Origin of the sequence: Desulforhabdus sp. TSK (genome assembly GCF_022836495.1) — a bacterium.
Lineage (GTDB): Bacteria > Desulfobacterota > Syntrophobacteria > Syntrophobacterales > Syntrophobacteraceae > Desulforhabdus.
This window is the reverse complement of the sequence record NZ_BQXM01000002.1, coordinates 171,350-229,020: the sequence shown is the minus strand read 5'-3', so window position 1 is coordinate 229,020 and position 57,671 is coordinate 171,350. Positions and strand designations below refer to the sequence as shown.

53 protein-coding genes (2 of these 53 running past the window's edge) are annotated in these 57,671 nt (G+C 57.7%); 27 read left to right on the top strand and 26 right to left on the bottom strand.

Annotated features, from left to right (window positions below):
* The 19 genes from MWC30_RS02390 to MWC30_RS02305 all read right to left on the bottom strand — a co-directional run.
* On the bottom strand, positions 1-3,430 hold the 5' portion of the coding sequence (locus MWC30_RS02390) for an Ig-like domain-containing protein (RefSeq protein ID WP_244082553.1). It extends 230 nt beyond the left edge of the window; the window shows 3,430 of its 3,660 coding nt (coding positions 1-3,430); the start codon lies at positions 3,428-3,430; the stop codon falls past the left edge of the window.
* Between the two features lie 837 nt (positions 3,431-4,267).
* On the bottom strand, positions 4,268-4,564 hold the full coding sequence (locus MWC30_RS22830) for a type II toxin-antitoxin system RelE/ParE family toxin (protein ID WP_368860783.1): 297 nt from the start codon (positions 4,562-4,564) through the stop codon (positions 4,268-4,270).
* Complete coding sequence (locus MWC30_RS02385; protein ID WP_244082552.1) at positions 4,561-4,785, bottom strand: addiction module protein; 225 nt, start codon at positions 4,783-4,785, stop codon at positions 4,561-4,563. The genes MWC30_RS22830 and MWC30_RS02385 overlap by 4 nt, the downstream gene beginning before the upstream one ends.
* 299 nt (positions 4,786-5,084) lie before the next feature.
* A complete protein-coding gene (locus MWC30_RS02380; protein WP_244082551.1) occupies positions 5,085-5,450 on the bottom strand; it encodes a transposase in 366 nt (121 codons plus the stop codon).
* A 243-nt stretch (positions 5,451-5,693) separates the two neighbouring features.
* Positions 5,694-6,146 carry a DUF5372 family protein gene (locus MWC30_RS22825; protein WP_368860782.1) on the bottom strand — a complete coding sequence of 151 codons (453 nt, stop codon included), beginning with the start codon at positions 6,144-6,146 and terminating at the stop codon, positions 5,694-5,696.
* Between the two features lie 44 nt (positions 6,147-6,190).
* Positions 6,191-6,937, bottom strand: a complete 747-nt coding sequence (locus MWC30_RS02370; RefSeq protein WP_244082549.1) for a cyclopropane-fatty-acyl-phospholipid synthase family protein — start codon at positions 6,935-6,937, stop codon at positions 6,191-6,193.
* Positions 6,938-7,073: 136 nt separating this feature from the next.
* Positions 7,074-8,495, bottom strand: coding sequence for an arylsulfatase (locus tag MWC30_RS02365; RefSeq protein ID WP_244082548.1), 1,422 nt, complete (start codon positions 8,493-8,495; stop codon positions 7,074-7,076).
* Between the two features lie 393 nt (positions 8,496-8,888).
* On the bottom strand, positions 8,889-10,115 hold the full coding sequence (locus MWC30_RS02360) for a restriction endonuclease PLD domain-containing protein (protein WP_244082547.1): 1,227 nt from the start codon (positions 10,113-10,115) through the stop codon (positions 8,889-8,891).
* Between the two features lie 121 nt (positions 10,116-10,236).
* Positions 10,237-11,568 carry a group II intron reverse transcriptase/maturase gene (gene ltrA / locus MWC30_RS02355; RefSeq protein WP_244082546.1) on the bottom strand — a complete coding sequence of 444 codons (1,332 nt, stop codon included), beginning with the start codon at positions 11,566-11,568 and terminating at the stop codon, positions 10,237-10,239.
* A gap of 678 nt (positions 11,569-12,246) precedes the next feature.
* Complete coding sequence (locus MWC30_RS02350) at positions 12,247-12,843, bottom strand: hypothetical protein (protein ID WP_244082545.1); 597 nt, start codon at positions 12,841-12,843, stop codon at positions 12,247-12,249.
* Between the two features lie 46 nt (positions 12,844-12,889).
* The gene (locus MWC30_RS02345; protein ID WP_244082544.1) at positions 12,890-13,345 is read right to left on the bottom strand and encodes a hypothetical protein; all 456 of its coding nucleotides are present in this window, start codon (positions 13,343-13,345) and stop codon (positions 12,890-12,892) included.
* Positions 13,346-13,436: 91 nt separating this feature from the next.
* A complete protein-coding gene (locus MWC30_RS02340; protein WP_244082543.1) occupies positions 13,437-14,003 on the bottom strand; it encodes a hypothetical protein in 567 nt (188 codons plus the stop codon).
* Between the two features lie 199 nt (positions 14,004-14,202).
* The gene (locus tag MWC30_RS02335) at positions 14,203-15,012 is read right to left on the bottom strand and encodes an IS630 family transposase (protein ID WP_244082542.1); all 810 of its coding nucleotides are present in this window, start codon (positions 15,010-15,012) and stop codon (positions 14,203-14,205) included.
* 34 nt (positions 15,013-15,046) lie between these two features.
* Positions 15,047-15,325, bottom strand: coding sequence for a helix-turn-helix domain-containing protein (locus MWC30_RS02330; RefSeq protein ID WP_244082541.1), 279 nt, complete (start codon positions 15,323-15,325; stop codon positions 15,047-15,049).
* A gap of 267 nt (positions 15,326-15,592) precedes the next feature.
* The gene (locus MWC30_RS02325; RefSeq protein ID WP_244082540.1) at positions 15,593-16,150 is read right to left on the bottom strand and encodes a hypothetical protein; all 558 of its coding nucleotides are present in this window, start codon (positions 16,148-16,150) and stop codon (positions 15,593-15,595) included.
* A 569-nt stretch (positions 16,151-16,719) separates the two neighbouring features.
* Positions 16,720-16,911 (bottom strand): hypothetical protein, encoded by a 192-nt coding sequence (locus MWC30_RS02320; protein ID WP_244082539.1) that lies wholly within the window; start codon positions 16,909-16,911, stop codon positions 16,720-16,722.
* 169 nt (positions 16,912-17,080) lie between these two features.
* The gene (locus MWC30_RS02315) at positions 17,081-17,344 is read right to left on the bottom strand and encodes a hypothetical protein (RefSeq protein WP_244082538.1); all 264 of its coding nucleotides are present in this window, start codon (positions 17,342-17,344) and stop codon (positions 17,081-17,083) included.
* Positions 17,345-17,497: 153 nt separating this feature from the next.
* Positions 17,498-18,475, bottom strand: a complete 978-nt coding sequence (locus MWC30_RS02310) for an alpha-ketoacid dehydrogenase subunit beta (RefSeq protein WP_244082537.1) — start codon at positions 18,473-18,475, stop codon at positions 17,498-17,500.
* Between the two features lie 16 nt (positions 18,476-18,491).
* Positions 18,492-19,460 carry a thiamine pyrophosphate-dependent dehydrogenase E1 component subunit alpha gene (locus MWC30_RS02305; RefSeq protein ID WP_244082536.1) on the bottom strand — a complete coding sequence of 323 codons (969 nt, stop codon included), beginning with the start codon at positions 19,458-19,460 and terminating at the stop codon, positions 18,492-18,494.
* A 314-nt stretch (positions 19,461-19,774) separates the two neighbouring features.
* Here MWC30_RS02305 and MWC30_RS02300 point away from each other — a divergent pair, with 314 nt between their 5' ends.
* From MWC30_RS02300 to MWC30_RS02290, 3 genes are all read left to right on the top strand, one after another.
* A complete protein-coding gene (locus tag MWC30_RS02300; RefSeq protein WP_244082535.1) occupies positions 19,775-21,145 on the top strand; it encodes a cytochrome ubiquinol oxidase subunit I in 1,371 nt (456 codons plus the stop codon).
* A 95-nt stretch (positions 21,146-21,240) separates the two neighbouring features.
* The gene (gene cydB, locus MWC30_RS02295; RefSeq protein WP_244082534.1) at positions 21,241-22,236 is read left to right on the top strand and encodes a cytochrome d ubiquinol oxidase subunit II; all 996 of its coding nucleotides are present in this window, start codon (positions 21,241-21,243) and stop codon (positions 22,234-22,236) included.
* A 53-nt stretch (positions 22,237-22,289) separates the two neighbouring features.
* Positions 22,290-22,499 carry an RNA-binding S4 domain-containing protein gene (locus MWC30_RS02290; protein ID WP_244082533.1) on the top strand — a complete coding sequence of 70 codons (210 nt, stop codon included), beginning with the start codon at positions 22,290-22,292 and terminating at the stop codon, positions 22,497-22,499.
* Between the two features lie 24 nt (positions 22,500-22,523).
* Here the strand turns inward: MWC30_RS02290 and MWC30_RS02285 are convergent, their stop codons facing one another.
* Entirely contained in the window at positions 22,524-22,796 is a 273-nt protein-coding gene (locus tag MWC30_RS02285; protein WP_244082532.1) for a hypothetical protein, read from the bottom strand.
* A gap of 227 nt (positions 22,797-23,023) precedes the next feature.
* Here MWC30_RS02285 and MWC30_RS02280 point away from each other — a divergent pair, with 227 nt between their 5' ends.
* Complete coding sequence (locus MWC30_RS02280; RefSeq protein WP_244082531.1) at positions 23,024-24,076, top strand: DMT family transporter; 1,053 nt, start codon at positions 23,024-23,026, stop codon at positions 24,074-24,076.
* Positions 24,077-24,105: 29 nt separating this feature from the next.
* Here MWC30_RS02280 and MWC30_RS02275 read toward each other — a convergent pair whose 3' ends face one another.
* Complete coding sequence (locus MWC30_RS02275) at positions 24,106-24,444, bottom strand: hypothetical protein (protein ID WP_244082530.1); 339 nt, start codon at positions 24,442-24,444, stop codon at positions 24,106-24,108.
* 210 nt (positions 24,445-24,654) lie between these two features.
* Here MWC30_RS02275 and MWC30_RS02270 point away from each other — a divergent pair, with 210 nt between their 5' ends.
* From MWC30_RS02270 to MWC30_RS02210, 13 genes are all read left to right on the top strand, one after another.
* Positions 24,655-25,998 (top strand): sigma-54 dependent transcriptional regulator, encoded by a 1,344-nt coding sequence (locus tag MWC30_RS02270; RefSeq protein WP_244082529.1) that lies wholly within the window; start codon positions 24,655-24,657, stop codon positions 25,996-25,998.
* Between the two features lie 225 nt (positions 25,999-26,223).
* Positions 26,224-28,050: an ATP-binding protein gene (locus MWC30_RS02265; protein ID WP_244082528.1), complete on the top strand. Its 1,827-nt coding sequence runs from the start codon at positions 26,224-26,226 to the stop codon at positions 28,048-28,050.
* 194 nt (positions 28,051-28,244) lie between these two features.
* Positions 28,245-29,981 carry a potassium-transporting ATPase subunit KdpA gene (kdpA, locus tag MWC30_RS02260; protein WP_244082527.1) on the top strand — a complete coding sequence of 579 codons (1,737 nt, stop codon included), beginning with the start codon at positions 28,245-28,247 and terminating at the stop codon, positions 29,979-29,981.
* Between the two features lie 13 nt (positions 29,982-29,994).
* Positions 29,995-32,016, top strand: coding sequence for a potassium-transporting ATPase subunit KdpB (kdpB, locus tag MWC30_RS02255; RefSeq protein ID WP_244082526.1), 2,022 nt, complete (start codon positions 29,995-29,997; stop codon positions 32,014-32,016).
* Positions 32,017-32,071: 55 nt separating this feature from the next.
* Positions 32,072-32,686: a K(+)-transporting ATPase subunit C gene (gene kdpC / locus MWC30_RS02250; RefSeq protein WP_244082525.1), complete on the top strand. Its 615-nt coding sequence runs from the start codon at positions 32,072-32,074 to the stop codon at positions 32,684-32,686.
* Positions 32,686-33,909: a universal stress protein gene (locus tag MWC30_RS02245; protein WP_244082524.1), complete on the top strand. Its 1,224-nt coding sequence runs from the start codon at positions 32,686-32,688 to the stop codon at positions 33,907-33,909. The genes kdpC and MWC30_RS02245 overlap by 1 nt, the downstream gene beginning before the upstream one ends.
* A gap of 74 nt (positions 33,910-33,983) precedes the next feature.
* A complete protein-coding gene (locus tag MWC30_RS02240) occupies positions 33,984-34,643 on the top strand; it encodes a flavodoxin family protein (protein WP_306423190.1) in 660 nt (219 codons plus the stop codon).
* A gap of 108 nt (positions 34,644-34,751) precedes the next feature.
* Positions 34,752-35,744, top strand: coding sequence for a 2-hydroxyacid dehydrogenase (locus MWC30_RS02235; RefSeq protein WP_244082522.1), 993 nt, complete (start codon positions 34,752-34,754; stop codon positions 35,742-35,744).
* A gap of 62 nt (positions 35,745-35,806) precedes the next feature.
* Positions 35,807-36,577: an SDR family NAD(P)-dependent oxidoreductase gene (locus tag MWC30_RS02230; RefSeq protein WP_244082521.1), complete on the top strand. Its 771-nt coding sequence runs from the start codon at positions 35,807-35,809 to the stop codon at positions 36,575-36,577.
* Between the two features lie 172 nt (positions 36,578-36,749).
* Positions 36,750-37,301 (top strand): DUF169 domain-containing protein, encoded by a 552-nt coding sequence (locus MWC30_RS02225; protein ID WP_244082520.1) that lies wholly within the window; start codon positions 36,750-36,752, stop codon positions 37,299-37,301.
* Between the two features lie 13 nt (positions 37,302-37,314).
* Positions 37,315-38,346, top strand: coding sequence for an aldo/keto reductase (locus MWC30_RS02220; RefSeq protein WP_244082519.1), 1,032 nt, complete (start codon positions 37,315-37,317; stop codon positions 38,344-38,346).
* 155 nt (positions 38,347-38,501) lie between these two features.
* Positions 38,502-39,341, top strand: a complete 840-nt coding sequence (locus MWC30_RS02215; protein WP_244082518.1) for an SDR family NAD(P)-dependent oxidoreductase — start codon at positions 38,502-38,504, stop codon at positions 39,339-39,341.
* Positions 39,342-39,357: 16 nt separating this feature from the next.
* Positions 39,358-40,104, top strand: coding sequence for an SDR family NAD(P)-dependent oxidoreductase (locus tag MWC30_RS02210; RefSeq protein ID WP_244082517.1), 747 nt, complete (start codon positions 39,358-39,360; stop codon positions 40,102-40,104).
* Positions 40,105-40,127: 23 nt separating this feature from the next.
* Here MWC30_RS02210 and MWC30_RS02205 read toward each other — a convergent pair whose 3' ends face one another.
* The 5 genes from MWC30_RS02205 to MWC30_RS02185 form a co-directional block, all read right to left on the bottom strand.
* The gene (locus tag MWC30_RS02205; protein WP_244082516.1) at positions 40,128-41,861 is read right to left on the bottom strand and encodes an IS1634 family transposase; all 1,734 of its coding nucleotides are present in this window, start codon (positions 41,859-41,861) and stop codon (positions 40,128-40,130) included.
* A 148-nt stretch (positions 41,862-42,009) separates the two neighbouring features.
* A complete protein-coding gene (locus MWC30_RS02200) occupies positions 42,010-42,441 on the bottom strand; it encodes a hypothetical protein (RefSeq protein WP_368860781.1) in 432 nt (143 codons plus the stop codon).
* Complete coding sequence (locus MWC30_RS02195) at positions 42,438-43,043, bottom strand: ATP-binding protein (protein WP_244082514.1); 606 nt, start codon at positions 43,041-43,043, stop codon at positions 42,438-42,440. Before MWC30_RS02195 ends, MWC30_RS02200 begins: the two co-directional genes overlap by 4 nt.
* Complete coding sequence (locus tag MWC30_RS02190) at positions 43,040-44,509, bottom strand: SIR2 family protein (protein ID WP_244082513.1); 1,470 nt, start codon at positions 44,507-44,509, stop codon at positions 43,040-43,042. Before MWC30_RS02190 ends, MWC30_RS02195 begins: the two co-directional genes overlap by 4 nt.
* 390 nt (positions 44,510-44,899) lie before the next feature.
* Positions 44,900-45,625, bottom strand: coding sequence for an acyltransferase (locus MWC30_RS02185; RefSeq protein WP_244082512.1), 726 nt, complete (start codon positions 45,623-45,625; stop codon positions 44,900-44,902).
* A 215-nt stretch (positions 45,626-45,840) separates the two neighbouring features.
* Between MWC30_RS02185 and MWC30_RS02180 the strand changes: the two genes are divergently transcribed.
* From MWC30_RS02180 to MWC30_RS02135, 10 genes are all read left to right on the top strand, one after another.
* Complete coding sequence (locus MWC30_RS02180) at positions 45,841-46,518, top strand: PTS sugar transporter subunit IIA (RefSeq protein WP_244082511.1); 678 nt, start codon at positions 45,841-45,843, stop codon at positions 46,516-46,518.
* A gap of 50 nt (positions 46,519-46,568) precedes the next feature.
* Positions 46,569-48,557: a proton-conducting transporter membrane subunit gene (locus MWC30_RS02175; protein WP_244082510.1), complete on the top strand. Its 1,989-nt coding sequence runs from the start codon at positions 46,569-46,571 to the stop codon at positions 48,555-48,557.
* A 4-nt stretch (positions 48,558-48,561) separates the two neighbouring features.
* Positions 48,562-49,512 (top strand): respiratory chain complex I subunit 1 family protein, encoded by a 951-nt coding sequence (locus MWC30_RS02170; RefSeq protein ID WP_244082509.1) that lies wholly within the window; start codon positions 48,562-48,564, stop codon positions 49,510-49,512.
* Between the two features lies 1 nt (position 49,513).
* Complete coding sequence (locus MWC30_RS02165; RefSeq protein WP_244082508.1) at positions 49,514-50,158, top strand: NADH-quinone oxidoreductase subunit K; 645 nt, start codon at positions 49,514-49,516, stop codon at positions 50,156-50,158.
* 4 nt (positions 50,159-50,162) lie between these two features.
* Entirely contained in the window at positions 50,163-51,671 is a 1,509-nt protein-coding gene (locus MWC30_RS02160) for a proton-conducting transporter membrane subunit (RefSeq protein ID WP_244082507.1), read from the top strand.
* Between the two features lie 40 nt (positions 51,672-51,711).
* The gene (locus MWC30_RS02155; RefSeq protein ID WP_244082506.1) at positions 51,712-53,244 is read left to right on the top strand and encodes an NADH-quinone oxidoreductase subunit C; all 1,533 of its coding nucleotides are present in this window, start codon (positions 51,712-51,714) and stop codon (positions 53,242-53,244) included.
* 150 nt (positions 53,245-53,394) lie between these two features.
* Positions 53,395-54,156, top strand: a complete 762-nt coding sequence (locus tag MWC30_RS02150) for a 4Fe-4S binding protein (protein ID WP_244082505.1) — start codon at positions 53,395-53,397, stop codon at positions 54,154-54,156.
* A gap of 552 nt (positions 54,157-54,708) precedes the next feature.
* Entirely contained in the window at positions 54,709-57,090 is a 2,382-nt protein-coding gene (locus tag MWC30_RS02145) for a phage tail sheath C-terminal domain-containing protein (protein WP_244082504.1), read from the top strand.
* 37 nt (positions 57,091-57,127) lie between these two features.
* The gene (locus MWC30_RS02140; protein ID WP_244082503.1) at positions 57,128-57,628 is read left to right on the top strand and encodes a phage tail protein; all 501 of its coding nucleotides are present in this window, start codon (positions 57,128-57,130) and stop codon (positions 57,626-57,628) included.
* Positions 57,629-57,649: 21 nt separating this feature from the next.
* A protein-coding gene (locus MWC30_RS02135) for a hypothetical protein (RefSeq protein WP_244082502.1) crosses the window boundary here: on the top strand, positions 57,650-57,671 show its 5' end (the start). It continues 776 nt past the right edge of the window; 22 of the gene's 798 nt are visible here — the first part of the coding sequence; it begins with the start codon at positions 57,650-57,652; its stop codon lies off the right edge, out of view.

Sequence of the window (57,671 nt, the reverse complement as noted above, 5' to 3'; positions counted from 1 at the left end):
AGTAGCTCAAGGCCCCGGCAATTTTCCCGGCGGCCAACTCCCCTTTCATGCCGTTCCACCTGGCTCTGAGCAGCCCGTCCAGGGAGTTTTTATCCAGGACAAGGAGTGAAAGGGTCTGAGTGTGACTGTAATTTTGAAAATCAAAGGCCTCCACGATGAAATCATACCAGCCCGGGATCGTCATCCTGACGGTAAACTCTTCATCGGCTTCCGTGTTCAGGAACTCAACACCACCCGGTCCCGCATACGAAAGGGTCGGATTTTGGTATGCAGCAGACACTTTTATGCGGAAAGTTGTCTCAAATGGTGGAATTCCAGATTGATCGACCGCCTTGATCTCGATGGCTTCCTGCTCCGCATCGGCATCGATGGTGATGGAATCTGAAGCGCCCGCCCCCGCCGTGTCCACGGCAACAGCCTGGATATTATTCTCACCGGGCTGCAGAGGAACACTGTTCGCCACGAACCGACCTTCATGAACCCACGCCAAGACGCCGTTCACCGTCACACCCGTCTCTCTTCCCGCAGCGTTGGAAACGATCCCGCTCACCTGCACCTGGCCGCCATCAACCCTTTGTCCCTCTACGGGCTGCTTGATGCCGAGGGTCACCGCAGACTTTACGGCAACGGTCACGGTTGCCGTAGCCGTGGCGCCCTTGCCGTCGGAGACCGTATAAGTGAAACTGTCTTCACCCGTAAAGCTCGCTGTGGGGCAATACTCAAGGGTACCGTTTCCAGAGTCTTTCACCGTTCCATGGGAGGGAGGGGTAAAGCCGGACAGGGTGAGGGAATCACCGTCGGGATCCGAATCATTGGCCAGTACAGACACACAAACGGACCTGCCCTGATCAGTAGCTGCACTGTCATGCGCCGCGACAGGAGCGTCGTTCAGGGACGAGACGGTCACATCCACTGTCGCCGTCGCCAAGCCGCCGTGACCGTCCGTCACCGTGTAGGTAAACTGGTCCGATCCATGGTAGTTTGCCTGCGGACTGTAGAGGATCGATCCATCGGGCCGGATGGAGGCGGAGCCATGCAGCCCCTGCCCTGTCTCCTTCACCTGGAGAGCATCCCCGTCGGGATCCGTATCGTTGGCCAGGACATGTATGACGACGGGAACATCTTCATCGGTGGCTGAGACATCGTTCAGACAAACAGGAAGCGCATTGACGACGGTGACAGCGGCAGCCGTCCTGGCCATTCCACCCGGGCCTGTGGCTGTGAGGGTATAGGTTGTCGTCTCAGAGGGTGATACGGTCACCGAACCCGAGAGAGGAACGCCGCCCACACCGTTGTCCACGCTGCACACAGTGGCGTTTGAACTTGTCCATGACAGTGTCGTCGTCTGGCCTGGGCGGATGGTTATGGGATCCGCAGTGAGCACCACCGTCGGGGCAGGAATCTCCAAAACAACCCGAATCCATTTTTCAACGAAGTTACAGGACGCATCACCCGCCAGAACTCGAATGTGAGCTTCTCCAGCGGACGACCTCGACACGGTGGCCTCGAAAGCCCCGTCCACCACCTGAACCGGCTTCCAACCGTCCACCCACACGAGGGCCGAAGGATCGCTCACTCTGCCCACCACCGTGAACGTATTGGAATACAGGACACTCCCCGGGGCCGGTGTGGTGATTTCGATGCCCAGAGGAGGCGGAGTATATTCGATATGCACGATTTTCTTGCCGACCCTGCCATCCGGTGTTTCAGCCAGGATCTCTATGGCATTGACTCCCGGCCTCAATGCATTGAGATTCGGCCACACCGGGCTCAAGTCCTTGGAAAAATATCCATCCGGCGTACTCTCCGCGGGCTCTCCCCGAACAGTGAGACGAGAGACAGCTCCATGAACACGCCCCGCGATGGTCAGGCATCCGCTGGACGTTCTGGCATAATCCAGGTGGGACGTGACCTCAATGTGCGGCAGGCTGGAAAAGTAAGCCAGGGAGTGGGCACGGACGCTGCCTGAAGCATAGGACAACATTTCCTCCAGGCCGTCTCCGTCGATGTCTCCGGTTCCAAGGACAGCCTGCGCACCCTGATCTATGAAGACATCGGGAACATTTTCACCTCTGCTGTTCCCGTAATGGACCATCAGGCACCCCAACGCCAGGTCGGTCCGTCCGTCGCGGTTCACGTCGCCCAGGGAGCCGACGTATCCCCGACTGGCGGGAAAGACGATGTCGGGAGAGGCATCCAGGAGGGGACCGCCGAAGTAAAGATCGATCTGCGATTCGGTTGAAGACCCGACGGCAATGTCCGAATACCCATCACCGTTGAAATCCAGTCCGGCTCCCATGGCCCCGTTACCTCCGGCGCCGGTGAAAGCCAGATCGGATAAAGCTGGCGTGCTCCCTCCCAGGAGCAGCCGGACTTCACCGGTGGAAGGCTCCCCTCCCTCGCAGTTCCCTGCACCCACAAGGATGTCATGAAGTCCGTCTCCATCGACATCCCCGGCAAGGGAGAGGCTTCGGCCGGTGCACTTCATGCCTTCCCGACCGGGTACATCGAGAACCCGTTCGGCGAGGGGCGTTCCTCCCCGCAAGATGACAATCCTGCCGGTCCGATCCAGACCTCCCGCAGGAGCCCCTATGGCCACATCCGGGGTGCCGTCTCCGTCGACATCCCGCACACCGGCCAATGCGGAGCCCAAATGTTCGCCGTTCGTACAGGGTGCTCCGTCACTGGTACACGACGGCTTCCCCTCGACGATGAGGGACGGCTTTGAGCTCAGGGACCGCTTGCCGGCATAGACATAAACCTTGCCGGCGTCGGGGACGCTGTTCGCGGACTTCCCCACGTCGGCGAGCGGGGCTCCGACAATGAGGTCCGCGTACCCGTCTTGATTGAGATCCGCCAGGGCAACGCTGGAACCGAACCCATCTCCTCCGGACTCCCCGGTAAGAGTCGTTCCGGGAAGGGCGTTGACATTGCAGTCGTAATAGATTTTTACCGCGTTGAGCTCCGGGATTCCAAGAACCAGGTCAGGTTTTCCATCTTTATTGATATCTCCCACTGCGGCACAGGTGGGAGGTTTGGAGAAAGGGACCGATTTCTTTTTCGCTCCGTCGGTGTATGTCCTGATGGCCGTGTCCACGTAAGTGGCGCTGGTGCCTGCGGAGCCACAGCCTTCGACTCCATCCTGGTTCACCACCGTGACCGAATAGTTGTAGCGGATTCCCGTCGCGACTTGAGTATCCCGATAGCGGGGCTGCGTGGTGAAAAAAAAGAGCGGCTCAACGCCGGCGCTCCATTTGTATACCCTGTACCCCATGATTGCATCGGAAGTGTAAGGATTTGCAGATGGAAGGACATCATCCCAGAGGACGTCGATATAGCCCTGCCCAACCACCGAGCGAAGCGATTCCGGGCGTAGCTCATCGCATGAAACAACGGCGAGCGCGAGATGGTGTGTGAAAATCAGCAGCAAAAGAAGGATCGCCTGAAAGAAGCTCCGCATCAGAAATTTGGAGACTCCAAATCGTCGTTGTCCCCCCATTTTCACTGGACGGGGAAACAAAAAACCCCCCTTCGGAAAAGGGGGGATTACGGTCAGTTGGGCTTGGGAAATTACATGATGCAACGGGCTTCCAGAGCTCTGTTTCATACCGACTTCCCTTTCCGGCCATTTCCTTTTGGATTTTCAAACTGAAACTTTTCGACCTGATTCCGTGTCACCTTCCCAGGATGCAGTTCTCTGGCGTTTCGCGTTTGCAAATCCTTTACCAGGCAGATGGGCAGGACATCACGATTTCGGCTTCATCCACAGCGATGGATGAAGCCCGGGAGAAAACGAAAAATATCCAATGTTTCGGCAATGGAGTCATGAAAAGGTTGAACACGGGGAGACTTTATGAGCGTCGAGCGGATGAAAGGAGATTACCATTTGAAAGTGCCTATCGGGAGGTGCATGCCCGTGCAGGACCTTCGGCAATAAGGAACGGATTAAATTTCAACGAAGAAATTTCATTTCAAAATTGAAATCCTGGGGTTTCCGATTTGAGCTTGCATGAGAGTGCATAGACGACAAGGGATGGATATGTCTGCGAATGTAAAACGTGACCTTTCTCTGAAGCCATCGGGAGCCGGAAGAAGACTGATGGAGATAGAGGGAAGACCAAATTCGGCTCTGCTAAAAACCTGGCACGAGGACCTTCACCTCATCAGTTCTGGGCCATGCGGGGCACACACGTGAAAATCAGCGGCGGCGGGCCAAAAAGCAGGAATAAGTAAGCAGGGCGTCGTCACCGTCCGCTTGAATTTTTCGTTAGCTGCGCAACTTCCAGTCTCTGGGGTCTCGATGCCCGTGAAAGACAGCCAATATGGTGATGAAGTCTTGATGTACAGTATAGAAGATACCGTATGGGAAACGGCGGATCAGCAAACGGCGAACATTCCTATGCACGATAGGGTACATATCCGGTGATTTCTTAATCTTCTCGAGACACTCTTCCACACAGAGAAGAAAGTCAGATCCTAAACCCTCTCGTTGTTCTTCATACCAGAGGTATGCTTCCTCGATTTCAGCTTCTGCCTCGGGGCGGATTGAGATTTCACACCTCATTTTGAACCCTTGAGTCTGCGTTTAATTTCTTCCCATGACCGCCCCTCATTGGGAGATGCACCGTGGGAGGCAATTCTTCGATCCAGCTCTGTCTTTTGGGCCTCAGTAACAGCAAGTGCCCCCTGTTCGGCAGCGATGCTATCCCATATCTCCTGTACCATGAGTATACGTTCAGCCACACTGAGCTTCTTAATCTCTGAAGTTACTGAATATTTCTCCATATCTTACTCCATCAGCATAAGTTTGCTTTCAAAATAAGCAACAGAATGCATTTCTGGCCTTCACTCTTGTGAACCATGGGGACGCCCTTAATTTATTAACTTAATTCAGGACCAGCCCTTCTTTCTTTGCGATCTCGGCTCCTCGCGCAACCGACTTGCTCACAGCCACGGTGGATAGGTTCAATCGTCGCACTATGGCAGCCATGCTCATCCCCAGTTCACGCACGGCCCGGAAGCAGAGCAAGCTTCGAGCCCGCACGAGTTCTTTCGTCTTTCCCGGATACCATATATCTTCGGCCTCAATATTCAAGAGAGTCGCGGCTCATGGATTTGTACCGGTACTGGAACAGGTGACCGCACCTCTGGTGACGTCTGTTATACCGAATGGCGTGGCCTGTCAGGAGCCGCCGCATCACCGTAGCTACCGGAACCGCGCCGGTTCCCAACAGGAGATGAAAATGGTTGGACATCACTGACCAGGCAAAACACGCCGTTGCCGTTTGGTCCAGGATGAGCCCCAGGTTCTTTAGAAAATTGTAACGGTCCTGGTCACCCTCGAAAATGTTGCGACGCTCAATGCCTCGCCCAATGATATGGGGGAGCGCTCCCGTTGTGTCGATGCGTGAGTGTCTGAGTATGCGAAGAACAATACTTGGGGTGAACATATAGGTCAAATTAATAAGTTAAGGGCGTCCCCTCTTTCCCCCCAGCTGCTCTCACGTCTATGAAAGTCTGCAGTGTCGGCAGGCTCACGGTTCTCTCCAAAGGGAGCGGATGAGCAAAAAGGGTGAAGGCATGGAAAGGTGCAGTGTGCTATCGGTGGTCGGGGCACCGGGGCAATCTGGCTATTGGTGCGGACCAACTCCCTTGGAGTCCTCATACCCTCGCAGCAGCCTTCTGCGCCACCGTTACAGTAGTAACGATCGGGAGAAATGTCCAGAGGGTCCAAGCCTCCCAGGCTCATTTTTTTCGAGAAAACGCTGCGCGAACCAACCCTCACCGCCCTCCCCTTTTTCTCCCTCCTCTTGGCGGGTCGGGTCGAGCCTTTCCAGAAGGTTCACAAGAACCAACAGCGATTCGAAATGAAGGATCGTCGGGAAGAGGATCTCCATGACCCGGACTGATGGGTCTGCCAGGTCTGTCCACTCCTGTGAGACAGTAAATATTCCGCTGGAGGGGTCCTGAAGGGTGAGGATGCACACCCCGGAAATACGCCTCGCTCTGAGAACCTTGAAGCGCTGATGTCGCCGAGGGTGGAAGGGATGAGTGATTTCAGCCCATTCCGGAACACTCTTGGGCTCCAGTGCAGTATGCACTGACCGTGGGGGGGGAGAAAATCCCCCGGCTACCTGCTTAGGCATGATTGGACTTTCCCCACTTTCTGAGTCGCCCGGTAATCCCCTCATCACCGCGTCATCAGCGCGAACACGCCCCAGCCCAGGTATTCACGCGTGTAAGCGGCGTAGCGCTCGGGTTCCGAGGTTAGTTTGGCTCGAACATCTTTCGCGAGCTCGTCGTCGGGATTGGCTTCAAGCCATCGGCGCATGGTGAGCCACTTGGCCGCCTCGTATCTGTCCCAGCTGTCTTGGTCCGCCAAAACCATTTCCACGACGTCGTAGCCGAGGTGGCCGAAAGACGCGAGAAGTTCAGGAAGCAGGAGAAAGTCGGAGATTGAGCCGGCAAGACACCCCCTGGCAACCTCTTCCGTCGGCGGCAACTGCCGCCAGTAGGGCTCGCCGATGAGGATGATCCCTCCGGGGCGGAGGCTCTGCGCCAGAAGCTCGATGGTGCCGACGAATCCCCCGGCGATCCAGGTGGCACCGAGACAGGCTGCCACACCGACCTTCTCGTCAGAGACATAGCCGGCAGCATCGCCATGGATGAACTTGACTTGATCGGCGACACCGAGTTTTTCAGCGCGGAGTTTCGCTTGCTCGGTAAACAACTGGCTCATGTCGATGCCGGTGCCGATGACTCCGTAATCGCGTGCCCAGGTGCACAGCATCTCCCCCGAACCGCTGCCGAGGTCGAGCACTCGGGCCCCCGGTTCCAGGCGCAGCGCCGCGCCGAGAGTGGCGAGCTTTTCGGGCGTGAACGGGTTGTGGATGCGGTGAGCACTTTCGGTGATGTTGAAGATCCGTGGAATATCCAATGCAGAAAATCTCCTTACGGGTGTGAATAGATTCGGTCAATGCCTAATAGGGAAAGAGAGAGGCCTCGCGCCCCCTCTCCTCCTACACCACCCTGCATACGGATCACGTACCAAGGCGATCCGGTGCATAGCGCGATCAAAAACGATCATCATCGCCATATCCCTCGTCAATCGGCAGGACAGGCTCGCCGTTCATGTTTCGCATGACAACCTTGAACTGGTCTATCAGAAAGAGTGGCTTCTCTGCCTCTTTGGCAGCCGCATTGAGACGATTCTGCATGGCCGCAACCTTGTCTGGATACGCAGCGCTGAGGTTGTTCTTCTCTGACGGGTCTTCCGTCAGATTGTATAAATCTGTCGAGCTCGGGAGGGTGGTGCGCCAGATGAGTTTCCAATCACCTTGCCGCATCGCGGCACGGAACGGTTCGATATTGTAAAAGAGCTCGCTCCTCGGCGACGAGTCACCCTTGGCGATCGTATTCCAGACATTGATCCCGTCGAGAGGCTTGCAACGAGCGGTCGAGGCACCCGCCAGAGAGGCAAACGTCGGATAAAGATCGATTGCATGAATCAGTCCGTCCACTTCCTGTGCCTTGATTCGCCCAGGCCAATTAGCGAGCGCACACACTCGGGTTCCTCCCTCGAAAAGCGACGCTTTACCGTCGCGATATGGACCATTGTCGCACGGAATTTTCGTCTTGGACATATCAGCCATCACCCCGGCGAACATCGCGTTCTTTGTGCCGCCGTTGTCACTGTGAAAAACGATAATGGTATTGCCGCGCATTCCCTTCTTTTCGAGTGCTGCAACCACACGTCCGATTTGGTCGTCAAGACAGGTCACCATCCCCGCATAGATTCGCCGCGTGGGGTCGGAGATGTCGGCATACTTCGCAATGTATTCCTCAGGTGCCTGGTACGGCGTGTGGGGCGCGTTGAAAGCGAGATAAAGGTAAAGCGGCGTCGCGGGGTCGTGGTTCTCGATGAGCCGAACGGCATCGTCACCGAGAAGTTGAGTGGTGTATCCCGCCTCCCGAACCAGTTCGTTGTTGCGATACCAATCGAGGACGCCGTGTTCCTCATGCGTGAAGTAATCGAGCTCCCCGATCATGGCACCGTATTGGTAGTCAAATCCACGCTGTCGCGGCCAATATTTCTTGTCGGCATGGCCAAGGTGCCATTTGCCGATGATGGCCGTCCGGTAACCTGCCTCTTTCAGACATTGAGGCATCAGCCATTCGGTCGTATCAAGCCCGTAAGAGGAGACCGAGGGAATGACGGCGGTCTGCAGGCCATAGCGGTAGGGATAGCGGCCGGTCATTAGCGCTGCCCGTGTCGGGGTGCACATCGGCTGGACATAGAACTGAGTAAATTTTGCCCCGCCGGCCGCGAGACTGTCGAGGTGCGGTGTCTTGATGTCGGTGCATCCGTTAAAACCGACATCCTTCCAGCCGAGATCGTCTGCGACGATATGGACGATATGGGGTCTCTCTGCCGCGCGTGCGATTGGGATAATTGCGGTTATTGCCAGCGTTAACAATGTAATCACCGTTTTCATTGAAAGATTCCCTCTGGTTTTTGGAGTGCCGAATGCGGAGCGGACCGCTGGACATGTAGGATTTCATGGGGAGTGAGGGCCAGTTCTCATTTCCCGTACAGAGGCTCGCTCCTCATACCCAATACAATCTTGTTGAACTATGCCGCTTCGCCCGAGAGCTATGGGGATTGAATAGCTTTTTCTCTTACCGATCGGAAAGTTTCCGGGAACAACTGGAGCGCTTAAAGGCCACCGCAAAGGGGTTTACCGTGAAAATGACCCCAGCAAAATCATTGAGCTTTTTGGGTATCCATTTTCATGCTTTGGGGTGAAAAACCTTTCATGACCATTTAGTTCAACGTACGGCTAAACCTGGACTTGGTACAGCGCTGACGCGCTGTACCAAGTCCAGGTTTAGCCGATTGTTGGGGCCTTCTCCAGCTTGGCGTACTTCCAGTAAACGTAATTGAGAAAGTGATCAACCTGGCTTAAATCATGGAATTTACAGAGTCGGGCGAGTTCCTGAATAAGACTGTTGAACTTGGCGTACTTTAAGCCTGAGAATGCGAGCTTGTTCAATGTTCCAAATCCCTCGAAGCCGAGATGCATCAAGCTGCCGACGGGATTCTGGTTCAGAACCGCAAAACGGTCCGGCGCATAAGTATTCATAATTTCCGTCAGCACATTTAGGCCTAGGCCCTCGATCTTGCGGGCGTGCTCCAGTCCTACGTCAAAGACTATGTCTGGAGCTTCCTTTAGTCTTTCCCGAACCGCCTTCACCAATTCAATGAACGCTCCATGCTTCCGAGCTACCGCCTTCTTTGAACGAAACAGACCCCCAGAGTGCCAAAGGCTCGGCCGGCCCTTTGACCCGACGAGCTTTTCGTAGGTCTCAAGAAACTGCTTCTTTGTTTTCACCTCGCCAGAAACCATGCTATCAAGAAGTTTCTTCGCCTGTTTGTAGTTCTGTCTTTTCTTTTCGCCGTCCTTCTTTTCCACTTTATCGTCCCGATATTCTTCGATATATCTCGATAGTTTCTTTTCATCGAGTTCAAATAGTTCCGAGGCTTCGCTCTTGGCCTGCTTCTCGGCCTCTTTTCGGCTCTTCGAAAAAATGGCATGCCGGCGTTCATATTGGCTGAGCGAAATTGGGGTAGCTGGTCGAACACGAGCACTTGATTCGACCCGCTGCAGGTAGTCCTGCAACTCAGAGAAGAAGGTGCTGGAAGGGTCGACCTCGCCTACGACAGAGAGTTCCAGATTATCTCTGAACCCGCCCCCCGTCAGGTTGGCCGAACCGATTAGAGCTTTGGCCGTGCCGTTGCTCTCCCAGTAGTACAGCTTCGGATGGAAAGTCGCCTTGTCCTGTGACGCAAGCATCAACTTTCCCTTGGGATGGCTCGACATCCATTCATATATGGCCCAGAGGGCTTTCGGTTCTGTCAAGCAGAAGTCAAGACCTGCGATGACTCGGACGTCAGCACCCGATTGAAGGGCTTTCAGGAGTGAGGGCTGCAGAAGCGTCAGCCCTGAACTTTTTAGAAATGCCGTATGGATGACCACTCGGGTGGCATTGGCGATTCCAGCAAGAATCGTGCTGGCGTGTCCGTCTTTGTCGTTAGTCACCAACGCGGGCTTCATCGATACCTCCCTGGTCTTCTTCAATTGTCGTGCCCCAATAGGGATAGGGAGAGGCCTCACGGCCCCTCTCCTCCCACACCACCTGTCATACGGATCACGTACCAAGTCGGTTCGGTCGAGATTATCGTTTGATGTACAGCCGGGGCACTCCGAGCTCATCGAAGGATTTGCCCGGGAGAGCAAAAGCAAGAGCAGGAGAGCGGCTGAGACGCCACGGACCATGAGCCGACTTGGCTGTATTCCAGGCCAGCCGACGGCTCACCCCCCGTTTGCGCAGCTCCCGGTAACCTCTTCGCCCCCACTGTTTCCAGTGATAGCTGCGAAGCCGGCGGCGAATCCAGGAGTCGAGCTCCTTGAAGCCGGAGCGGACCTCACTGTGACCAAAGTACTCCCGCCACCCAAGCAGGTAGGCACGAAGTTCCTGGGCGAGCTGGCGGATGCTCCGACCACGGGTGCGTCCCGTGATCTCTCGGATCTTCTCCTTGAACCGCTTCTCTGCCGATTCACTGACAAAGAGCCGGAAGCCGCGGCGGCTGAAGCTAAAACCGAGGAACTTTCGCTCCCATGGCCTTCCGACAGCACTCTTGGCTTCATTTACTTTGAGCTTGAGCTTGGAGGTGAGGTAGCGGGAGATACTCTCCAGTACCCTTCTCCCCGCCCGCAGGCTTTTCACGTAAATGTTGCAGTCATCGGCATATCGGGCGAACCGGTGTCCCCGCCTCTCAAGCTCCCGGTCCAACTGATCCAGAAGCGGGTTACTGAGCAGCGGGGAAAGAGGACCGCCCCGGGGTGTACCCTCCACCGTCTCATGCAAACAGTCGTGATCCAGGACGCCTGCTTTCAGGAAGCGGCGAATCAGCGTAACAACACGCCCGTCGCTTACCCGCTTCACGACCTCCCCCAGGAGCTTGTCGTGATTCACTCGATCGAAAAATTTTTCGAGATCCATATCCACGACATACCCATAGCCGCTTCCCAGGTGCTTTTGGGCGCACCGGAGAGCCTGATGGGCACTGCGCCCAGGCCTGAACCCAAAACTCCACGGCGAGAACGTCGGGTCCCACTCAGGCTGGAGAACCTGCAGCACCGCCTGTTGAATCAGGCGATCGACCGCAGTGGGCACTCCTAACTTCCTGGTCCCACCCCCAGGCTTGGGGATGTTCACCCGCTTTACCGGTTGAGGCTCATAGACGCCCGAAAGCAAGGCCTCTCTCACTTCAGGCCAATGCGCCTGAAGGTAAGGACCCAGCTCTTTCACCGTCATCCCATCTATGCCGGGGCTCCCCCCATTGCTCAAAACATGTCTGTACGCCTTGAACATATTGTCCGTACAGACAACCCGTTCCATCAGCTGCACTTCCAACGACGGACTCTCGGTCACAATCTCGCTATAATCCTGTTCGCCCTTCTTCACGAAGGGCAGCCACAGTTGTATTGCCGGCTTACAGTTCATCCGATCTTGCTCCGATTATCCACTCCTACCGTTCAGGCCTTCAGTCTCCTGGTTTCCGGCTCGGCATATCTGTTGTCTCCGCCTTTCGGCACTGGAGTGCCTCAATAGCTTTGCCTGCCACAAGACCTACTATACCTTCTGCTGACTCCTGCACGGCGGTCAGACTCGATTGCTCTTGTCTCAGTTCTCTCCTCCGGCTCCAGGCTGAAGTTTGTTTTCTCTGTTTCCCGCCTGGTTTCCCGACGGTGCCACATCATCTCAGCCATACCTTGAGGCGAACACCGTACAGGCCTCCCTGGGTAAGACACAGAACTGTCTGCGCGTAAGCGCCGGATTTATAAAGCACACCCCAATCGCAGATGGAGGACTTCGCAGTCACGTGCCCGCTCGTCCCGGGTGTACCACACCTCATATCCGGTTCCTGTTCGTCGCCCCGCGCTTTTGGATTGGGCTTCCTCCAGACCCCACCTCACGATGACGCCTTTGCCCTTCTCCTAATCTTCGGCTCTGCGAACACCTGATGCGAGGACTTTCACCTCGCTAGCTCTGTGCCATGCCAGGCACACACGCCGGCCATCACCGGCACGCAACCACGCCGCCAAGGAACTTCAAAAGGACGCCACCAAATAATCCCGGCGTGGTTGCATGTCCGGGTGCATGGCTAGGTTCGGGCAGAGGCTATTCCATGCCTCGGAAATGGGCCCAGATCTCTAGATCATCCTTGCCCTCCCGCTTCATCTTCAGCAGAGCTTCGAGGTCATCTGGTTGGCTCACTATCTCCCACGCAAGATCGTGAAGCGCGGAGGCCCACAGAGAGTCAAAGATCTCCTGAAATTGGCTGGGAGACACTCCGTATCGATCCAGAAGCGAAGCGATCGCTGGCTTTCTGGCCACTGCTGAGAGGCGCTCTCTTCGTGCGTCGCCCTCCTTCTGAACCCTCGCCATGACGCTCTCAAGGCTCTTGCCAGCAGCGAGTTCCGCGAATACATCGGTTTCTCCTTGCCTGTCGTCCACGCCGGTACGATAGCCAAGTATCCTCCGAGCGACGAGCCTGGCAAGCGGGCGCGATAGCCCAACAAGAATAAACGGACTGATGAGCGCCAACAATCCCCATTTCCAACCGAGGACAAAGAAGCTCACAGTGACGGATACAACGATAGCAAGGCCGAGGCAACCCTCGATCACCCTCTTTGATCTTCCCCTGAGGTAGAGATTGAGCGTGTAGAGGAAGCAAAGGACGGCAATCAGCGAAAAGATGACGGTTCGAGTAGGCATCGACGCTCCTTGGAATATTTGCCGCGTGGCTGGCTTGAAGCGGTTGTTAACGGCCTTTTCTGAGATTTTCAACCTCGATTGGCTTTAGATTCATTTCCTTGTAGATTTCCAGTATGCCTTCTTCTGCAGTACAGTTTAAACTTTTTCTGAGTTCGGGTATCCGAGATTTATCGTCTTCAGTGCCTCTCTCCAACTCATACAAACGTTGGAGTCCGTTTCGGACTGTAAGCCATTTGTCTGGAAACCTGCCTGGCAGAAATAGGCGATTACTAAAAAACCATGACTCCCTTTCAATTATCTGATGGAGCGCTTTTTCAGTTTTTGAGCTGCCTAGTAACGAGGTGATCTCTTTCATGAAGGAATACGCTTCAGCATTCGCGGTGACCTTCTTCTGCGCGATGGCTTCATTCATCTTTACTTTCAGCGAATATTTCATTTGAAGCCATGAAGCGATGAATCCACCGAGAATTGCCAGTAAACCACCGATGATCGTATTCAACATCCTAAAACCTCCAACTGAATTGGCTAACGGCAGAACTCACCCGTGGCTATGGAGCACAGCGGAATAGCCTCCGGTGCGGTGATTCGTTGGGCTATTTCAATCTTTTTATGGCTTCCACGTTGGCGTTAAACCATGTCCCCCACGAATCCATGAGTTGTTGACCTGACAGAGATATGCGTGCATCTGCTGTCTCGTTCCCGCGGATGACAAGGCGGAGCCCTGCGCGATATTCCCGGTCGAAGTGTTGTCCCCAACCCTTGTACTTCTGCTCCAGAAAGTCCGCATCCACCTTTTCCGCGTGAGCAAGAGCCTGCCTGTAGTGCTTCATCATCTGGTCTGCGTCTTCAGAACTCATGATCGAGTAACCAGGCCCTTTGTTGACCACGCGCGTTGCTTGATTCGCCGAGTCGATTGACGCGATGAACTCCTGTAGGTTGACGACGTCGCCAGGACTGGGGGGCTTTCGGATAAAGTCGATTCCGGTTGTGACGAGGAGATAGCCAAGCGCAACTTGAAGCACAACGGCAACGAAGCAGGCGAATGCCTTACCTATGGCCCGCTCGCGCAGAGACGAGCAGAAGACGATGAATGGAGGGATGGTCGTCTTAACCAGTCCCAATGCCATGAGAAGAAATAATATGCCGACTGCTGTTTTCATCCTATTTCTACCTTAATCGCGGTGCTGACCCGTGGAACGAAACTTGCAGCGCCGAAGGCGCATGCAAGCGAGGGCCATCTGGTCAAGTGCCTTTTCTGCTGCGCTTGCGCGGCGGGGCAAGGCACGGACGAAGTCAGCGCCGTGTTCTTGCCGACGCGCCAAGGAGCTATAAGTACAGCGTCACACAAAAGAGTGTCCGTTAGGCCGCCTGCTTATGATCATCAGGATAGGCCATGATCTTGGCGACTGACTTGGTCGTCCATTTGAAAGGGTGCGCTCTCTTGTTCCACTGCTCAATGAAAAGATAGATCTTGTCGCGCAAATCTTCGATAGAGGCAAAATCGGCGATTTTGAAGCGCTTGCGTTGTAGGATGCTAAACCACTGCTCCACTTGATTCATCCAGGAGCAGTGGACGGGAGTGAAATGGAAAAGAAAACGTGGGTGTTTGCCCAACCATTTCAGGACCTCCTTGCCCTTGTGGACACGCAAGTTGTCGCAAACGATATGAATCGTGGTGATGTGATCCGGGATTTGGGCATCCAGATATTCCAGGAAGCTGATGAACTCCACTTGTCGTTTTCGTCTGAAGCACCGGCCGTAAACGTTGCCTGTCCGGGTGTCAAAAGCGGCAAAGAGGTTGAGCGCTCCCTTGCGGGTGTATTCGTTTTCGACCCGTACGGATTTCTTGGGTTTCGCCGGCTTGGTCGGTTGCTTTCGAGTCCGGGGTTGCAGAGAGGTTTTTTCATCAAGGCTGAGGACTTTCTCGTAGGGATGCAGGGGGCGGGTGTACAAGTCGCAGGTTTCCCTCACCTGGGCATAGAATGCGTCATCGCGGGGTGTCTTGTCCCCAAGCCACATGTGATGTCGCCAAGGCTTTAAGTGGTGGTTGTTCAGGATGCGCCTCACGGTTTCTGCCGAGATGCTTTCGACGGTGCCGTCTTCTTGAAGTTTGCGGGCGAGTTCCTGGCAATCCCAGACCGACAGGGATCTACCAAATTGATCCGGCATTTCGCAGGCGAGCTTCACCAGATGCAGAGCAACCTCAGGGGGAAAAAGAGGGCTTTCGCCCTCGACCCGGCTTGTCTTTGAGGCCTTCAATACGCTTTGCTGTGAACCGGGTGACCCAGAGGCGAACGATGCGACGCCCCATGCCGACAATTCGGCCGGTCTCCGCAAGGCTCTTTCCTTCAGAGACAAGCAAGATGGCTCGGGCTCTGCGAGCCAAACCCGCGAGCGTGCTGGGACTCCGTACCCAGTGACTGAGTTCACGATGTTCTTCTTCGGTGAGAGCCACAACATAGGGAGATTTACGGCCACGCATCTTGAGTCCTCCTGGTAGATGGTTTCACCTTGGACTACAACAGATGCGACTTTTTGTCCACTCATTTCAGCTACCTATTTTGGGACACTTTATTGTGTGACGCTGTAATAAGCAGCCAGCTATCCAGCGGACAGCTTGAATGCCAGATTAGGCGTCAGGCAAGAAATAAATATCCGAGCTGACTATCCGGCCGTCATTTCCGTGGGCTTTAAGGCGGGAATGACAAGAGGGCGCACGCCGGAGGATGCCGATTTATTGCCTTTCGCCTTAGCCGACGTATCTCATTGTTGCCCGCCTAATGTCCCGAGCTCTGTCATGATCGCCACAGGCAATGCATGCTGCCTCTTGACATAGCCCAATCAGGACGTGGGCTCCTCCATAGAACTGAACGAGAAACTTTTCGCGTGGCTCCGGGTGGCCGAAAGCTCGATGAACATCAGCCGCCAAAGTGCGAGAAAGAGCTTCAATGTGACCTTGGCAGTCGACATACTTTTCTCGGTAATTCCATGGCCGGGAGCCTTCTTGCGCACCCAAATGAGAACTGAGCATTTTGTCAAAGTTCAGTTGATCTCTCGCATCTTTGATGTAGTCCCATGCGATACCGATCATGCATGTGAGCTGAAAACCCTTTAGGAGGTCCTCCAATTCACTCCCAGGAGCTATATCGCGAGAGAGCTTGGATACATCGGCTCCTTCTCTCTTGAGTTGCATCAGTGACCCGAGAATATACTCTTCACGTAGAGACTCGAACGAAGCGGCTAAAGTATTGACGACTTTTGGAAACTGTTCAGTCCCAATGTATTTACGCCTGCTGAAGATACCCACGGTTCCTCCTTTTCGGCTAACAAGTAATTCTATAGTTTCAGTATATCTCCAGGACACGGGGCAGATTTCCAATGTCCAACAACAAAAAGAGAGCACGGATTGGCAATCATTGCATCGTGTTGAATTTTCTCATCATCCTAATTTTCTTTATATTTTATGGATAAGGGTCCTGCAAGAATTTTCCGAGGCAATGCATGGCTCTTTCCGGCTATCACGAACAATGGAAAGATCTCCTGAAACTGGAGAGCACCATATGCTCAAAATCCTTTCGGCTTTGTAGGCCACAATTGGCTGGATGCCAAAGAGTTGTTGACGCATTTCGCGATCGATGCCACGTGGGGGGACGTTTGCGCTCCAGGCAATTCTTCCGGCACGTGATTGGGGAGCAAAGGTCACCCTGTGCAAGGCCCATCCTCAGCACCATTATAGGGCTGGATTTCAGCAAGATAACGGTTGCATGGGGATTGATGACAGAGATATGGAAATCGTCCGTTCTGAAAAAATGCATTCTTCCACATCCACCCAAAAAGGGATTGGCCCCTGCCCCGAGGAGCGGAATACGACGTTGACTATGTTCCGGAAGTCTTCTCCAGCCAGTACGACTGTTTGTGCCCCCTGGCTTCGAAGGTTCTTACGGCCTCCTCAGCCTCGCGCCGCAGGAGATTTCGAGCCACCTCGAACCGGTTGCCGTTGTCGTCCTCTCGCCAGACACTCCAGCAACGTTCCTCCGAAGCACCTGGTGCAATTGTACGCACAGTCATAGGAACCCCTCCGAGCGCAGGCCTGGGGGGACAATGTCGTTGACCTGACGCCACCCTCATGAAAACCGGGGTCCAAAAAGTCTTCATTTTCCTGGATTCCGACTTTCGCCGGAATGACGGAAGTTGGTTGAGTCACCCCCTATGGGCTTTTGCCCACACTGAAGGATGATCACCTCCTGCGCCTGGAGACGCGGCTGCTTCCCTTCGGTCTGATGATAACCTCCTCGACTTCGTCGTCCAGGAGAGGTTGCTCACCGTAAGAGCTCAGAAACCGGGCAACAAAGTCCAGGGAGAACCCGAGGGATATCACACCGATCAGGACACCGATGTCGAAATCCACGGTCGGCATCATCCAGTTCAGAAGAAACCCGACGCCGATGCCCGAAGCGACCAGAATGATCAAAAGGACAAAGAAGAGTACGAGTGGGAGCATAATTCCTGTTCCTCGTGATGGGATCTGCACGGCCGAATGGATTCATGGCCGAGGCAGGCAACGAAAGCTGGTGATGGGCTGAGCCTTGCCGGCAGCCAGCCCATCAGCCTCATGCGAACGACCCTCTCGGCCGTTCCTGCTTCTGGAGGCTCTCTAAACAATTTCCTTCACCGCCGCGACCAGTTTCGTCGCGTCGGGGATGTAAAAGCGTTCCAGGGGCGGACTGGCAGGTACGGGGATGTCGGGACCCGTCACGCGCCGAAAGGGGGCTTTCATACTCCCAAAGGCCTCCTCCATGACCACGGCGCAGATTTCCCCGGCGAAGCCCCCCGTTCGGGATGCTTCGTGCAAAACCACCAGGCGGCCGGTCTTGCGGGTGGACTGGAGGATCGTTTCCTTGTCCAGGGGAACAAGGGTACGAAGGTCCACCACCTCAACGTCGATCCCCTCCTCCGCCAGCTGAGCCGCTGCCTGCATGGCCACACCGAGCATCTTGGACCAGGTCACGACGGTCACGTCCGAGCCCTCCCGCTTGACCTCGGCCTTGCCGATGGGGATCAGGTAGGGTTCCTCCGGGACGGGCCCGGGAGCAAAATACAGCATCATGTCTTCGATGAAGATGACGGGATCTTCATCCCGGATGGCCGCTTTCAAAAGCCCCTTGGCGTCGGCCGGCGTCGAGGGCATGATGACCTTGAGCCCCGGGCAGTGGGCCACCCAGGCTTCCAGGTTGTGGGAATGCTGGCATCCGGCACCGAAGCCGGCACCGCTCTTCATGCGTATCACCAGGGGAAAAGTGGATTTTCCTCCCGAAAGATACCGGAGCTTCGCCGCATGATTGACGATCATGTCCGAAGCCAGAGTGAAGAAGGGGTTGAACATGATTTCCACAACCGGCCTGAGACCGGCAGCGGCGGCTCCCACTGCCAGACCCGCGATGGCGGCTTCGGAAACGGGCGTGTCTTTGACCCTCCCGGGGCCGAATTCCCCCAGGAGGCCGGCTGTCGGAAGCATGGGGCTGTCGTGGATGCTCACGCCCACGCCTTCCCCTGCAATGAAAACACGAGAGTCCCGCTGCATTTCTTCCCGGAGGGCCTGATTCACGGCCTGTCCCATTCCTAACTGCTGCATGGCGCTCTTCCTTTCATCAAGAAGCAACGAGGACATCTTCCAGTGCCTCATGCGGTTCGGGGTAGGGGCTCTCTTCGGCAAATCGCACGGCATCCTGCACCAGGCGGTCGACTTCCGCCTGCAGGGCTTCCAGTTCTTGGGGCGTGATCAGCCCCTGGGCGAGCATTTCGCCGTGGAGCCTGGGGAGCGGACATTTTTCCGTCCACATCTGGATTTCTTCTCTGGGCTGATAATGCTGAGGATCGCTCTCTCCATGCCCGCGGCAGCGGTAGGTCTTGCACTCGATGAGGGTGGGGCCGAGGCCTCCCAGAGCACGCTCCCTGGCGCGGCGGGTCGCTTCATACACCGCCAGCGCATCGTTCCCGTCCACAATCTCTCCAGGCATGGCATAGGCGCCGGCCCGGTCGGCGACGTTTTGAACCCGGGTATGCTCTTCGTAGCGTTGAGCGCCCGCGTAGAGGTTGTTTTCGCACACAAAGATCACCGGCAGCTTCCAGAGGCTTGCCAGGTTCAACGCCTCATGGAACGAGCCTTCATCGGCCGCGCCGTCTCCGAAGAAGCAGACGGTTACCGTTCTTTCCTGGCGGTACATCTGGGCGAAGGCAAATCCCACCGCCAGGGGAAGCCCCCCACCCACCACTGTCGTCGTGCATGGAGCGTTGACCTCGGGGACCGCCAGGTGGAGGGTCCCGCTCTTGCCCCTGTTGCAGCCCGTGGCCTTGCCGTAGATCTCGGCCATCAGGGTTCTGGGGTCGGCGCCCTTGGCGAGGAGGTGACTGTGGCTGCGGTGGTTGGTGAGGATGACATCTTCCGGGCTCAACGCCGCGCAGACGCCCGAGCCCACCGCTTCCTGGCCCGTGCAGAGGATCATCATCCCGGGGATTTTCCCCTGCACCTTGCACAGTTCCACCAGGGCATCCTCGAAGCTGCGCGCCAGGAGCAAGGTTCGGAGCATCTCCCATTGCTTGTCTTTGGACACTTGCATAAGTCCTCCCTTCGTGTCGTTCCACGTTCATTGCCCACACTCAAAGCGGTCCCAGTATCCCGGAATGAGCCCCAAATGTAAATACGAGTCCCTGGAATCTTTTTCTGCATTCTTCCAGGTGGATACTTATTCTCTTGATACCGGTCGCAGGAGCGTTTAAGGTTTTTCAACGGCCCGGGATCGACCTCACGAAGGATATTCCCGGAGTTGGAAGCAACTCTTCCCGGGAACTTCCCATCTTTCGGCCGGAGAGCGGGGGCGGCAAGATCCCGTAATGCGTAATTCCATGAGCTTTGGAAGATACGAGGTGAAAAATGGACGTTGTATTTCTTTCCAGACTGCAGTTCGGACTGACCACCGCCTTTCACATCCTCTTTCCCACCTTGACCATCGGATTGGCCCTGTATCTCGTTGTCACAGAATTTTTGTGGCTGCGCACCAAAAACGAGATCTACTATCGCATGTACCGATTCTGGGTGAAGATTTTCGCCATTCATTTCGCCGTGGGGGTGGTATCCGGCATCACCCTGGAGTTTGAGTTCGGCACCAATTTCGCTCGATTTTCCCAGGCGGTGGCCAACGTCATCGCTCCCCTCATGGCGTATGAAGGCATGACGGCATTTTTTCTCGAAGCCGGCTTCCTCGGCATCATGCTCTTCGGCTGGAAAAGGGTTCCCCCCGCCATCCATTTCCTCTCCACCTGCCTTGTGGGCCTTGGGGCCAGCCTTTCGGCCTTCTGGATCATGGCCGCCAACTCGTGGATGCAGACCCCGGCGGGCTATGAGCTCGTGGACGGGCGCTTCATGGTTACGGACTTTTACGCGGCCATTTTCAATCCTGCCTTTCCCACTCACCTCATTCACATGATCCTGGCGTCCTACGAAACCACGGCCTTCGTCGTCGCGGGCATCAGCGCCTTCTTCCTGCTCCAGGAGAAGAACGTACCTTTCTACCGCAAATCCCTGGGCCTGGCACTCATCCTGGCAGCACTCCTCGCCCCCCTCCAGGTTTTTGTGGGGGACCAGAAGGGCCTCGTCGTCGCGCGCCACCAGCCCGCCAAACTGGCGGCCATGGAAGCCCTCTGGAACACCAACCTCACGGGAGGCGCCCCTCTCGCCCTCTTTGCCATCCCGGACATGAAGGAGGAGCGGAACCGCTTCGAGCTCACGGTCCCCAACGGGCTGAGCCTCCTCATCACCCATTCCCTCGACGGCAAAGTCCTGGGCCTGAAGGAATTCCCTCATGAAGACCGCCCCAATGCGGCCGTCACCTTCTGGTCCTTCCGCATCATGGCGGGCATAGGCTTCGTCTTCATGGCGGTCATGCTCTGGGCGGGATACCTTTGGCTCCGGGGGAAGCTTTTCGTATCCCGACGCTTCCTCATGACTCTCGTGGCCGTGCAGCCCCTCGGATTCATCGCCACCATTTCGGGGTGGATCACCGCCGAGGTGGGTCGCCAGCCCTGGGTGGTTTACGGCCTCATGCGCACGGCGGACGGGGTTTCTCCCATCGCGGCGGGAAACGTCCTGTGGTCTTTGACGCTTTTCATGCTCTTCTTCGCCCTCATCGGGGCGAGCTATTTCTTTTATGTTCTGAGGACACTTCGTGCCGGCCCGGATCTCACCAGCCCCATTCCCCCGGTTCAATTGCCTGCGGGGATGCAGCCCGGCGTCGAAGCCTCTTGATGCCGGTAAACATTTTCCCCGCCTGGGGATGAGAGAGGCGCAGCACAAGGATTCTCCGGTATTTGCCGGGCAAACCAATTCATGGAGGTCGATGCATGGCTCTCGTTCATTTGTGGCTCTGTCTCGTGGGTCTTGTCATCATTCTTTATGTCGTCCTGGACGGCTTCAGTCTCGGTGTGGGGATCCTGTTTCCCACCGCCAAGTGTGAAGAAGAGCGCGACGTGCTCATGAACAGCATTGCGCCCGTGTGGGACGCAAATCAGACCTGGCTCGTATTTGGAGGAGGCGCGCTCTTCGCCACCTTTCCCATGGTCTACACGGTCCTTTTCAGCGCCCTCTACATCCCTCTCCTCACATTCATCTTCGGCCTGATCTTCCGAGGAGTGGCCTTCGAATTCCGCGCCAATTCCCGGAACAAGGCGAAATGGAACCGGGCCTTTTTCTGCGGCAGCCTCGTGGCGGTTTTTGCCCAGGGCTTGACCCTGGGAGGGTACATTTCCGGGACGACGGTGGTGAACGGACAGTTTGCGGGGGGCGCGCTGGACTGGCTGCAGCCCTTCACCGTCATGGTGGGACTGGCCCTCATCGCCGGCTACGTGCTCCTGGGAGCCACTTACCTCATCATCAAGACAACGGGGACCGTCCAGGAGCGCGCCTACAGGCAGGCTTTCCAGGCCGCTCTGGCAGTAGCGGCCTTCATGCTGGTGGTGAGCGTGTGGACTCCGGTTCTGAATCCGTCCATTCCAGGCCGATGGCTCAGCGCACCCCGCGTTTACTTCATCTGGACGTTTCCCCTGCTCGGCATCGCAGCGTTTCTGTTTCTTCTGAAGAGCCTGAGAAGCAGAAAAATCCTGGAGCCTTTCCTGAGTGCCGTGGTGTTGTTCATTTCCGCCTACCTGGGGCTTCTGGCCGCCCTTCACCCTTATGCCGTTCCCCCCAGCGTGACGGTTTACGAAGCGGCGTCCCAGCATGAGACCCTGGTTTTCACCCTTTGGGGAGCCTGCCTCGTGCTGCCCGTAGTGCTGGGATACAATATTTACAGTTACTGGGTGTTTCGCGGGAAAGTGCTGCCGGAGGAAGGCTACCACTGAGTACGGATTCACAGAAAGAGAAGAAGGGCCCCCTCTTCAAGAAGGCAAATTGCATGACTCAAAGGTTCAAGCTGGAGAGCGAATACATCGAGCTGAGCAAGCTCCTGAAAGTCACCGGTCTTTGCGACAGCGGCGGCATGGCGAAAGTCGCCATCGTCGAGGGGCAGGTGAAGGTCGACGGGAGCGTGGAGACCCGCAAAGGTCGGAAGATCCGCAAGGGCCAGGTGGTGGAGCTGGCGGGAAACAGGATCGAGGTCCAGTAGTTTGCCCGATGGGGGAAACGACTGTTACTCGATGATTTCGATGAGGTCCAACAGTCCTTCCTGATTCACATCGTAGACGACGGTGCCGCTGTCTTCCAGGACCGCGGCTGCAAGCTCGGGGGTGCATTCCCGTATGTAAAGCCTGTCGCTCCTTTCGGCCTGCCCGGCATGGAACAGCTCTGCCCGGAGGGCTTCATCCATGCCCCCCTCCAGCCACTCGGCGGCATCGGCCCTGGCGGCTTCGGCGGTTTCGCCGATCCCGAAAATTCCACCATCAGGCTGATACAATGCAAACATGTCGTTCTCTCCTCATTTCATCCACTCTAGATCCCTCAGCGGAAGCCTCTATGCAGGACACACGGGGAAATCCGCAGCTCTCCTGTCCCGAAACCCATCTTCCTGAGAGGCTGACCAAAAATTCGTTTCCAAAATCAAGCTGGGGCACTTTAACAAATCCCCGGCAAAGAAGGTCCTGAAAATTGATCTTTCCCTCGTTCAGGGGTAGTGTATCCTGATTCGACAGGATGAAAAGAAGTGCGCTGGCTGCCCATGTGATGGCGGCAGCCCGATACGATAAAAAGAACCGGCAGGCTGGGGAGCCGGCGGCCTGCCATAATGAAGGGAATTCCATGGGGAAAGATTACGCCGTGATCCGTCGGCAGGAGCACCTGGGGCTGAGCGCCATGGCATTGCTGGTGATTTTGTGCGCCAGTTGGGGCCTGCAGCAGGTCGTCATCAAGGTCGTCAATGTGGAAATCTCCCCCCTGCTGCAGGCCGCCATCCGATCACTGGGCGCCACCGTGCTCATCTGGCTCTGGATGGTCGCGCGACGGGAGCCCATCCTGGACCGGGACGGGACCCTGTGGTGGGGAATCGCCGCCGGTTTGCTCTTCTCCGGGGAATTCCTCCTCATTTATTGGGGGCTCGAATTCACCAATGCTTCCCGGGCAGTCATTTACCTCTATACTTCCCCCTTTGTGGTGGCCATCGGCGCACAAATCTTCATTCCCGGCGAGCACCTGCGTACCAGTCAGATCATCGGCCTCTGCTGCGCCTTTGCAGGCATTCTCGTGGCCTTCGGTGAGTCGCTGCAGCTCCCCACCCGCCGCATGCTCATTGGAGACGCCATGCTGGTCGGGGCGGCGGTGTTCTGGGGGGCGACGACGGTCCTCGTCAAAGCGGGCCCGCTGGCTCGGATTCAGCCGGCCAAGACGCTGCTCTACCAGCTGGCCGTTTCGGCCGTGGTTCTGCAGTTGGGCTCCATGGCCCTGGGCGAGCCCGGAATAAGGGAAATAACGCCGACCATCATTGGGTGCCTCGTGTACCAGATCGTCTGGATCGCCTTCATCACTTATCTCGTCTGGTTCTGGCTCATCAGCCGTTACCCCGTCGCGCGGCTGGCTTCCTTCACCTTTCTGACACCCCTGTTTGGCGTGATCGCCGGCAGTCTCTTCCTGAAAGAGCCTCTCACACACGCCCTCATCACAGCGCTTCTCCTGGTGGGCGCCGGCATTTTTCTGGTGAACCGCCCGGTGCGCGTGCCGAGCCTTGCACAGGAAAGCACCCGAAGCCCGTGAGGTGAGAGAGAAGACCGGCAGACCGAATCCTAATCCAGGACGGATTCTATGTCCTCGAAGAGATCTTCCATTTCGTACAGCATCCGATCCGCCTCGGCCAGATTCCAGTTGGCGATGCGCTCCACGATGCCCTTGTGGAGCATTCGGAGTTTTTCCGCATGCTGGAGCAGGACGGTTCTCAGCTGTGTTCCTTCAAAACGATAGAGAAGTTGATCCAGCTGCCCGGCAAGCTCAAAAAGCGACGGATTCCGCCCGACGAGATCAGCATCCAGATATCCCATGTGCCGGGCCAGTTTCGGGTACACTTTTTCCAGGTCTCCTGAATAAGCCGGGCTCACGGTGACCTTCAGTTGCATGTATTTGCTCATGTCCATCTCCTTCGCTTCGCTGTTTCCAGGCACCATCGGCCGTAGAATCTTAAAATCAAACGAGTTCAAGGAATTTTCAGGGTGGCAGGATTATAATAAAGTTTAGATTCCTCTGCCGGTATTCTTTCAATATGCGTGATCTTTCCCAGAGGCATGAGCCCTCGACGTGACGAGCAGTGCAGGACAACAATTCAATCGGAGACCTGGACCATGGCGGTTGACTCCCTGAAGATCCTGATTGTGGATGACGAAGCCAACATCCGAAAAACCCTGTCCTTTTGTCTTGAAAACAGCGGTCACACGGTCGTTGCCGTCAGCAATTTCCAGGATGCACTGATGGAGGCATCCCGGCAGGTTTTTGAGCTGGCCTTCGTGGACCTTCGCCTGGGCACAGCCAGCGGAATGGACCTGATTCCTGCCCTGCTCGCCGTCACACCCTGGATAAAAATCATCGTCATCACCGCTTATTCCTCCATTGAATCGGCTGTCGAAGCCATGCGCCGAGGAGCGGCCGACTATCTTCCCAAGCCTTTCACGCCCGCCCAGGTGGAGCTGGCAGCCCGAAAAATCCTGGAAATGCGAAATCTCGAGCAGAAGATTGAGCGATTGCAGCATGACCTGGAGCACCTGCGCCCGGAAATCGAGCTTTCCAGCGAAAGCCACTCCATGCAAAAAGCCATCGCCCTGGCTCGACAGGTAGCACCCACCAATGCCACCGTATTGCTGCGGGGAGAGAGTGGAACGGGAAAATCGCTCTTCGCCCGGGCCATCCACGCCTGGAGCACCAGGTCTCAGAAGCCCTTCGGCATTGTGTCGTGCCCGTCCCTCTCCACAGAGCTCCTGGAAAGCGAGCTTTTCGGGCACGTCAAGGGCGCTTTCACCGGCGCGGTCCGAAACAATCCCGGTCGCATCGCCGCCTGCGAGGGGGGCACCCTTTTCCTGGACGAAATCGGCGACCTCCCCCTGTCCATCCAACCCAAGCTCCTGCGCTTCCTTCAGGACAGAGAATACGAGCACGTGGGCGACCCAGCCACACACAAGGCCGATGTCCGCATCCTCGCCGCCACCAACGCAGATCTCGACAAGGCCGTGCAGGAGGGGCGCTTCCGGCAGGACCTTTTCTACCGGCTGAACGTCATCCAGATTGCCATTCCTCCCCTGCGGGAGCACCCGGAAGACATTGTTCCTCTGGCGGAACGGTTCCTTCTCTTCTTTGGGCGCCAGAAGCACCACACCTTTCTTGGGCTCACCGATGAAGCGAGGGACTCCCTGAAGCGCTATCCCTGGCCGGGGAATGTTCGGGAACTGCAAAACGCCATGGAGCGGGCGGCCATTCTCTGCCAGACCGATCGCGTGGGCGTGGAATACCTGCCGGATCATCCTCCCCCGGCTCCTCCCATCCCCGGCATCGGAGATCCTGTGAGCGTCGAGAAGATCGAGGAGCTGCATATTCGCAGCGTTCTGGCATCGTCCAAATCCCTCCAGGAGGCTGCTGAGACCCTTGGACTGGATCAGGCCACTCTCTGGCGCCGTCGGAAGAAATACGGGATTTGACATCCAATTCCTCCGCCCATGACCAGGAGTCGGACAAGCCTCGGACGCTCCCGTTTTTTCAAGGAAGAAAACCTTGCAGGATGCAAGGCTTGGGCAGACCCTGTCTTGCAGAGTGAAATCAGCCCTGACCCCCCGATTCATTGATTCATTGAATTTCCAATAGCATACATCCATGAGAACCCCGGCACATCTGTTGCTCTTACCAATTGGAGTGGAGGGCAAAACATGTTGGGAATACGAGCAAAATTATCCCTGGGCTTTGGAGGGCTGTTCGTCATCATCCTGATCATCGGCGTGCAGAGCATTTTGCATCTCACCACCCTGGGACATTCCGTAGACACCCTTCTGCGGGAAAATTACCGGAGTGTCTTCGCCTGTCAGCAGATGCAGGACGCTCTCGAACGCATGGACAGTGGGACGCTGTTCACGCTGCTGGGGGAAGACGGCCTCGGCCGGCAGCTCATCGCCGGAAGTAGACCAACCTTTGAACAGGCGCTCCAGGTCGAATTGAACAACATCACCCTGCCGGGCGAAGAAGCAGCTGCGAACCATTTGCGAGACCTTTTCGCACAATACGGGAAGACCCTGGGGGAAGTGATGGATCCCCTCTCCCCCCTTCATGACCGCAAAACGGCTTATTTCGACCGACTGCTGCCGCTCTTTCACCAGATCAAGGAAATTGCCAGCACGATCCTGCAGATGAATCAGCAGAACATGGCGGACGCCAACCAACGGGCTCGGACCGGAGCTGCAGACGCCAAGCGGCACATGTATATTCTGCTGAGCTTTGGCGCAGCCGTCGCCATGGTCTTCATTCTGTTCACGGGGCGATGGATCCTGCGCCCCATCCAGCGTCTGACCCGATCGGCCGACGAAATTCGGAAAGGGAATCTCGATCTCGTCGTCCAGAGCGCCTCCAACGACGAAATCGGACGGCTTTCGGAAGCCTTCAACGAGATGGCCTCCGGTCTGAGAGAATTCAGGAGGAATAGCCGTACACGGATGGATCGCATCCAGCGCTCCACCCGCCAGGTCTTTAAGAGCCTTCCCGATGCCGTGGCCATTGTGGATCTTGAAGGCCGCGTGGAGGTGTCTACGGAAGCAGCAGCGGAAGTCTTCGGGCTCAAACCGAACGTTCAGGTTCGGAGCCTCGCCTTCGACTGGATGGAAAGCCTGCTCCAGGAGGCCCTCGGCAGCCTGCCCACGCCGGACAATCCGCCCGTCATTCAACGCTTTGTGAAGGGTGAAGAACACTTTTTCAGTTCCGAAGCGGTACCCATCCTCGATGGAGAAAAGCACACCACGGGGGTCATTCTCATTCTGAAAGACGTGACCCGGGAGTTCCATCAGGACGAATTGAAGCGGGGAGTCGTTTCCACCGTCTCGCATCAGCTGAAGACGCCGCTGACTTCTCTTCGCATGGCCATATACCTGCTCCTGGAGGAAAAAGCGGGACCACTGACTCCCAAGCAGATAGAGCTGCTGGTGGCTGCGCGGGATGAGAGCGATCGGCTGCATTCCATCTTGACCAATCTTCTCGATATCAGCCGCATCGAAGCAGGAAGAATGCAAATGGACCTTCAACCCGTATCGCCTCACGAAATGGTGGTCAAACAGGTGGACCGTTTCCGGAGCTCGGCCAGGGACCATGGACTCACCCTGGAACTGGAAGTACCGGTCGATCTTCCCCCGGTGCTGGTGGACACGGCACGCATGGAGCACGTGCTGGTAAATCTCCTGTCCAATGCCATCAAATACACCTCACCGGGAGGCGCCATACGCATCCTGGCCGAAGCAGCCGGGGAGCAAATCTGCTTCAAGGTTTCCGATACGGGCAGAGGAATCCCCGCCCCCTTCCTGGATCGGGTCTTCGACCAGTTCTTTCGTGTACCCGAGCAGAACGGCGGAGAAGGAGAAGGGCTGGGGCTCGCCATCACCAAAGAGATCGTGGAAGCCCATGGTGGTACGATCAGCGTGGAGAGCAAGGAAGGCGAGGGAAGCACCTTCACCTTTTGCCTCCAGCGAACAGATGCCGTTTCAAAAAAGGAATGATGGACATGTTGCCGGACATCGTCTTTATCTCGATCATTGGTGTTTTTTTCGGCCTTTGCGGCTTGCTCGTCAAGGCCATGGAAAGGCTCTGATCATGATGGACATTCTCGTGGGTTCAATCGGGCTGGTCTTGATTCTCTACCTCTGGGCCAGCATTCTTCGACCCGATAAATTCTGAGGGAAGGATGCATCAGATGGCAATCTACGGATGGCTTCAATTGGTGTTGTTTGTGGCCTTGCTTTTCGGGCTGGCAAAACCCGTCGGGCTTTACATCCTTCGGGTGCTCGACGCTGAGGGAAAGACGTTTCTCGATCCGCTCCTCCGCTCCCTCGAACGGTTGCTCTACCGGTTCCTCGGCATTGATCCGCAGCAGGAGCAGACCTGGCAGCAGTACGCCTTTTCCCTCCTGGTGTTCAGTCTTGTCGGCTGCCTGTTCACCTATGGCGTTCTCCGCCTGCAGGGAATCCTGCCCCTCAATCCTCAGCACTTCGGCCCAATGAGTCCGGATCTCGCGTTCAACACGGCTGCCAGCTTCACCACCAACACAGACTGGCAAAACTACGGGGGGGAATCCACCCTCTCCTATTTTTCTCAAATGGTGGGACTTGTCTTCCACAACTTCGTTTCGGCTGCAGCCGGGATCGGAGTGGCCGCAGCCCTCATGCGGGGGATCAGTCGGCACGAAGCGAAGACTGTCGGCAATTTCTGGACGGACATGGTGCGCACGAACCTTTACCTGTTGCTGCCTCTCTCGCTGCTTTTCGCTCTTTTTCTGGTATCGCAGGGCGTGATTCAAACCTTTCAGCCCTATGTTCCAGTGGAAACCCTGGAGCAGACCGCCGAGGGATCTTCTCCGTCCGTACAGACTCTGGCTCAGGGTCCCGTGGCTTCCCAGGCGGCCATCAAGATGCTGGGAACCAACGGCGGCGGGTTCATGAACGCCAACGCCGCGCACCCTTACGAAAATCCGACGCCCCTTTCCAATTTCCTGCAAATTCTCGCCATTTTTCTCATTCCAAGCGGACTCACTTACACCCTCGGGCGCATGACCGGCAACCAACGGCATGGATGGGCCGTCTGGAGCGCCATGGCCCTGCTCTTCCTGGCAGGGCTCCTCGTGGCATGGACTGCGGAAATCGCCGGCAATCCGAGGCTGCACGCCCTGGGAGTGAGCGCCTCCGGGGGGAGCATGGAAGGAAAGGAAGTCCGTTTTGGGATTTTCGGTTCGACCCTTTTTGCCGTCGTGACCACCGACGCATCCTGCGGCGCCGTCAACGCCATGCACGATTCCCTGACTCCCCTGGGCGGGCTCGTGCCTCTGCTCAACATACAGCTGGGAGAAGTGATCTTCGGGGGCGTGGGAGCGGGACTCTACGGCATGCTTGTCTTCGTGGTTCTGACGGTATTCCTGGCGGGACTTATGATCGGCAGGACTCCGGAATACCTGGGAAAAAAGATTGAAGCCTACGACATCAAAGCGAGCGTCATCGCCGTACTGGTCCCCATCTTCAGCATCCTGGGCTTTGCCGGCTGGGCAGCTGTAAGCGGCTGGGGAATAGCGGCACTCGCCAACAGAGGCCCCCATGGACTGAGTGAAATCCTCTACGCCTTCTCGTCCGCGTCGGGAAACAACGGAAGCGCCTTCGCAGGCCTGAACGGCAATACCCCCTGGTACAACATGACGCTCGGGGCCGCCATGCTTGCCGGGCGTTTCTTCATCATCGTGCCGGTCCTGGCCCTGGCGGGCAATCTGGCGCGCAAGAAAAGAGTCTCCGACAGCCAGGGAAGCTTTCCCGTCTCGGATGGAACCTTTGTCCTGCTGCTGGTCGCAACGGTCATCATCGTTGGGGCGCTCACCTTCTTCCCCGCCCTCTCCCTGGGTCCTGTCGTGGAGCATTTCATCATGACCGGATCGGACAGGCTTTTTTAGAAAGGATCCTGACATGGCCGGAAAAAAACAGTCCCTCTTCCATGGGGGAATCGTTGCACGAGCCGCGGTGGAATCTTTCAAGAAGCTCCATCCGCGCTCCATGGTGAAGAATCCCGTCATGTTCGTGACCGAAGTGGGAGCCTTCATCACGACCCTCGGACTTGTGGCCCGAACGGACCAGGAGCCCGTCGGATTCAGCTTCCAGGTGACCCTCTGGCTCTGGTTCACGGTGCTTTTCGCAAATTTTGCCGAAGCCGTCGCCGAAGGACGTGGAAAGGCTCAAGCCAATGAACTTCGGAAAACGCGCACTCAAACCTCAGCCAGGCGGGTGGAACCGGACGGCACCCCTCTCAATATCCCCGCGGATCAGCTGCGTAAAGGGGATGTTGTCCTCGTTTCCGCCGGCGAGATCATCCCGGCGGACGGCGAAATTGTCGAAGGTGCGGCCACCGTTGATGAATCGGCCATCACGGGGGAATCCGCCCCGGTGATCCGTGAAGCCGGCGGCGACCGCAGCGCGGTGACGGGCGGCACGAAGGTGCTTTCAGACAGTATCCGGGTTCGTGTTACGGCAAATCCCGGCGAAAGCTTCCTGGATCATATGATCGGGCTGGTGGAAGGAGCCAGGCGTCAGAAGACCCCCAACGAGATCGCTTTGACCATACTTCTCTCGGCCCTCACCCTCATATTCCTGGTGGCGATCCTTTCCTTCAAGCTCTTTGGGCTTTACTCCAACGTGTCCTTTTCCGTCACGGTTCTCGTGGCTCTGCTGGTATGCCTCATTCCCACCACCATCGGAGGCCTGCTCAGCGCCATCGGAATCGCCGGCATCGACCGCCTGGTGCAGAAGAATGTCCTCGCCATGAGCGGACGCGCTGTGGAAGCCGCTGGAGACGTGGATGTACTGCTTCTCGACAAAACGGGAACCATCACCCTGGGAGACCGCCAGGCATCTGAGCTCCTGCCGGCCGCAGGGGTGCGTGTGGAAGAGCTCGCCGATGCCGCACAGCTGGCCTCCCTGGCCGACGAGACTCCCGAGGGGCGGAGCATTGTCGTGCTGGCCAAGCAATACGGCCTCAGAGGCCGTTCCATTGCGGAAATGCCTCATGCCCGGTTCATTCCTTTCACGGCTCAAACCCGCATGAGCGGCATCGACACCGACGGCCGAAGGATCCGCAAAGGTGCTTCCGACGCCATTCGGGAATACACCGACCGCCCCTTCCCTCCAGAAATCGCTGCGGCGGTTGAAGAGATTTCCCAAAAGGGCGGCACGCCCCTGGTGGTTTCGGACAATGATCGGGTGCTGGGGGTCGTCCATCTCAAGGACATCGTCAAAGGAGGGCTCAGGGACCGCTTCGAGCGCTTCCGCGCCATGGGCATCAGGACGGTGATGATCACCGGGGATAATCGCCTCACGGCGGCAGCCATTGCCGAGGAAGCCGGTGTGGACGATTTCCTCGCCGAAGCGCGACCCGAAGACAAGCTCGCCCTCATCCGAAAAGAACAGGCGGCGGGCCACCTGGTCGCCATGACGGGAGATGGGACCAACGACGCTCCAGCCCTGGCCCAGGCCGATGTGGGAGTCGCCATGAATACGGGAACCCAGGCCGCCAAGGAAGCGGGAAACATGGTGGATCTCGACTCGAATCCCACCAAGCTCATTGAAATTGTGGAGATCGGAAAGCAGATGCTAATGACCCGGGGGGCGCTCACGACTTTCAGCATCGCCAACGATGTGGCCAAATACTTCGCCATCCTCCCGGCCATGCTGGTGGGCGCTTTCCCCGCCATCGCACCGCTCAATCTCATGCGCCTGGGCTCGTCCGGCAGCGCCATCCTGAGCGCCGTCATCTTCAACGCCCTCATCATCATCGCTCTCATTCCCCTGGCGCTGAGGGGGGTGCACTTCCGCCCCATGAGCGCGGCGGTCCTGCTGCGCCGCAACCTCTTCCTGTATGGCCTGGGGGGACTGGTGGCGCCTTTCATCGGGATCAAGCTCATTGACATGCTCATCCATGGGCTGGGCCTGGTTTGACCCAACCGGAACGCCGCCGTGCAAGACGGCGCTGCCGTTGAAAAGGACTCAGATCATGAAAAACCTGACGTTCGAAAGCTTCTACAGCATCAAGCGCATTCGAAAAGAGTTATACACGGCCCTGGCAGCCACCTGCTTCCTGGCGATTCTCCTCGGGGGTGTTTATCCCCTGATTGTCTGGGGTCTCGCACAAGGGCTTTTCCCGGAAAAGGCAAACGGCTCCCTCGTTTTGCGGAATGGCCAGGTCGCGGGCTCAAGTCTGATCGGCCAGGCTTTCAGCGGGGCAGCTTATATCCACCCACGCCCATCGGCGGCCGGAGAGGGATATGACGGAGTCCAATCCGGAGGGAGCAACCGGGGCCCCACCTCGCGAAAGCTCGCCGAAACGGTGCAGGAGCGTGTGAAACGATATCGAGAGGAGAACGGGCTGGCTGCGGACGCCCCCGTTCCCGCAGATGCCGTAACAGCCTCAGGGAGTGGGCTCGACCCGCATATCTCCAGGGAAAACGCCTTTCTCCAGGCGCACCGCGTGGCCGTCGCCCGAGGCCTCACCGAAGACGCCGTGCGCCGTAAAATCGAATCCGCGACAGAAAACAGGGAACTGGGCTTTCTGGGCGAGCCGCGAGTCAACGTTCTGCTGCTGAACCTCGCGCTGGACGGGAAATTGTGATGGATGAGATCCTGTCAAGAAAGCGGCCGGACACTTTTTTGAGGATGATCCGGCGCGCACAGCGCGGACGCCTCAAAGTGTACCTGGGCTACTGTGCGGGAGTGGGAAAAACCTGGCAGATGCTGGAGGAAGCCCACCGGCTCAAGAAGGAAGAAATCGACATCGCGGTGGGCCTTGTGGAAACCCACGGACGCGCCGACACGGCAGCCCTTGTGGAGGGGCTGGAAGTCATCCCCCGCCGGCGCCAGGAATATCGTGGCATCGTGGTGGAGGAAATGGACGTCGACGCCATCCTGGCCAGAAAGCCCCAGGTGGTCCTCGTGGACGAGCTTGCTCACACGAATGTCCCGGGAAGCCGCAACGCCAAACGCTACCAGGACGTCCAGGAGATCCTCGCTGCGGGCATCCATGTCATCAGCACCTTGAACGTCCAGCATTTCGAGAGCCTCTATGACACCGTGGAGACGATTTCAGGCGTCAAGGTGAGCGAACGCATCCCCGATTCCGTCATCGCCGATGCCGATGAGATCGTCAACGTGGACCTCACGACGGAAGACCTGCAGAAGCGCCTCGAAGAAGGGAAAATCTATCCCAAAGAACGTATTGGCACCGCTTTGGCCCACTTCTTCAAGGAGCCCAATCTCGTTCAACTGCGGGAGCTCACCCTGCGTGAGGCGGCGTCACAAATCGAGGCGAAAAGCCGCGATACCCTGGATCTCGACATCCCGGCCACACCCGACCAGTTGATGGTCTGTTTGAGCTCCGGAGGTCCGAACAGCAAGATGCTCCTACGCTATGCGTCGAGGCTCGCAGGACGGCTGAACCGCAACTGGTACGCCGTCTACGTGCAGACACCGGGGGAAGAGCCGACACGGATCGATTCCACCATTCAACGGTTGCTGTTGGAGACTCTAACCCTGGCCACCCAACTGGGAGCCACGGTCTTCACCTATAAGGGGGACGACATTGCCGACACCATCCTTCGATTCGCACGCGAATACCGCGTCGGGCACATCGTTCTCGGGCGCCCGGGTCATACACCCTTCTGGAAAAAACTTCTGGGAAAGACGAACATCGTCGAGCGTCTCATGGAAGAGGCCCGCGGGATCACACTCGTCATCCTGGACACCCGCAAATACGACAATGGCAAGGCAAAGAATCCACAAGAAAAAAAACCTAAAATCCAGCACTGGGAGGTGGTTGAAGGCTCGGAATCGAAATGAAGCATCTCTGATAGGGGGCAGCGTTTAGAGATTAGCTCTCAGCCATATAAGCGAAGCGCAAAGAGGAAAACTTCATAGCCATCAACGGAAGTCCAAGAAAAGAATGGAATACCGCCGCCATGCTCGAACATGCATTGGAGGGCGCCGCTTCGAAAGGCGCCGAAACAAGGCTTTTCCACCTGTACGACCTCGACTACAAGGGGTGTATCAGTTGCTTCGCCTGTAAGAAAAAGGGCGGCAAGAGTCTCGGCAGATGCGCAACTCGAGACGGGCTGACGCCGCTCCTGGAGGAAATCCGCGGGGCCGACGCCCTTATTTTGGGTTCGCCCATCTACTTCGGCGAGGTCAGCGGCGAAATGCGGTCTTTCCTTGAACGGCTTTTGTTCCCCTATCTCCGTTATGAAGACTGGAGCGGCCGCACCCTTTTTCCGCGAAAGATCCCCACCGCATGGATATACACGATGAACATTCCCGAGGAGATGGTTCCGAAAATGAGCTTGGAACGGGTGTTTCAGTTCAACGCATTTCTCCTTGAGATGATATTCGGTCCCTGTGAGTCGCTCATGAGCTTCGACACCCTGCAGTTCGAAGATTATTCCAAATACGAGGCGGGTATGTTCGACGCCGCCGCAAAACGGAAGCGTCACGAGGAGGTTTTCCCGGAGGACTGCCGGAAGGCCTTCGACCTGGGGGCAAAACTGTGCAACCCATCACAAAAGGAGAGAGAGGTATGACAATGAAACGGCTTGAAAACCATGTTGCTCTGATAACAGGCGGAGGACGCGGCATCGGCAAGGTGATTGCCGCCAACGGCGGGATGCTTTGATGGGGAGGAGAACGAAATGAACAAGACGGATAAGCCGCTTATCACCGTAAGCTTCAACTTGGGGGCTGAGGCAAAAGGCCGGATAGAGGAGGTCCTGGATCCCGTTGCCAGGATTGCTTACCTGGAAAACCTCGACCCGGAAAGTCGCGCCGTGACGTTGGGGGCGTCCAGGGTCGTTCTGGCCTGGGCTCCTCACCAGGAATTCTCCCCAACCGAAGAAAGACTGCTTGAGAACGTCTCCTTTATGCAACTTTTGTCGGCCGGCGCGGATCATCTCGATTTTTCCCGTCTGCCCGCCGACCTGACCGTCGCAAGCAACGTCGGCGCCTATGCCCGGCCCATGGCCGAGCATGTCCTGGCGATGGTGCTGGCCTTGAGCAAGCGGCTCTTCGCCCATCACGATAAGCTCAGGCGAGGCGTCTTCGACCAGTTTTCGGAGAACAAGGCCCTGGCCGGCGCGACGGCCGTTATTCTGGGTTTTGGCGGGATCGGGCGGGAAGTGGGGCGGCTTTTCAAGGCCTTCGATATGCGCATCCTGGCCATCAACCACAGCGGCAAAAGCACGGAGCCGGTCGAGTTTCTCGGGACGCCCGCCGACCTGGGGGCGGTGCTGCCCCGGGCCGACATCATCGTCGTCACGCTGCCCTTGAACCGGGGAACCAGCGGGCTCATCGGCGAGCGGCAGTTGAAGCAGATGAAGCCGGATGCCGTGCTGGTCAACGTCGGCCGCGGAGAAGTCATCGACGAAGACGCCTTTTACCGGCACCTCCAGGACACGCCGACCTTCATGGCCGGAATCGATGCCTGGTGGACCGAACCGTTCCGGCATGGCCGCTTCGAGATGCACCACCCCTTCCTCGATCTGCCCAACGTGCTGGGTACGCCGCACAACTCCGCGCTTGTGCCCGGCTCACTGGCGGTGGCGGCTCAAAGGGCCGCGGAAAATATCAGGCGTTTTCTGCTCGCTGAACCGGTCGCGGGGCTGGTGCGCCCGGAAGAGTACGCTTAAGCGGCATCGGCCGGGGGAGCCGGCCGGCGCAAGGTTCTGCAATCACAAAAGGAGAGAGAGGTATGACAATGAAACGACTTGAAAACCGTGTTGCGCTGGTAACCGGCGGCGGACGCGGCATCGGCAAGGCGATCGCCGCCCGGCTCCATGCTGAAGGTGCCAGGGTCGCCATCTGCGGCACGACTGAAGACGTACTCCGGCAAGCCGCCGATGACATAGGCGCGGACGTGTTCCCGGTGGTGTGCGACGTCTCTGTGGCGGATCAAGTCGAGGCGATGGTGTTCCAGGTGTGCGAACGCTTCGGCAAGATCGATATCCTGGTCAACAACGCAGCCGTCATGCTGCGGCACATCGGCGTCGAGCGGGCGGCACGCCCCTTTTATGAACTGGACGAAGCCGATTGGGACAAGGTGATGAACGTCAATGTGAAAGGCATGTGGCTGTGCTCGAAGGCCGTGTTTCCGGGCATGCGTTCGCAAAAATGGGGCCGCATCATCAACATATCCTCCGATACGGTCTACATGGGGCGCGGCAACGGCGTCCAATACGTCTCCTCAAAGGCCGCAGTGGTTGGCTTGACCCGAGCGTTGGCTTTTGAAGTGGGCAGCTTCGGCGTGACGGTCAACGCTATTTCTCCGGGCCTGACCCAAAGTGAAACCGTCCAGGAACACGATTTTGCCGAAATGAGCGAACAACTTGCCCGGAGCTCCGCCATACCGAGACTCGAATACCCCGAGGACCTGGCGGGCACGGCGGCATGGCTGGCTTCCGACGATGCCGCTTTTGTGACCGGACAGGTGGTCAGTGTGAGCGGCGGGCTGGCCATGCATTGAACGACGGAATTCGGTCACCTCCGCGCAGGTATGGATGGGCGATTGGCGCGGATTGAAGGAAGAAGGCGTAAAATTTGGGTCCGTTATTGCAAGTCCGAATGGCCATATGAATATATACAGACCGGTGGGAGCGGTCCCGGAACGAGTCATTGAACGGAACGGAGGTGTAACAATGGAAAGCAGTATCGCCCAGGCGTTGAAGTTGAAATATCACCCCGTCGCCGTCATCTGGACCGACGACAGACCCGAAAAAGCGATGGGGTTCAAACAGGGCAAATGGGGATGTGTCATGTGGATGCTGGCGGCTGCGGCAAAAGGGAAAACCACGGCCTTTGACAAAAGCACCTATGGCTGCTGGGGCGGCGGGGTCGGTCTGGGGTTCGGGAACCAGTATCTCAATTTTCCCGGCGGGATCGAATGCTTCTATCCTTTTCTGTCCACGGGAAACGAGAATTGGCCGAAGGGCCGCGAGATGGCGGAAAGACTGGGATCGTCCGCGGGAGAAGATTTTCTGGAGAAATTCCGCCACGGGGAAGGGTATCTGAAATCTCCGGAACTGGTGAAGCAGTTCATTGACAGCATGCCCATCATGGAGATCCCCAAGAAGTTCGTCGTCTTCAAGCCTCTAACCGATGTAGTTCCAGATAAGGAAGAGCCCCAGGTGATCGTTTTTCTCGCCGACCCGGACCAAATCTCCGCTCTCGTGGTTTTGGCTAATCGATAAGGAGGGTAGGATTATGCAATACCGCCAATTGGGTAAATCTGGCTTGTTTGTTTCGGAATTGTGCTTCGGTGCAATGAGTTTCGGCGCACGGGGATATTGGGAGAAAATCGGGGGACTCGACCAGGAAGCCGCCCGGCGTCTGGTGGACATTGCGCTGGACGCCGGCGTCAACTTCTTCGACACCGCCGATGTGTATTCGCACGGCCAGTCGGAAGAGATGCTTGGCAAGGCGCTGAAGGGCAAACGAGATCAGGTGGTGCTGGCCACCAAAGTGCGCGGGCGCATGAGCCCCGGGGTCAACGACGTGGGTCTGAGCCGGCTTCATATCATCCAGGGTTGCGAAAACAGCCTGCGACGGCTGGGCGTGGATTACATCGACCTGTACATCGTGCATAGCTTCGACTTCATGACGCCGCTGGAAGAGACTTTGTCGGCCCTGAACGACTTGGTCCGTCAAGGCAAGGTGCGTTATCTCGGCTGCTCCAACTTCTTTGCCTGGCAACTGATGAAGGCGCTTTCGCTCTCCGATAGGCATCACTGGGAGAAGTTCGTATCGCTTCAGGCACACTATTCGCTGCTCGCGCGCGATGTGGAAATCGAACTTGTACCCCTGTGCCAGGACCAGGGGTTGGGAATAACACCATGGTCGCCGCTGGCCGCGGGCTTTCTCACAGGCAAGTATCCGCGCGGCGGCAAGGGTCCGAAGGATGCGCGGCGAAGCAAAGAAGATCAGAACTTCATCCAATTCGACGAGGACCGGGCCTACACGATTCTCGAGGAGGTGAAGCGTATCTCAGATGCGCGCGGCGTGAGCCCGGCGCAGGTGTCGCTCAACTACCTGTTGCGCAAACAAGCGGTCAGTTCGGTCATCATCGGAGCGACCAAACCCGAGCAGCTTGAAGAAAACCTCAAAACCGTAACATGGCAGCTTAGCACCGAAGAAGTCCGGGCGCTGGATGAAGTCAGCCCGCTGCCGCGTCTGTACCCGAAGTGGATGCTTGATTTTACGCGGCTCGACCGTGACAATTCGCGGGTTATTATCTGAGTCACTGGTTACAGGATTCCACGGTTTTTCGCATGGCGGGGATGGAGAAGAGCGCAAAACCTTCCGGGCCGGATGGCGCATGTCACGGCCGTGTTGCCATCCGGCGCCGTTAGCGGCCCGCCGCATCCGGCCGCACCAGCGGAGGTACTGAACCTATGAGAGACGGGAACGCGGGAAATCTCAACGGTCGAGTGGCGATCGTCACCGGCGGCGGACGGGGTCTCGGCCGGGCGATGAGCCTGGGTCTTGCACGGGCCGGGGCGCGCGTCGTCATCACTGCAGCCCAGGGACGCGACGAGATCGAGCAGGTAGCCGCCGAGAGCGGTGCAGAGTGCGGGGAAAAGCGCATTCTTCCGGTACTTGCCGACGTCACTCGCGAAGCCGACTGCGCGCGGGTGGCGGCCGCCGCGATCGAGCGGTGGCGACGACTGGATATCCTGGTCAACAATGCCGGTCGCGGCATGAAGTTCGTCAGCGATCGGTTTCTTACCGAGCCGACCCGCTTCTGGGAAACCGACCCCGCCGTCTGGCGCATGATCATCGACACCAACGTGAACGGCCCCTTTCTCATGGCTTGTGCTGTGGTACCGCACCTGCTCGTCAGCGGGTGGGGGCGTATCGTCAATATTTCCATGAACCACGAGACGATGCGACGCCGTGGCTTCTCACCCTACGGCCCCTCGAAGGCGGCCCTGGAGTCGGAAACGGTCATCTGGGCGCACGACCTCGCGGGTACCGGCGTGACGGTAAACGCTCTGCTACCGGGCGGGGCGACGCTGACCGGCATGATCCCGCCGGGTTTGGACGAGAGCGGCCGCTCACCACTACTTAATCCGGCGATCATCGTTCCGCCGTTGCTGTGGTTGGTGTCCAATGCGTCCGACGGGGTTACCGGTCGGCGCGTGAACGCTCGTCACTGGCGAGAGTCGGAACCAGCGGCGGCATTCGAAGATGCGGGCTGGTGCCGCGAGTCGCCTGCACAATACGGGAAATGAGGAAAGGAGGTGGCATATGAGACTTTCAGGCAAGAAGGCGCTGGTTACAGGGGCCAGCAGGGGTATCGGCCGGTCGGTGGCGTTGGGCTACGCCCGGGAAGGGGCGGACCTGTTCCTGACGGCAAGGGAGGACAAAGAAGGCCTGGCAAAGACGGTCGAGGATGCGCGGGCTTTCGGCGTCAAGGCCGCGGGAGGACTTTACAACGCCGCCTCCCTGGAAGACGTCAGTCGCCTCATGGACGATGTCCAAAGTAAGATGGGAGGGCTAGATGTCCTTGTTAATAACGCTGGGATCATCCGCCCCACCCCGTTTCTGGAGATCAGCCCGGAGCAGTTCGAAAAAACGGTACGCACACATCTGTTCGGAACGTTTTATCACACACAAGAGGCGGTGCGGCGCTTCATGATTCCCGCGAAAAGCGGCAAGATCATCAACCTGTCCGCCCCGGCTGCGCTTCGGGGATCGTATGGCGTGGTCGATTACGCCTCGGCGAAAGGGGGCATTGCCGCCTTTACCAGGAACGTGGCCAAGGAACTCGCTCCGCTTAACATCCAGGTTAATGCCGTGGTTCCCGTCGCCAAAACGCGTATGACGGAGGCGCTGGCCGTTTACTACGCCGGGGAGTTCGGCGCTGAAGCGGGCAAACGGTTGGAAGAACTCTCTGACACCGAGCGGCTGGTCGGGATATTTGTGTACTTCGCCTGCGCCGATTCGGATTACGTGACCGGCCAGGTGGTTGCCGCCGACGGCGGGATGCTTTGATTATCACGCTCATTTCGCTCATTTCATGTTGTGTCATTGAATATTGCGACATCGGAATGTAATGCGTAGATGTCGGGTGGAATTCCGAGGAGATGGAGTATATGCTCCTGAATGGGTTTTAGCTCTTCAATGAGTCTGAGCTTGATGCTTTCCGAGGTCTTTTCCACAAGCAGATGAAGTCCCTTGAAGGGTGCGAGCAGTCTTTCCGTAGTGGGCCGAAGGGTCTTCATCTTGGGATTACCCGGGACAAGTCCGGCGATGGGCTCATTTGAGGCGGCCAGATTCTTCCTGGCTACAAATTCGATCAGGGTGATGACTTGTAGAGCAACGGACAGAAGCATCATGAAGCCACGGATGCGCTCGGGAAGATGGAGGTAGATGGGCAAGGCGGGCAGGGATCCTTCCTTGAACCGATGGAATCCTCTCTCCACCACCCATTCCTCGCGGTAGTAACGCACGCTTTGTTCGAGCGTCATGGCTTCGGAAGGCACATTGGTCACATAGATACGCCATCCGGCCAGACGTATGGCCTCGGCAATGGCAGTGCGATTACGCTGAAAGCTCAAGCTGGCCCCCGTGATTTCCTCCACTATGCGGGGACTGTCGGCTTTGGGGCGGCCTCGACCCATATGCTTTTCCTTGCGAACGATGGTTTCCCGAGCTTCCAGATCGATGAGGCCAAGGCAGGATCTGTCCTTGAGGATTTTTTGAGCCCGCTGACAAAGCTGGTCGCCCGTTTCATTCTTCTTGGGCTTGAGACGCCCGAGCTCGGTTTGTGCCTTCTTGAGGCGAGCCATGATCGCCTTTGCCTGAGTTCTGGCATAGGTGCGACTTTGAACGATAAACCAGCGCTCGTCCCAGTTGTGAACAGTTTCGAGCTCCAGCTTGAAAGATACGGGGGTATTGACGCAAAATCCCCTGCCGATCTCATGGATCACGGTCCGGTCGGTCTCCACTTGATGTCGGTAAATGGCTTCGGGCTTTGCGGGAGGTCGCGTGACCAGTGCTTTCAACTTTGCCGGAACTTCTCCGGTCATGGGCAGTGGAAACAGGTAGCGACCACCTTCATGATCGATAATGCCTCGGGTGCTCAGGGCTGCGGCTTTGCAGTCCGCAATGTAAAGAAAGTGTTTGTGGCCAATGGTTACCGTCATCTCCCGCCAGGCGGGAACGTAACGGGTATCGTCGGCGACATTGCCCTCCATGGTTTCACTGAACAAGGGAAATCCACCGGGATCAAGCGTTGCCAAGCCCTGCTTGAATTGCAAAAGGTCCGGCCGATGATCCTTGCCGTGGCCGAAGTGGAACAGATCGTTCGAGGCTTTGGATGAGGTCGCGTGATGGACATTGAAGCTGGTGGTGTCATAGCGGACCACATCCGTGGGCAGTGCATAGGCTTGGATGTAGTGACGTCCCGACTCCCGCTGAAATGAAATGCAGCGGGATATATCGGACCCCAAAACATGCATCATGGCTCCCGCCCTGTCATCCGTGGCATCTTTGCTCGAAAGTGTCCATCCGCAAGCCTGGCTGATGACGTGAAAATGCTCCTCGACCCATTGCTCCATCTGATACAGGCGATGATTGAGCCCGTGTACGACATAGACCACGAACAGGACAGCCAATTGACCATAGGTGAGCCCTTTCCAGTTTCCGTGAGGCTTCCAGATGGAATCAACGATCTCCTCCACTCTCGTTTGCTTCAACCAATAGAGGAGCATTGGGATCTCATCAACTCTCTCGATTTTCATTTCCATGGGACATCCCTCCCCGAGTGTGGTGTTTTTGAATCCTACATTGCACCACCTCGACAAAAATGTCCCCATGATTCGATCTTATACCTTTGTCAGCTTATTATTCCAGACATCCCACACAAAATGAGCGAAATGAGAGTAACGGGCTGTTTCAGGATTTTCGGGCACCGCAACCCGTGCGCAGGATGCGGTTGCGGGCATTCGACAGCGAATTCAGGACCTCTGGCACCCATGGGGCAAGGTCGCCTGCCCAACTGGCGAGGTCCGCCGCACTGCACGCCACCTTACTGCCGGTCGGAGTGACCAGGCGATCGAAAAAGCTGGCGCAAACGGCCTGGCTGGTTGCTTCCAGTCGGGACATAACGTCATCCAGATGAGTACGGACGATTTCACTGGCGCCCTTGAGACGATCCAGGGTTTCACGACGCAGGATGCTCGAGCCTGCGCGCATCTCCTCCTCCCATAGGTGGACCATGACCAACTGGAGAAACGGTGCCTCGATGTACCCTTCCTCCACCGGCGCGGCGCCGCTGCCGCCATGGCGCCCCGCCGAAACCTGACCGGTCCGTACTTCCCGGATCAATTCGCTGACGAGATCTTCCTCAGGTTGGGGATACGCTCCTGGAAGCGGTCGAGCTTGGACAGGCTGTCGTCGCGCAACGCGATGAGAAAGCCGACTTCGACATCTTCGCGGTTCACAGCACGCGCAAACTGAGCCTCGAACGACCCCGCATCTGAAGATTTCGGATGATAGAGAAAGTACTCCTCGAACTGGTCCAGAACGACCAACACCGTTTCATGAGCGGCCTCGGAACAGGCCCGTAGGATTTCGTCGAAGGGCAAAGATTCGGCCGGCTTCGGCTGGTCGACATCTTTTGTCCACACCGCTTCGATGCAGGCGAGGGTGACCGCCAGCTGGAATTCCCTGTCAGCCCAGTTGCGGAAGACGATGACAGGGGTTCTTGGTCGTTCACGGCGCAGTTGCGGCAAGACCCCAGCCATCAACACCGAGCTCTTGCCGACGCCGCTCGATCCATAGAGGATCGTGAGGGGAGAGGTCAGCAGGTTGGAAATGATGATCCGCTGGTCACGCTCGCGGCCGAAAAAGAACTCACGATCGGCCTCTTCGAACGGCTGCAAGCCCACATAAGGGCAAAGCCTTCGGACTCCTTCGCTGGAGGTCATGCCGGCATCCTTGCCCGCAGTGTCGTGACGAATTCGTCGATGCTGATCTCATAGGGGTAAACGCCCCTCTTCTGCCAAAACTTGGTTTCGAGCTCGGACAAATGCTCATCGATGGCCCACGAAGGGATCTCTTCCTCGCCATAGTTGGCGACGCGTTTGGCGAAAAACCGGTTGAGGCTTTGTAGAATGGTGCGAAAGTTCCAGTCCCGAAGGCTATAAACAAGAAACAACAGATTTCGGTCACGGCAGTGCGTGGCGAACAGGGCAGGAATGGCCGACCGGCTTGCCATGCGGGAGAGCAGCTCCACATAGTCTGTTTCAGTGATGACGAAGCTGTCCCACTCGTCTGTTTCGGGCAGGATTGAACCATGCATCTTGAAGATAACGGTGGTCGTCTCGAGATCGATATCAAGCGCATTGGGCGCCGGCGTTTCCGGTAGGGCGGCACCGTGCGGCCACCAAAGGACTGCGTTGGCAAGGTCCTTTCGATCAGCCGTGTAAACCACCAAATCATAGGGCTTCCGGGCGGCGTAGAAGGCGCGCTCAATTTGTGTATCGTAATTGGCGGTGACGATCAGAAGCGGCCTCGGCGCCTCCGCCAGAAACTGATAGAGAGACGGGATGGATGCGCCTGCGAGCGCACCTGGGCCCAGGACCTGCCGCAGTCGCTCACGCAATGTGGCGCGCGTCTGGAAGGCCTCGTAGTAGGAGGCGACCTCCGCAAGCTGGCTCCGCTCCTCCTCGGACGGAAACCCGGTGTCGTCGGCAAGGAAATGTGATAGCTCCACCCCGCTGGGCAGAAACTCGGGCGCCTGCGGATTCCAGTGGGCGTCAGCCGGGCGACCGGAATGACTGATGCCGGCACCAATGATCGGCACGACCCGCCCGCCGCTCAGGGCTTTGGCGATGACGCTATAAGGTGGCGGTGCCTTGATCCGGGTTGCACGCGCTTCCGTCTTCTTCTCAGCAAGTCGGCGCTCGATGAAGGCCCGGAGATCGAGCCGCAGATGGTCACGAAATTCCTGCGGGGTGTCATAATCGACAAAGCCGCCTTTCAACGAGCCATCGGCGTTCCGGAATCTCTCGAAGAACTTTTGCACCCTTCGGAATTGCTGGACCTTTTCGTCGAAGGCAGGCTCGGAGGGATCACCAAAATCGACCTTGCTCTTTCTGTGATAAACGAGGACGTACGGCGGAGGTTTCGCGGCGAACGCATCCTCGTACTCCCATTCAGTGCCTAAGAGATAAGGACTGCCGTCCGGCCTCTTGTAGGTGTCAGGGAGTGGAGTTCCGAGCCGCGACCACAGGATGACAATGACGGCATCGCACTCGGACGGCTTGGCGAGGCCTTGATTGACCGCCTCCTGCGGTGTCAGGGTCGCCGGCATGGTCACCGGAGCATTCGGATCATCCCAGCGCATCGCTTCGCAAGTGATCTGACCGCGCAGTAGCGGGTCCTTCGGCAATTCCTGTTCGATGACCTGCTGTGCGAAGGTGCGTTCGTCGGAAACATCTCCCGGTAGATGACAGGAAGAAACGGAGATGCATCTCAGCGACCCCCGTATGTTCGTTTGCTTACCGTCATTTCAAGTTTAGCCATGTGCATTCCATGAGGTGATAACAAGTTGTTTTTCAATGGTCTTTGGATACCTCATCTTGAGGAAGATTGTCAATGGCTCGGGTTTAAACACGTGGGGCAAACGATGACAAAATAATGTCGCCGAATGTCGCTCCGAGATGAGTGTGTGATCCGGAAAAAAGGGAATAGGCATCCAACAGCGGGTATGGGTGGATCTTGTCCGGGGGTGGACCGAGTCCTTCGGGCACGCATGGATCGGTCGTCAGCAGTTTCTGTTTCATTGTGTAGAAGCGGTCGCACCGCTCTTCACCAGCAAAGGTTTACCGAATGCATGAGGAGCTTGGGGATGTCGTCGAAAGAAATCTACACCCGCAAGCGGATCCTGCGCTGCAGTTAGGCCTTGGCGCGGAGCAGATCCCCACCCAAAAAGCGCGTCGTCGCGGCCGGTGCCCGGTTTGTCGGATGATAAGCTGATAAGAGATGTCGATAAGAGTGCGAGGGGAAAGAGCAGATAGAACTGCGCCAGCATGCCCAGGTACCAAAAATGGGAAAAGTTCGTGGACATCATGGAATAATCGAGGGAATTCAAAAAGCTCAGGTGCCATAGCAGGTTGTGCAGGGCCGAAACGGGAGGAATTCCAAAGACCAGAACATTCGCCAGGGAAAAGAGGACCAGCGCCAGAAAATAAGGGGGAACGATCCGCAGGAAGCGCCGGTGGAGGAAGATTCGATATCCGACAAACGGGCGTCGCTCCGGACCGAGATAAGGCAGGGCGAGCAGAAAACCCGAGAGCATATTGAAGAGGATCACTCCATCGGAGGCCGTATCGAAGAGCACATCGAGGCCCCACTGAAAGGGACCGGTGGGAGTCAGAATCACCGTGTTCCAGAGGTGGTGCAGAAAGACTCCGAGCATCGCAACAACACGCACGGTATGGATTTGGGAAATGGACGCCCCGGGAGAGTGGAAATCGCCGCCTTGCCTTGATTCAATCTGCGTCATGATGCTCCTTGCCATGTCGCCGGTTACCTGCAGCGGATCCGCCTGCTCTGAAAACTGCCCCTGTTTAAAGCATTTTCCGCCGATCTCCAATGGGGGAGAAGGTGCGCACATCCATGAAAAAATTGTTGCTTGACATTGTGAACCTTTGGGACCATCTTTCCATCCCTAAGTTTCGTCGTTCATTATCTTGAGGCTCAGGCAGAAGCAGAATCGAAATGCAGCTCGATGTCAAGGATGCAGCAAGCATCTTCAATGTTTCTGAAAACACGATTTACCGATGGATCAGGCAACGGAATCTACCCGTTCACCGTGTGAACGACCAGGTCCGGTTCAACCGCGCCGAACTGCTGGAATGGGCTACGGCTGCGAAAATCAATGTGTCTGCAGAATTTGTGAAGGCACCGGACCCGGAGGAAGAGGTTCTTCCCTCTCTGGACAAGATCTTGAAAACCGGTGGGATTTTTTACGGGGTGAAGGGGGGGGACAAAGCCTCCGTCCTGCGTTCCGTGGTGGATCTCATGGGCCTGCCTCCGGACGTGGATCGCGAATTTCTTTACGATGTCCTTCTGGCCAGAGAATCCATGGGCTCTACAGCCATCGGAGACGGCATAGCCATTCCGCACGTGCGCAACCCCATTGTCCTCCATGTGCCGCAGCCATCCATCACCCTCTGTTTCCTCGAAACTCCCATCGATTTTGACGCTCTCGATGGTTTGCCCGTCAGCATTCTCTTCACTCTGGTAAGCCCCACCGTGCCTTCGCACCTCCATTTGCTTTCCAAGCTCGCTTTCACGCTGAAAGACCCCGGCTTCAAGGCCCTGATCACCCGGCAGGCCCCACCGGAAGAGATCCTTCAGGCGGCACGCCATGTGGAAGAGAGACTGGCCAAATGACGTCCGATCCGCGCTCCTGACCCTTCATTTGTGGAGACAGTTCCATCACCATGTCCCTCTTACTCCTTGCAGTCGCTCTTCTCGGTTTTTCGGGCTTGTGCTCCCTGCTTCTCGGCGGAAAGCGATCCGGGGCCAACACTCTTGGCGCCGCCGGAGGCGTCGTCGGCAGCCTGGTGGGGATTCTCCCCGCAATCCAGGTGCTGAGGACAGGAACGACAGCCACCTTTTACCACCCCTGGAATGTCCCCTACGGCTCTTTTTTCCTGCAAATCGACGCCCTCTCGGCTTTCTTCCTGCTGCCCATCTTCCTGCTCAGCGCCCTGGCAGCCCTCTACGGCAGACAATACATGGAATCTACTCCGGGTGGCAAAAACCTGGGGGCCTTCTGGTTCTTCTTCAACCTCCTCATCGCCGGCATGGCCCTCGTGGTGACGGCTCGCAACGGCATTCTCTTCCTCATGGTCTGGGAAGTCATGTCCCTTGCCTCCTTTTTCCTCGTCACCTTCGAAAATGAAAAAGAGAGCGTTCGTCGGGCAGGATGGACCTATCTGGCAGCCACCCACCTGGGAACGGCTTTTCTATTCGTCCTGTTCTTCCTGCTCGGCCGGGAATCGGGAGCGGTCCTCCTGGACTTTGACAGTTTCTCCGGCGCCGGGTCCCGCGTTTCCCATGTCGCGGATGTCGCTTTTTTCCTGGGGCTCGTGGGCTTCGGGACCAAGGCGGGCTTCGTACCTTTCCATGTCTGGCTCCCGGAGGCGCACCCGGCGGCCCCCAGCCACGTGTCGGCCGTCATGTCGGGGGCCATGATCAAGACGGGCATTTATGGCATCCTGCGCCTCCTGACGCTGCTGGGTACTCCGACTCCCGGATGGGGATGGGCACTACTTGCCATGGGTCTGGTTTCCGGGATTCTCGGGGTCTTGTTCGCCCTGGCTCAACACGATATCAAGCGACTGCTCGCCTATCACAGCGTGGAAAACATGGGCATCATCACCCTCGGTGTCGGCTTGGGAGTACTGGGCATGAGCTCAGGCCACCCGGCTCTTGCCGCACTGGGTTTTGGCGGCGGATTGCTGCACGTCGTCAACCACGCCCTTTTCAAGGGGCTGCTCTTCCTGGGAGCCGGAGTTGTCCTGCACGAGACGGGCACGGGAGAGCTTGAGCATTTGGGGGGGCTGATGAAGAAAATGCCCTGGACCGCGGGAACTTTTCTCGTCGGGGCAGCCGCCATTTCGGGCCTGCCGCCCCTGAACGGTTTCGTCAGTGAATTCCTCCTCTACCTGGGAGCGCTCGGGAGCATTGAAGCCCAGACCATGGCTCCGGCGGGCTTCCTGGTCATCGTGGGACTGGCCCTCATCGGTGGGCTGGCGGCTGCCTGTTTCACGAAGGCTTTCGGAACGGTCTTCCTGGGTGAACCGCGCAGCGAACATGCCCTTCGAGGACACGAACCCGGGCGATCCATGCTTCTCCCCATGGTTCTGCTGTCCCTGTTCTGCGCCCTCATAGGATTGTGTGCTCCTTTCGTCATCGGAGCTCTCTGCCCGGCGGTGAGCATCCTCACGAGCATGCCCTTCCCTCGGGTGGAGAGCCTCCTGTCCCCAGCCAAAGCTCCTCTCCTGTGGGTCTCGGTGGGAGGCATCCTGTTTCTGGTTCTGGCGGCAGGGCTCGCAGGACTGTGCAGGAGGCTGCTCGCACGCCGCAGGGTGGAGCAGGCGGGCACATGGGATTGCGGATATGTAAAGCCCACGGCACGCATGCAATACACGGCATCTTCGTTCGCTCAACCCCTGACCCGCATGTTCGACGGCATTCTCCGGACCAGGGAATCCCTGGATCGCCCGGAAGGCCTCTTTCCCGTGTATGCCGCCTTGAAGACGGAGCCCCGAGACCTCTTCAACGATTTAGTCTACCGCCCCCTTTTCCTGGGAGTGGAATGGCTCGCACTGCGCCTGCGCTGGCTTCAGGAAGGACATGTGCAGCTTTATGTCCTTTATATCGCGCTCACCCTGCTTGCCCTGCTGATCTGGAACCTGAGCTGACGTCATGAACACTCCTTCGTTGATCCTGCCCTTTCTGGCCTTGATCCTCTCTCCCCTGCTGGTGGGAATCGTCAACCGGACGAAAGCCTTCTTTGCCGGACGCACGGGGCAGCCCCTCTTCCAGCTTTATTTCGACCTGGCCAAACTCCTGCGCAAGGGTGCAGTTTACAGCAAGACGACAAGCTGGATCTTCCGCGCGGGCCCTGTGGTGCAGCTCGCCGCCGCCATCACGGCGCTCTTCGTGCTGCCGTGGGGAGGAGCATCCGCACCATTTCACTTCAACGGCGACCTGATCCTGCTCGCTTATCTGATGGGACTCATGCGGTTTTTCACCGTCCTCGCCGCTCTCGACACGGGATCGGCATTCGAAGGCATGGGTGCCAGCCGGGAAGTGCAATTCTCCGCCCTGGCGGAGCCCGCGCTGCTCGTAGGACTGGCAGCCGCCGCGCATGCGGGGCATGACCACATCGCGCCTCCTTTGGGGAACTTTCAAGGAGCTCTTTCCCTCAGCGGGATCTATTCGTCCCTCTCCATGGATGCGTGGCTGTCTTCAGGGCCGGCGCTGCTCATGGTGGCGGGAGCCCTTTTTGTCGTTTTCCTGGCCGAAAATTCACGGATCCCCTTCGACGATCCCAACACACACCTGGAACTGACCATGATCCACGAGGTCATGATCCTGGACCACGGAGGACCGGACCTGGCCATGATCCTGTATGGGGCGTCTCTCAAAATGTGGCTCCTGGGAAGTCTGACGGCAGGCCTGATCGTTCCCGTAAGAACCGGGAATGCCTGGCTGGACGCCAGCGCCGTCTTTGCCGGCCTCTGCTTTCTGGCGCTGCTGACTGGAGTGGTGGAATCCACCATGGCCCGCCTGCGCCTGCTGCGGGTGCCTCAACTGCTGGTCAGCGCCGGGTTTCTTTCGACTCTCGCCCTGATTCTGCTGCTCTGGAGATAGCATGAGACTTTTGGTGGACGCACTCATCGTGCTGCTCATCCTCACCAACCTGCGGCTCGTGGCCTCGAGCCACCTCGCCGCCTGCATCTACGTAGTGGCCTTGCAGGGCCTTGTCCTGGGACTCCTGCCACTTCTCGTGGGAACGGATCCCCTCACCTTGCGCGCCTGCGTGCTCTCGGGCCTCACCATGGTCCTCAAGGGAATCATTTTCCCCTGGCTGCTGTTGCGTGCGCTGAGGGCCGTACAGGTGCGTAAAGAAATGGAGCCGCTGGTGGGATACACGACCTCCCTCCTGGTGGGCGCCGTTTTGCTGGCTTTGGCCATGTGGTTCGGCCGGCGGTTGCCGCTCCCCGTGTCGGAAGCATCTCCCCTCATGGTGCCCCTCGCTCTTTTTACAATCATGATCGGACTCTTCGCCATCGTCAGTCGACGGAAGGCCCTCACCCAGGTACTCGGATATCTCGTCATGGAAAACGGCATCTACGCCTTTGGACTGACCTTCGCTCGGGAAGAGCCGCTGCTGGTGGAGCTCGGCACCCTCCTCGACATCTTCATGGCGGTTTTTGTCATGGGAATCACCATTTTCCACATCAGCCGGGAATTCGACCACATCGACACCGATCGGCTGAGCCTCCTGAAGGACTGACCCCATGCTAGCAGTCTTGATCCTGATACCGGTACTGGCAGGGGCAGCCGGTTTTCTGCTGAGATCCAACGGAATACGGCGTGGAGTCCTCCTCCTGGCCGCCGCCTCCCACGGGGGACTCACCCTCAGCATGTGGATTCGGCGTCCCGGGCCGCTCTTTGGCGGCTGGCTTCTGCTGGATGCTCAGGGACTTCTTTTTCTCACGGTCACCAGCATCCTTTTCCTGGCCACGTCCCTCTATGCGGTGGGCTATCTCCGTCAGGAAGTCTGGGGTGAGCGGCAGGATTTTGAGGAAGGCTTTCTTTTCTCTAACGCCCGTGAGGCAGTTTTCACGGGATGCCTGCTGTTCTTCCTGGCGATGATGACCCTGGTGACGGTCAGCCAGCATTTCGGCCTCCTGTGGGTGGCTGTGGAAGCGACCACCCTGGCGAGTGCCCCACTGATCTATTTTCACCGTCACCGTCGGTCCCTCGAAGCCACCTGGAAATACATCCTCATTTGCTCCGTAGGGATCGCTCTGGCGCTGCTGGGCACCTTTTTCCTGTCCGTCGCCTGTTCCCTGGGACGCGAGGGTCATACGCCCATGCTCCTCACGAATCTGATCGGTGAGGGCCGGCTTGTGAATCTTCCCTGGCTCAAGGCGGCTTTCCTCTTTCTCCTGGTGGGCTACGGCACCAAGATGGGCCTGGCACCCATGCACACCTGGCTGCCCGATGCCCACAGTGAAGCCCCCTCCGTCATCTCGGCGCTCCTGTCCGGCGCCCTCCTCAACTGCGCCTTCCTGGCCGTGCTCCGCATGCAGCAGGTGTGCGCCGCGGCGGGGGAGGGCCCGTTCGGCCGGAAGATGCTGCTCCTCTTCGGATTTGCCTCCATGACCGTGGCCGCGCTCTTCATCGTGCGGCAGGGCGATTTCAAACGCATGCTGGCTTATTCCAGCGTGGAGCATATGGGGATTCTCTCCCTGGCGGTGGGTATCGGCGGAGGAGCCGGTTTCGGGGCCATGCTGCATGCCGTCAATCACTCCCTCACCAAAGGGATGCTGTTCCTGGTAGCCGGAAACATCCTGGCGGCCTACAAAACCAAGTCCACAACGGAGGTCCAGGGAGTCCTGCGGGTGCTGCCCATCTCCGGGGTCCTCTGGGTAGCGGGATTTCTGGCCATTGCAGGGTCCCCGCCCTTCGGCCTCTTCCTGAGTGAGCTGATCATCCTGAAGACGGCCATGGATCAGGGACACATCTGGATGGCAACAGGGTATCTCGCACTTCTGAGCGTCGTCTTCATCGGTCTGGCCACCATCATGCTGCGCATGGCCCAGGGAGTGCCGGTGCTCCGCCCCGGAGGAAGAGCCTCCGCCCCCGAAGAACTTTCCACCGTGGAAAATCCACACGTGGAATCGCTCCTGGCCGTCGCCCCCCCTTTGGCCCTGGGGGCTTTGGTGTTGATCCTCGGCCTTTACCTTCCCGCAGGACTCCAAAATGTTCTGGAAGAGGCGGCCAGGGCCATCACGGGGTAAGCACGCAGGGAAAAATCTCTGTGGATGAGGATCTGACTTCATGTCACATTTAGCGTCTAAAGTACTTCCCATCAGCAACAGCCAGAAGGTCGATTTGAGTCATATTGCCGGCATGACTCTGGACGATTTTCTCGATTACACACTGGAAGCCACTGAGCACGGAGTCAGGCTTTCAGCCTTTTTCGCGCACCCCGTAGAGGGGAATCTCATGCGACTGTGGGCCATCCTCGTCTATGACCACCAGTCCCTCGTGCTGCCCGTTTATACGGATCTTGCGCAGGACAGTTATCCGTCCCTCACCCCATACTGCCCCCAGGCCCACTGGTTTGAACGGGAGATCCTGGAGCAGTGCGGCATCAAGCCCGAAGGGCATCCGTGGCTCAAGCCCATTCGCTTTCATCGCCCGTTCTGCCGTAGAAGCAATGCAGGACCGGACGATGAGAGCGCCCCCCCGCAGGTCGGCAGCACCGACTTCTTCCACATGGAAGGGGAAGAAATCCACGAAGTGGCAGTGGGACCCGTCCATGCGGGCATCATCGAACCCGGCCACTTTCGGTTCCAGTGCCACGGCGAGAATGTCTTTCATCTCGAGATTTCCCTGGGCTACCAGTACCGGGGCATCGAACGAGCCCTGACGGCGGAGCCCGGCCGGCGCGCGATCCATTACATGGAAACGGCTGCAGGCGACACAACCATCGGTCACACTCTCGCCTACTGCCAGGCCATGGAATCTCTCGGCGGGACCCAGGTGCCTCCCCGTGCCCAGGCACTTCGGGGAATCGCCCTGGAGCTCGAACGAATCGCCAACCATACGGGTGACCTTGGCGCACTGGCCGGCGATGTGGGGTATCTCCCCACCCTTTCCTACTGCGGGCGCATCCGTGGCGACGTGCTCAACATGACGGCAATGCTCTGCGGCAATCGCTTCGGCAGGGGATTCCTCCGGCCCGGAGGAACGGCATACGACGTGGAGCCTGAAAGGCGGGACACGCTTCTAAAACGTTTGGACGCAGTGGAGCGGGATCTGGCGGTTGCGGTCAATCTGATGTGGAAGGCTCCTTCGGTCCTGGCCCGCTTTGAAGGTACCGGAACAGTGGAACGAAAAGTGTGCGACGCAATCGGACTGGTGGGACCCGCTGCACGAGCCTCCGGAGCCAACCGGGATATTCGAAAGGATATGCCCCTCGGGATTTTTCAGTTCGCACAGGTCCCCGTCTCCACGTGGGACTCAGGGGACGTTTTCGCAAGGGGCTATGTCAGGTGGCTTGAGATCCAGCAGTCCATTTCCTTCATACGAGAGCAGTTGGAGAGCCTGCCCGGCGGAAGCGTGCTGTCGACCCCTGGAAATCCCGCACCCCATCACCTCACAATTTCCCTGGTGGAGGGCTGGCGTGGAGAAATCTGCCACGTGGCCATCAGCGATGCGGGAGGGAATTTCACACGATACAAGATCATTGATCCCTCCTTTCACAACTGGTTCGGGTTGGCTTACGCTCTCAGGGATCAGCAGATTTCCGACTTCCCGCTCTGTAACAAGAGCTTCAATCTCTCGTATTGCGGCCATGATTTGTGAAGGGTGCCGGAGGGAATTCCACCGACAGGGCCGGACCTGAGAAAAGGCTGCGGCCTCCATCGCCCATGGAAACCCTGCAATGCCGGAATGATATCCGGCGCCTCCATTGAAATGCCGGCCGACAAAAACAACCGAAAGGCGGCTATCCCCATGTTTGACGCTTTATTGGCGAGACTTCAGCAAAAGCATCGCACGACATCCTATCCTCAGGGCTCCCCCCCGCAACTGCCCGACCTTTTTGTGGGCAGGCCTTCCATCAACACCCAGCTGTGCGCCGAAGGCTGTCTGCAATGCCTGGAGGTCTGCCCGACTCAGGCGATCTCGAATGAAAAGGCCCTGGAAATAGACCTCGGCCGTTGCATTTTTTGCGGTGAATGCGCCTCAACCTGCCCCACGGGAGCCATCCGCTTCACCTCGGAGCACCGGATGGCCACGAGCCGCCGCCAAGATTTGCTCATGGCTTCCGAATCCCTGCAACTCGCGGAGGCCCTGCAGGGGGAAACCGGGCGAATCTTCAGGCGTTCTCTCAAATTGCGCCAGGTGAGCGCCGGTGGCTGCAATGCCTGCGAAGCGGACACCAACGTCCTCGGCACTGTGGGCTGGGATCTGGGGCGATTCGGCATTCAGTTCGTGGCCTCCCCACGACACGCCGACGGCCTCCTGATCACGGGCCCCGTCCCTGAAAACATGCGGCTGGGGCTTCTGAAGACCTACGAAGCCGTTCCTTCCCCCAAAATCGTCATTGCCGTCGGTGCCTGCGCGCTTTCGGGAGGAATTTACAGGGGGCACGACGAAGTCCACGACGGTGCAGATTCTCTGCTTCCCGTGGATTTATATATCCCCGGCTGCCCACCCCACCCCCTCACCATCCTGGACGGGCTGCTCAGGCTTCTAGGGATATACGGGATATAGGAGGTTATCTCGGCTGCCGGTGGGATGGGAATGAAGACAGCCCCAAAATTGAGAGTTGCATATGCGCTTCGAGTGTATTATTTTAGCGGCAATACAATTTTCACCGGCTGAAGCACAGCTTCCATGACATCTCTTCATGCAGCAGCAAAATGCCTTCAAGAACCGCTACTCTTCATGCGATCGATTTTCAGTGCATTCGCCGAACGAGGAAAACTCCATGAGGGCTTCTCGTTCAAACGCCTCGGGAACACAATTAAAAATTTAATATAAACGTAAAATTACGGGATCCTCAGACGGTTTCGGCTCATAGACGCTCAAAATGTGACGCACCCTTTGGATGGACTTTTCGGACCCCATCCAAGATTTCTGCTAGGAGGCGCCCAGGTTCATTACGCCTTCAGCCCTTCGGCTTCTGTTGGCTCCAGTGAGTGCAGTGATCATGCTGCCCCTGGTCCGGCTCCAGTATAATCGGTGAAAAGGGTGTCCGGTGTTGTTTTCCATCCGGGACACTCCGTGACTCAGCTTGATCACTGAACAGGAGGAGTGCAACTTATGCCAGTACAAGTGAGTTATCCGGGTGTTTATGTGCAGGAGGTTTCGTCCGGCGTCCGGGCCATCACGGGCGTCTCCACATCCACTGCGTTGTTCATGGGGCGGACCAAGCGCGGTCGGCTGAACGTTCCGACGCGGGTGTTGAGCTTCACCGCTTACGAGCGCGCCTTCAGGGCCGATACGTCCATCAGCGAAATGACGGACCAGGTGCGCCAGTTCTTCCTCAACGGCGGGCAGCAGGCGTACATCATGCGTATCGCCGACGGTCTGACGGCGATGCCGGCTGCAATCACGCTGCAGAACCAGGCGGGGACGAACGTCCTGAGGCTGACGGCCAAGGATGCCGGGGTGGACGGCAACATGCTGCGGGCCGAAGTCGACTACAACACGCCCAGCCCTGAATCCACGTTCAATCTGCGCGTGTTTCGGGAGGTCGTCAACGCATTGGGTGTGGTGGAAGTCGAGAGCAGCGAGACCTTCACCAACCTCAGCATGAACAAGAGCGACGGGCGCTACGTCGAAACCATCATCAGCCAGCAGTCGACCCTGGTGGATGCCGACGACCTGGAGGCGGCAAGCTTGTTTGCGGGGTATTCCGTCTCCGGCCTGGTTTTGAGCGGCGCCGCCACGGGTGCCAATCTTATCGGACTGCTCACGGCAACGGCAAACAAGATCCAGATCAGTGTCGACGGTAATCCCTTCGTGACGGTGACGCTGCCGAGCACCAATCTGGCCGGCTGGCAAACCAGCATCAACGCGGCGCTGAACACCTTTGGAGTCGGAGTAGCGGTGGGTCTCACCGCCACAGCTTCCGGCGAGCAGTTCCTGCGCATCACCAGCAACAGTGCCGCCGGCGGCAGCGTGGTGATTGTCCCGGCAGGGAGCGGCGACGCTGCCCTGAGGCTCCAGCTGGGGGTCGCCCAGGGAGGATTCGAAGTCAGCGGCTACGCGGACAGGCGTCCGGCACCCTCTGGATTCTTCTTCAACCCGGGGGCGCTCAATGCCTCTCCCCTGCCGGAGGCACTGGCGGAATTCCTGGCCGTCGCCGCAGCGGATTTCGATCACTGGACACTTACGGACAGCAGCGGTGGCACTCACAGCGGCACTGCGCGAGCCATCACCTTCCCCACCAACATGTACGCAGGCTCGGTGTTCAACCCCGCCGCTGCGCCCTATGGCGGCGCACCGTTCGTGGGCTCACTGCTCAATGTCCGCAAGAACCTGGGGGACCTGGGGGCAAGCATCTCATCTCCGGCAGCTACCGCCGGCTTCTGGAAAGCCGCAGTCCACGGACTCCGCCTGATCCTGACACCTGCCTACAGCAATGTGAACGCCGATACGACGGCGACTCTCACCAGCACGGGAGCCGGAACGCCCTACAATATCGGCGCCGTGGGCAATCCCTTCAATGGAACAGTCAATGTGCGCTCCTATAGCCTGGGCACAACCGGCGCAGGCTCCTTCCAGAGCACGGGCGCCGACGGGCAGGATGGCGCCTTTCCCAAGAAAAGCGACTACGAAAAGGCGTTCACCATCGTGGATAAGGAGGTGGATATCTTCAACCTCCTCATTCTGCCGCGGGACAAAGACCAGCTGGATTCACACCGTGAAGAAATCTGGGGACCGGCTTCAGCGTTCTGCCTGCAGCGAAGGGCCTTTCTCATCATGGACCCGCGCAGCTCCTGGGCTGATGCTGACAGCGTGTCCAAAGAAGTCAAAGACCTGCGGACGGGACTGGTGAAGGACCATGCCGCAGTCTACTGGCCCAGGCTCAGCATCTCCACCAACGGCAGCACCAAGGCCATCGACCCGAGCGGGTCCATCGCCGGTTTGATGGCACGCATCGATTCCAACCGCGGCGTATGGAAGGCACCGGCCGGCATCGAAGCCGACATCCGCGGGATTCGCGGCGTGGAGCGCACCATGTCCGATCCGGAAAACGGCCTCATCAATCCGGAAGCCGCCAACGCCATCCGCGTCTTCCCCAACGGCATCGTGAGCTGGGGAGCACGGACCATGGACGGTTTCGACAACTCGGGAAACCTGGATTACAAGTATGTGCCCGTGCGGCGCTTCGCTCTCTTCCTGGAAGAGAGCCTCTACCGGGGGCTCAAATTTGCCGTGTTCGAGCCCAACGACGAGCCCCTCTGGGCGCAGATCCGCCTGGCGGCCGGCGCCTTCATGAACAACCTGTTCCGGCAGGGAGCGTTCCAGGGGCAGAAGACGAGCGATGCCTACTTCGTCAAGTGTGACGCCGAAACCACGACCCAGAACGATATCAACCTGGGAATCGTCAACGTCATCGTGGGGTTTGCTCCCCTGAAGCCGGCCGAGTTCGTCATCATCACGATTCAACAGAAGGCGGGACAGGTCCAGGTTTGATCACTGGCCCATAGCACGATAGCACGGAGGATTTGTCATGGCCCAGTTTTCCATCAATGTGCGTCGAATCGATCCATACAAGAATTTCAAGTTTCGCGTGAAGTGGGATGGGCAGGTGGTGGCCGGAGTCAGCAAGGTCAGCGCCCTCAAGCGAACCACCGAAGTCGTCAGCCATCGGGAAGGAGGCGATATCAGCACCCAGCGCCATTCTCCGGGTGCATCGAAGTTCGAGGCCATCACCCTGGAGCGGGGCATCACCTTCGATCGGGAGTTCGAAAAGTGGGCGAACCTGGTGTACAGCACCGAAGGGGACGGCGCCGTATCCCTGGCGAACTTTCGCAAGGATATTTACATCGAAATGCTGAACCTGCAGGGCACCGTCGTGCGAGCCTATCGCGTGTTTCGTTGCTGGGTCTCGGAATACACGGCGCAACCCGAGCTCGATGCCAACGCCAATGCCATTGCCTTCGAGACGATCGTCCTGCAGAACGAAGGGCATGAACGCGACGAATCCGTCGTCGAGGTGGCGGAAACCTAAGCGAATCAGGGTGGCGGCGATATGCAGGTGGTTCAACTCAGAC

What these genes read in the sequence shown, in the direction of transcription:
- MWC30_RS02335 (WP_244082542.1), bottom strand. Translation starts at nt 15,012, where the DNA reads ATGCCGGATCAATTTGGTAGATCCCTGTCGGTCTGGGATTGCCAGGAA.
- MWC30_RS02175 (WP_244082510.1), top strand. Translation starts at nt 46,569, where the DNA reads ATGTCCCTCTTACTCCTTGCAGTCGCTCTTCTCGGTTTTTCGGGCTTG.
- MWC30_RS02270 (WP_244082529.1), top strand. Translation starts at nt 24,655, where the DNA reads ATGGCGGTTGACTCCCTGAAGATCCTGATTGTGGATGACGAAGCCAAC.
- MWC30_RS02205 (WP_244082516.1), bottom strand. Translation starts at nt 41,861, where the DNA reads ATGGAAATGAAAATCGAGAGAGTTGATGAGATCCCAATGCTCCTCTAT.
- MWC30_RS02155 (WP_244082506.1), top strand. Translation starts at nt 51,712, where the DNA reads ATGTCACATTTAGCGTCTAAAGTACTTCCCATCAGCAACAGCCAGAAG.
- MWC30_RS02320 (WP_244082539.1), bottom strand. Translation starts at nt 16,911, where the DNA reads ATGACTGTGCGTACAATTGCACCAGGTGCTTCGGAGGAACGTTGCTGG.
- MWC30_RS02165 (WP_244082508.1), top strand. Translation starts at nt 49,514, where the DNA reads ATGAGACTTTTGGTGGACGCACTCATCGTGCTGCTCATCCTCACCAAC.
- MWC30_RS02195 (WP_244082514.1), bottom strand. Translation starts at nt 43,043, where the DNA reads ATGACCTCCAGCGAAGGAGTCCGAAGGCTTTGCCCTTATGTGGGCTTG.
- MWC30_RS02160 (WP_244082507.1), top strand. Translation starts at nt 50,163, where the DNA reads ATGCTAGCAGTCTTGATCCTGATACCGGTACTGGCAGGGGCAGCCGGT.
- MWC30_RS02280 (WP_244082531.1), top strand. Translation starts at nt 23,024, where the DNA reads ATGAAAAGAAGTGCGCTGGCTGCCCATGTGATGGCGGCAGCCCGATAC.
- MWC30_RS02245 (WP_244082524.1), top strand. Translation starts at nt 32,686, where the DNA reads ATGGATGAGATCCTGTCAAGAAAGCGGCCGGACACTTTTTTGAGGATG.
- MWC30_RS02350 (WP_244082545.1), bottom strand. Translation starts at nt 12,843, where the DNA reads ATGCCTACTCGAACCGTCATCTTTTCGCTGATTGCCGTCCTTTGCTTC.
- cydB (WP_244082534.1), top strand. Translation starts at nt 21,241, where the DNA reads ATGGCTCTCGTTCATTTGTGGCTCTGTCTCGTGGGTCTTGTCATCATT.
- MWC30_RS02185 (WP_244082512.1), bottom strand. Translation starts at nt 45,625, where the DNA reads ATGACGCAGATTGAATCAAGGCAAGGCGGCGATTTCCACTCTCCCGGG.
- kdpB (WP_244082526.1), top strand. Translation starts at nt 29,995, where the DNA reads ATGGCCGGAAAAAAACAGTCCCTCTTCCATGGGGGAATCGTTGCACGA.
- MWC30_RS02340 (WP_244082543.1), bottom strand. Translation starts at nt 14,003, where the DNA reads ATGAAAACAGCAGTCGGCATATTATTTCTTCTCATGGCATTGGGACTG.
- MWC30_RS02265 (WP_244082528.1), top strand. Translation starts at nt 26,224, where the DNA reads ATGTTGGGAATACGAGCAAAATTATCCCTGGGCTTTGGAGGGCTGTTC.
- MWC30_RS02170 (WP_244082509.1), top strand. Translation starts at nt 48,562, where the DNA reads ATGAACACTCCTTCGTTGATCCTGCCCTTTCTGGCCTTGATCCTCTCT.
- MWC30_RS02330 (WP_244082541.1), bottom strand. Translation starts at nt 15,325, where the DNA reads ATGCGTGGCCGTAAATCTCCCTATGTTGTGGCTCTCACCGAAGAAGAA.
- MWC30_RS02275 (WP_244082530.1), bottom strand. Translation starts at nt 24,444, where the DNA reads ATGAGCAAATACATGCAACTGAAGGTCACCGTGAGCCCGGCTTATTCA.
- MWC30_RS02345 (WP_244082544.1), bottom strand. Translation starts at nt 13,345, where the DNA reads ATGTTGAATACGATCATCGGTGGTTTACTGGCAATTCTCGGTGGATTC.
- MWC30_RS02215 (WP_244082518.1), top strand. Translation starts at nt 38,502, where the DNA reads ATGAGAGACGGGAACGCGGGAAATCTCAACGGTCGAGTGGCGATCGTC.
- MWC30_RS02365 (WP_244082548.1), bottom strand. Translation starts at nt 8,495, where the DNA reads ATGAAAACGGTGATTACATTGTTAACGCTGGCAATAACCGCAATTATC.
- MWC30_RS02290 (WP_244082533.1), top strand. Translation starts at nt 22,290, where the DNA reads ATGACTCAAAGGTTCAAGCTGGAGAGCGAATACATCGAGCTGAGCAAG.
- MWC30_RS02140 (WP_244082503.1), top strand. Translation starts at nt 57,128, where the DNA reads ATGGCCCAGTTTTCCATCAATGTGCGTCGAATCGATCCATACAAGAAT.
- kdpA (WP_244082527.1), top strand. Translation starts at nt 28,245, where the DNA reads ATGGCAATCTACGGATGGCTTCAATTGGTGTTGTTTGTGGCCTTGCTT.
- MWC30_RS22830 (WP_368860783.1), bottom strand. Translation starts at nt 4,564, where the DNA reads ATGAGGTGTGAAATCTCAATCCGCCCCGAGGCAGAAGCTGAAATCGAG.
- MWC30_RS02210 (WP_244082517.1), top strand. Translation starts at nt 39,358, where the DNA reads ATGAGACTTTCAGGCAAGAAGGCGCTGGTTACAGGGGCCAGCAGGGGT.
- MWC30_RS02300 (WP_244082535.1), top strand. Translation starts at nt 19,775, where the DNA reads ATGGACGTTGTATTTCTTTCCAGACTGCAGTTCGGACTGACCACCGCC.
- MWC30_RS02145 (WP_244082504.1), top strand. Translation starts at nt 54,709, where the DNA reads ATGCCAGTACAAGTGAGTTATCCGGGTGTTTATGTGCAGGAGGTTTCG.
- MWC30_RS02310 (WP_244082537.1), bottom strand. Translation starts at nt 18,475, where the DNA reads ATGCAGCAGTTAGGAATGGGACAGGCCGTGAATCAGGCCCTCCGGGAA.
- ltrA (WP_244082546.1), bottom strand. Translation starts at nt 11,568, where the DNA reads ATGAACTGTAAGCCGGCAATACAACTGTGGCTGCCCTTCGTGAAGAAG.
- MWC30_RS02305 (WP_244082536.1), bottom strand. Translation starts at nt 19,460, where the DNA reads ATGCAAGTGTCCAAAGACAAGCAATGGGAGATGCTCCGAACCTTGCTC.
- MWC30_RS02150 (WP_244082505.1), top strand. Translation starts at nt 53,395, where the DNA reads ATGTTTGACGCTTTATTGGCGAGACTTCAGCAAAAGCATCGCACGACA.
- MWC30_RS02230 (WP_244082521.1), top strand. Translation starts at nt 35,807, where the DNA reads ATGACAATGAAACGACTTGAAAACCGTGTTGCGCTGGTAACCGGCGGC.
- MWC30_RS02315 (WP_244082538.1), bottom strand. Translation starts at nt 17,344, where the DNA reads ATGCTCCCACTCGTACTCTTCTTTGTCCTTTTGATCATTCTGGTCGCT.
- MWC30_RS02380 (WP_244082551.1), bottom strand. Translation starts at nt 5,450, where the DNA reads ATGTTCACCCCAAGTATTGTTCTTCGCATACTCAGACACTCACGCATC.
- MWC30_RS02235 (WP_244082522.1), top strand. Translation starts at nt 34,752, where the DNA reads ATGAACAAGACGGATAAGCCGCTTATCACCGTAAGCTTCAACTTGGGG.
- MWC30_RS02360 (WP_244082547.1), bottom strand. Translation starts at nt 10,115, where the DNA reads ATGAAGCCCGCGTTGGTGACTAACGACAAAGACGGACACGCCAGCACG.
- MWC30_RS02225 (WP_244082520.1), top strand. Translation starts at nt 36,750, where the DNA reads ATGGAAAGCAGTATCGCCCAGGCGTTGAAGTTGAAATATCACCCCGTC.
- MWC30_RS02220 (WP_244082519.1), top strand. Translation starts at nt 37,315, where the DNA reads ATGCAATACCGCCAATTGGGTAAATCTGGCTTGTTTGTTTCGGAATTG.
- MWC30_RS02285 (WP_244082532.1), bottom strand. Translation starts at nt 22,796, where the DNA reads ATGTTTGCATTGTATCAGCCTGATGGTGGAATTTTCGGGATCGGCGAA.
- MWC30_RS02385 (WP_244082552.1), bottom strand. Translation starts at nt 4,785, where the DNA reads ATGGAGAAATATTCAGTAACTTCAGAGATTAAGAAGCTCAGTGTGGCT.
- MWC30_RS22825 (WP_368860782.1), bottom strand. Translation starts at nt 6,146, where the DNA reads ATGCCTAAGCAGGTAGCCGGGGGATTTTCTCCCCCCCCACGGTCAGTG.
- kdpC (WP_244082525.1), top strand. Translation starts at nt 32,072, where the DNA reads ATGAAAAACCTGACGTTCGAAAGCTTCTACAGCATCAAGCGCATTCGA.
- MWC30_RS02180 (WP_244082511.1), top strand. Translation starts at nt 45,841, where the DNA reads ATGCAGCTCGATGTCAAGGATGCAGCAAGCATCTTCAATGTTTCTGAA.